The 55854-nt window shown below is 67.1% G+C and carries 53 protein-coding genes (1 of these 53 cut by a window edge); 24 read left to right on the top strand and 29 right to left on the bottom strand.

The window, feature by feature from the left end; genetic code table 11:
- Together ACYVGE_RS08315 and ACYVGE_RS08310 are read left to right on the top strand one after the other, a co-directional pair.
- On the top strand, nucleotides 1–1634 hold the 3' portion of the coding sequence (locus ACYVGE_RS08315; protein ID WP_460728868.1) for an efflux RND transporter permease subunit. 775 nt of this gene lie to the left of the window's left edge; only the last 1634 of its 2409 coding nucleotides appear in the window; its start codon lies off the left edge, out of view; its stop codon occupies nucleotides 1632–1634.
- Between the two features lies 1 nt (nucleotide 1635).
- Complete coding sequence (locus tag ACYVGE_RS08310; protein WP_460728866.1) at nucleotides 1636–3273, top strand: 3-(methylthio)propionyl-CoA ligase; 1638 nt, start codon at nucleotides 1636–1638, stop codon at nucleotides 3271–3273.
- 512 nt (nucleotides 3274–3785) lie between these two features.
- Here the strand turns inward: ACYVGE_RS08310 and ACYVGE_RS08305 are convergent.
- Genes ACYVGE_RS08305 through ACYVGE_RS08275 form a run of 7 tightly spaced genes read right to left on the bottom strand, consistent with a single transcriptional unit; the run spans nucleotide 3786 to nucleotide 10412 of the window.
- On the bottom strand, nucleotides 3786–4370 hold the full coding sequence (locus ACYVGE_RS08305; RefSeq protein ID WP_460728864.1) for an RBBP9/YdeN family alpha/beta hydrolase: 585 nt from the start codon (nucleotides 4368–4370) through the stop codon (nucleotides 3786–3788).
- Nucleotides 4371–4405: 35 nt separating this feature from the next.
- Nucleotides 4406–5401, bottom strand: a complete 996-nt coding sequence (locus tag ACYVGE_RS08300) for a YeiH family protein (protein WP_460728862.1) — start codon at nucleotides 5399–5401, stop codon at nucleotides 4406–4408.
- Between the two features lie 5 nt (nucleotides 5402–5406).
- A complete protein-coding gene (locus tag ACYVGE_RS08295) occupies nucleotides 5407–6102 on the bottom strand; it encodes a DsbA family oxidoreductase (protein ID WP_460728860.1) in 696 nt (231 codons plus the stop codon).
- Entirely contained in the window at nucleotides 6099–7421 is a 1323-nt protein-coding gene (locus ACYVGE_RS08290; RefSeq protein WP_460728858.1) for an MFS transporter, read from the bottom strand. Before ACYVGE_RS08290 ends, ACYVGE_RS08295 begins: the two co-directional genes overlap by 4 nt.
- A 23-nt stretch (nucleotides 7422–7444) precedes the next feature.
- Nucleotides 7445–8524, bottom strand: coding sequence for a beta-keto acid cleavage family enzyme (locus ACYVGE_RS08285; protein WP_460728856.1), 1080 nt, complete (start codon nucleotides 8522–8524; stop codon nucleotides 7445–7447).
- A gap of 50 nt (nucleotides 8525–8574) precedes the next feature.
- The gene (locus ACYVGE_RS08280) at nucleotides 8575–9423 is read right to left on the bottom strand and encodes a TauD/TfdA dioxygenase family protein (RefSeq protein WP_460728854.1); all 849 of its coding nucleotides are present in this window, start codon (nucleotides 9421–9423) and stop codon (nucleotides 8575–8577) included.
- 8 nt (nucleotides 9424–9431) lie between these two features.
- Nucleotides 9432–10412: a quinone oxidoreductase family protein gene (locus ACYVGE_RS08275; protein ID WP_310055572.1), complete on the bottom strand. Its 981-nt coding sequence runs from the start codon at nucleotides 10410–10412 to the stop codon at nucleotides 9432–9434.
- A 153-nt stretch (nucleotides 10413–10565) separates the two neighbouring features.
- Between ACYVGE_RS08275 and ACYVGE_RS08270 the strand changes: the two genes are divergently transcribed.
- Entirely contained in the window at nucleotides 10566–11573 is a 1008-nt protein-coding gene (locus ACYVGE_RS08270) for an AraC family transcriptional regulator (protein WP_460728852.1), read from the top strand.
- Between the two features lie 153 nt (nucleotides 11574–11726).
- On the opposite strand, the gene ACYVGE_RS08265 is transcribed toward ACYVGE_RS08270, so the two are convergent.
- On the bottom strand, nucleotides 11727–14093 hold the full coding sequence (locus tag ACYVGE_RS08265; RefSeq protein ID WP_460728850.1) for a Tex family protein: 2367 nt from the start codon (nucleotides 14091–14093) through the stop codon (nucleotides 11727–11729).
- A 240-nt stretch (nucleotides 14094–14333) separates the two neighbouring features.
- Here ACYVGE_RS08265 and queD point away from each other — a divergent pair, with 240 nt between their 5' ends.
- The 5 genes from queD (at nucleotide 14334) to ACYVGE_RS08240 (ending at nucleotide 20643) form a co-directional block, all read left to right on the top strand.
- On the top strand, nucleotides 14334–14690 hold the full coding sequence (queD, locus tag ACYVGE_RS08260) for a 6-carboxytetrahydropterin synthase QueD (RefSeq protein WP_460728848.1): 357 nt from the start codon (nucleotides 14334–14336) through the stop codon (nucleotides 14688–14690).
- 167 nt (nucleotides 14691–14857) lie between these two features.
- The gene (locus tag ACYVGE_RS08255; protein WP_460728846.1) at nucleotides 14858–15259 is read left to right on the top strand and encodes a phasin family protein; all 402 of its coding nucleotides are present in this window, start codon (nucleotides 14858–14860) and stop codon (nucleotides 15257–15259) included.
- 161 nt (nucleotides 15260–15420) lie between these two features.
- A complete protein-coding gene (locus ACYVGE_RS08250) occupies nucleotides 15421–16185 on the top strand; it encodes a TetR/AcrR family transcriptional regulator (RefSeq protein ID WP_460728844.1) in 765 nt (254 codons plus the stop codon).
- Nucleotides 16185–17399, top strand: coding sequence for an efflux RND transporter periplasmic adaptor subunit (locus tag ACYVGE_RS08245; protein WP_460728842.1), 1215 nt, complete (start codon nucleotides 16185–16187; stop codon nucleotides 17397–17399). The genes ACYVGE_RS08250 and ACYVGE_RS08245 overlap by 1 nt, the downstream gene beginning before the upstream one ends.
- Nucleotides 17400–17475: 76 nt before the next feature.
- Complete coding sequence (locus tag ACYVGE_RS08240; protein WP_460728840.1) at nucleotides 17476–20643, top strand: efflux RND transporter permease subunit; 3168 nt, start codon at nucleotides 17476–17478, stop codon at nucleotides 20641–20643.
- A 63-nt stretch (nucleotides 20644–20706) separates the two neighbouring features.
- On the opposite strand, the gene bioD is transcribed toward ACYVGE_RS08240, so the two are convergent.
- The gene (bioD, locus tag ACYVGE_RS08235; RefSeq protein WP_460728838.1) at nucleotides 20707–21381 is read right to left on the bottom strand and encodes a dethiobiotin synthase; all 675 of its coding nucleotides are present in this window, start codon (nucleotides 21379–21381) and stop codon (nucleotides 20707–20709) included.
- Nucleotides 21382–21542: 161 nt separating this feature from the next.
- Here bioD and ACYVGE_RS08230 point away from each other — a divergent pair, with 161 nt between their 5' ends.
- The 3 genes from ACYVGE_RS08230 (at nucleotide 21543) to ACYVGE_RS08220 (ending at nucleotide 23148) form a co-directional block, all read left to right on the top strand.
- On the top strand, nucleotides 21543–22028 hold the full coding sequence (locus tag ACYVGE_RS08230) for a GAF domain-containing protein (RefSeq protein WP_460728836.1): 486 nt from the start codon (nucleotides 21543–21545) through the stop codon (nucleotides 22026–22028).
- Nucleotides 22025–22447, top strand: coding sequence for a TfoX/Sxy family protein (locus ACYVGE_RS08225; RefSeq protein WP_460728834.1), 423 nt, complete (start codon nucleotides 22025–22027; stop codon nucleotides 22445–22447). The genes ACYVGE_RS08230 and ACYVGE_RS08225 overlap by 4 nt, the downstream gene beginning before the upstream one ends.
- 233 nt (nucleotides 22448–22680) lie before the next feature.
- Entirely contained in the window at nucleotides 22681–23148 is a 468-nt protein-coding gene (locus tag ACYVGE_RS08220; RefSeq protein WP_460728832.1) for a hypothetical protein, read from the top strand.
- Between the two features lie 52 nt (nucleotides 23149–23200).
- On the opposite strand, the gene glmS is transcribed toward ACYVGE_RS08220, so the two are convergent.
- Nucleotides 23201–25042 (bottom strand): glutamine--fructose-6-phosphate transaminase (isomerizing), encoded by a 1842-nt coding sequence (gene glmS / locus ACYVGE_RS08215; RefSeq protein ID WP_460728830.1) that lies wholly within the window; start codon nucleotides 25040–25042, stop codon nucleotides 23201–23203.
- Nucleotides 25043–25288: 246 nt separating this feature from the next.
- On the opposite strand from glmS, the gene ACYVGE_RS08210 reads away from it, so the two are divergent.
- Genes ACYVGE_RS08210 through ACYVGE_RS08180 form a run of 7 tightly spaced genes read left to right on the top strand, consistent with a single transcriptional unit; the run spans nucleotide 25289 to nucleotide 32932 of the window.
- The gene (locus ACYVGE_RS08210; protein ID WP_460728828.1) at nucleotides 25289–26584 is read left to right on the top strand and encodes an efflux RND transporter periplasmic adaptor subunit; all 1296 of its coding nucleotides are present in this window, start codon (nucleotides 25289–25291) and stop codon (nucleotides 26582–26584) included.
- 2 nt (nucleotides 26585–26586) lie between these two features.
- Entirely contained in the window at nucleotides 26587–26814 is a 228-nt protein-coding gene (locus ACYVGE_RS08205; RefSeq protein WP_460728826.1) for a hypothetical protein, read from the top strand.
- A 46-nt stretch (nucleotides 26815–26860) separates the two neighbouring features.
- Nucleotides 26861–27583 carry an ABC transporter ATP-binding protein gene (locus tag ACYVGE_RS08200; RefSeq protein WP_457096796.1) on the top strand — a complete coding sequence of 241 codons (723 nt, stop codon included), beginning with the start codon at nucleotides 26861–26863 and terminating at the stop codon, nucleotides 27581–27583.
- Between the two features lie 19 nt (nucleotides 27584–27602).
- Nucleotides 27603–28916, top strand: coding sequence for an ABC transporter permease (locus ACYVGE_RS08195; protein ID WP_460729125.1), 1314 nt, complete (start codon nucleotides 27603–27605; stop codon nucleotides 28914–28916).
- 23 nt (nucleotides 28917–28939) lie between these two features.
- On the top strand, nucleotides 28940–30163 hold the full coding sequence (locus ACYVGE_RS08190) for an ABC transporter permease (protein WP_460728823.1): 1224 nt from the start codon (nucleotides 28940–28942) through the stop codon (nucleotides 30161–30163).
- 51 nt (nucleotides 30164–30214) lie between these two features.
- Entirely contained in the window at nucleotides 30215–31561 is a 1347-nt protein-coding gene (locus ACYVGE_RS08185) for a sigma-54-dependent transcriptional regulator (protein WP_460728821.1), read from the top strand.
- A 51-nt stretch (nucleotides 31562–31612) separates the two neighbouring features.
- A complete protein-coding gene (locus ACYVGE_RS08180; RefSeq protein ID WP_460728820.1) occupies nucleotides 31613–32932 on the top strand; it encodes a sensor histidine kinase in 1320 nt (439 codons plus the stop codon).
- A gap of 12 nt (nucleotides 32933–32944) precedes the next feature.
- On the opposite strand, the gene glmU is transcribed toward ACYVGE_RS08180, so the two are convergent.
- Nucleotides 32945–34315 (bottom strand): bifunctional UDP-N-acetylglucosamine diphosphorylase/glucosamine-1-phosphate N-acetyltransferase GlmU, encoded by a 1371-nt coding sequence (gene glmU, locus ACYVGE_RS08175; protein ID WP_460728818.1) that lies wholly within the window; start codon nucleotides 34313–34315, stop codon nucleotides 32945–32947.
- 57 nt (nucleotides 34316–34372) lie between these two features.
- Between glmU and ACYVGE_RS08170 the strand changes: the two genes are divergently transcribed.
- Together ACYVGE_RS08170 and ACYVGE_RS08165 are read left to right on the top strand one after the other, a co-directional pair.
- A complete protein-coding gene (locus tag ACYVGE_RS08170) occupies nucleotides 34373–36451 on the top strand; it encodes a hypothetical protein (RefSeq protein WP_460728816.1) in 2079 nt (692 codons plus the stop codon).
- The gene (locus ACYVGE_RS08165) at nucleotides 36448–36831 is read left to right on the top strand and encodes a GtrA family protein (protein WP_460729123.1); all 384 of its coding nucleotides are present in this window, start codon (nucleotides 36448–36450) and stop codon (nucleotides 36829–36831) included. Before ACYVGE_RS08170 ends, ACYVGE_RS08165 begins: the two co-directional genes overlap by 4 nt.
- A 106-nt stretch (nucleotides 36832–36937) precedes the next feature.
- On the opposite strand, the gene ACYVGE_RS08160 is transcribed toward ACYVGE_RS08165, so the two are convergent.
- The 12 genes from ACYVGE_RS08160 to ACYVGE_RS08105 form a co-directional block, all read right to left on the bottom strand.
- Nucleotides 36938–37360, bottom strand: a complete 423-nt coding sequence (locus tag ACYVGE_RS08160; protein ID WP_460728814.1) for a F0F1 ATP synthase subunit epsilon — start codon at nucleotides 37358–37360, stop codon at nucleotides 36938–36940.
- Between the two features lie 140 nt (nucleotides 37361–37500).
- The gene (gene atpD / locus ACYVGE_RS08155) at nucleotides 37501–38901 is read right to left on the bottom strand and encodes a F0F1 ATP synthase subunit beta (protein WP_460728812.1); all 1401 of its coding nucleotides are present in this window, start codon (nucleotides 38899–38901) and stop codon (nucleotides 37501–37503) included.
- A gap of 56 nt (nucleotides 38902–38957) precedes the next feature.
- Nucleotides 38958–39821: a F0F1 ATP synthase subunit gamma gene (gene atpG, locus ACYVGE_RS08150; protein WP_310055521.1), complete on the bottom strand. Its 864-nt coding sequence runs from the start codon at nucleotides 39819–39821 to the stop codon at nucleotides 38958–38960.
- A gap of 83 nt (nucleotides 39822–39904) precedes the next feature.
- Nucleotides 39905–41455: a F0F1 ATP synthase subunit alpha gene (gene atpA / locus ACYVGE_RS08145; RefSeq protein WP_460728809.1), complete on the bottom strand. Its 1551-nt coding sequence runs from the start codon at nucleotides 41453–41455 to the stop codon at nucleotides 39905–39907.
- Between the two features lie 52 nt (nucleotides 41456–41507).
- A complete protein-coding gene (locus ACYVGE_RS08140) occupies nucleotides 41508–42035 on the bottom strand; it encodes a F0F1 ATP synthase subunit delta (protein ID WP_460728807.1) in 528 nt (175 codons plus the stop codon).
- 5 nt (nucleotides 42036–42040) lie between these two features.
- A complete protein-coding gene (locus tag ACYVGE_RS08135) occupies nucleotides 42041–42499 on the bottom strand; it encodes a F0F1 ATP synthase subunit B (RefSeq protein WP_460729121.1) in 459 nt (152 codons plus the stop codon).
- 114 nt (nucleotides 42500–42613) lie between these two features.
- Entirely contained in the window at nucleotides 42614–42877 is a 264-nt protein-coding gene (gene atpE / locus ACYVGE_RS08130; protein WP_460728805.1) for a F0F1 ATP synthase subunit C, read from the bottom strand.
- A gap of 70 nt (nucleotides 42878–42947) precedes the next feature.
- Nucleotides 42948–43745: a F0F1 ATP synthase subunit A gene (atpB, locus tag ACYVGE_RS08125; protein ID WP_460728803.1), complete on the bottom strand. Its 798-nt coding sequence runs from the start codon at nucleotides 43743–43745 to the stop codon at nucleotides 42948–42950.
- 37 nt (nucleotides 43746–43782) lie between these two features.
- Nucleotides 43783–44151 carry an ATP synthase subunit I gene (locus tag ACYVGE_RS08120; RefSeq protein ID WP_460728801.1) on the bottom strand — a complete coding sequence of 123 codons (369 nt, stop codon included), beginning with the start codon at nucleotides 44149–44151 and terminating at the stop codon, nucleotides 43783–43785.
- Between the two features lie 289 nt (nucleotides 44152–44440).
- A complete protein-coding gene (gene lpdA, locus ACYVGE_RS08115; protein WP_460728799.1) occupies nucleotides 44441–46261 on the bottom strand; it encodes a dihydrolipoyl dehydrogenase in 1821 nt (606 codons plus the stop codon).
- Nucleotides 46262–46317: 56 nt separating this feature from the next.
- Complete coding sequence (locus ACYVGE_RS08110; protein ID WP_460728797.1) at nucleotides 46318–46983, bottom strand: hypothetical protein; 666 nt, start codon at nucleotides 46981–46983, stop codon at nucleotides 46318–46320.
- Entirely contained in the window at nucleotides 46983–48560 is a 1578-nt protein-coding gene (locus ACYVGE_RS08105) for a dihydrolipoyllysine-residue acetyltransferase (protein WP_460729119.1), read from the bottom strand. Before ACYVGE_RS08105 ends, ACYVGE_RS08110 begins: the two co-directional genes overlap by 1 nt.
- 116 nt (nucleotides 48561–48676) lie before the next feature.
- Here ACYVGE_RS08105 and ACYVGE_RS08100 point away from each other — a divergent pair, with 116 nt between their 5' ends.
- Nucleotides 48677–48871 carry a hypothetical protein gene (locus tag ACYVGE_RS08100; protein WP_310055494.1) on the top strand — a complete coding sequence of 65 codons (195 nt, stop codon included), beginning with the start codon at nucleotides 48677–48679 and terminating at the stop codon, nucleotides 48869–48871.
- 88 nt (nucleotides 48872–48959) lie between these two features.
- On the opposite strand, the gene ACYVGE_RS08095 is transcribed toward ACYVGE_RS08100, so the two are convergent.
- From ACYVGE_RS08095 to ACYVGE_RS08085, 3 genes are all read right to left on the bottom strand, one after another.
- Nucleotides 48960–49802 (bottom strand): DMT family transporter, encoded by an 843-nt coding sequence (locus tag ACYVGE_RS08095; protein ID WP_460729117.1) that lies wholly within the window; start codon nucleotides 49800–49802, stop codon nucleotides 48960–48962.
- A gap of 38 nt (nucleotides 49803–49840) precedes the next feature.
- Nucleotides 49841–50833: an MBL fold metallo-hydrolase gene (locus ACYVGE_RS08090; RefSeq protein ID WP_460728795.1), complete on the bottom strand. Its 993-nt coding sequence runs from the start codon at nucleotides 50831–50833 to the stop codon at nucleotides 49841–49843.
- Nucleotides 50834–50903: 70 nt separating this feature from the next.
- On the bottom strand, nucleotides 50904–51428 hold the full coding sequence (locus ACYVGE_RS08085; RefSeq protein ID WP_460728794.1) for a DUF1453 domain-containing protein: 525 nt from the start codon (nucleotides 51426–51428) through the stop codon (nucleotides 50904–50906).
- 89 nt (nucleotides 51429–51517) lie between these two features.
- On the opposite strand from ACYVGE_RS08085, the gene ACYVGE_RS08080 reads away from it, so the two are divergent.
- Genes ACYVGE_RS08080 through ACYVGE_RS08070 form a run of 3 tightly spaced genes read left to right on the top strand, consistent with a single transcriptional unit; the run spans nucleotide 51518 to nucleotide 52974 of the window.
- The gene (locus ACYVGE_RS08080) at nucleotides 51518–52000 is read left to right on the top strand and encodes a YajQ family cyclic di-GMP-binding protein (protein ID WP_460728792.1); all 483 of its coding nucleotides are present in this window, start codon (nucleotides 51518–51520) and stop codon (nucleotides 51998–52000) included.
- A 45-nt stretch (nucleotides 52001–52045) separates the two neighbouring features.
- A complete protein-coding gene (locus ACYVGE_RS08075) occupies nucleotides 52046–52438 on the top strand; it encodes a VOC family protein (protein WP_460728790.1) in 393 nt (130 codons plus the stop codon).
- Nucleotides 52435–52974 (top strand): DUF1415 domain-containing protein, encoded by a 540-nt coding sequence (locus tag ACYVGE_RS08070; RefSeq protein ID WP_460728788.1) that lies wholly within the window; start codon nucleotides 52435–52437, stop codon nucleotides 52972–52974. The genes ACYVGE_RS08075 and ACYVGE_RS08070 overlap by 4 nt, the downstream gene beginning before the upstream one ends.
- A gap of 81 nt (nucleotides 52975–53055) precedes the next feature.
- Here the strand turns inward: ACYVGE_RS08070 and ACYVGE_RS08065 are convergent, their stop codons facing one another.
- The 3 genes from ACYVGE_RS08065 to ACYVGE_RS08055 all read right to left on the bottom strand — a co-directional run bounded on the left by ACYVGE_RS08065 (nucleotide 53056) and on the right by ACYVGE_RS08055 (nucleotide 55812).
- Nucleotides 53056–53871, bottom strand: a complete 816-nt coding sequence (locus ACYVGE_RS08065) for a transporter (RefSeq protein ID WP_460728786.1) — start codon at nucleotides 53869–53871, stop codon at nucleotides 53056–53058.
- 101 nt (nucleotides 53872–53972) lie between these two features.
- A complete protein-coding gene (locus ACYVGE_RS08060; protein ID WP_460728784.1) occupies nucleotides 53973–54839 on the bottom strand; it encodes a hypothetical protein in 867 nt (288 codons plus the stop codon).
- A 268-nt stretch (nucleotides 54840–55107) separates the two neighbouring features.
- On the bottom strand, nucleotides 55108–55812 hold the full coding sequence (locus ACYVGE_RS08055; RefSeq protein ID WP_460728782.1) for a pseudouridine synthase: 705 nt from the start codon (nucleotides 55810–55812) through the stop codon (nucleotides 55108–55110).
- Nucleotides 55813–55854: the final 42 nt, after the last annotated feature.

Here is a 55854-nt window from a genome sequence, read left to right as displayed (position 1 = left end):
CGGCGATCGCCGCGCTGATCATCTTCCTGTACACCCGCTGCCTGCGCAGCACGGTGCTGGTGGTGGCGTGCTCCGTCATCGCCGTGGTCTGGCAGCTGGGCCTGGTGCGCCTGTTCGGCTTCGAGCTGGACCCCTTCTCCGTGCTGGTGCCGTTCCTGATCTTCGCCATCGGCGTCAGCCACGGCGCGCAGAAGATGAACGGCATCATGCAGGACGTGGGCCGCGGCACCCATCGCCTGGTCGCCGCGCGCTACACCTTCCGCCGCCTGTTCCTTGCCGGCCTGACCGCACTGCTGGCCGACGTGGTCGGTTTCGCCGTGCTCATGCTGATCGACATTCCGGTGATCAAGGAACTGGCGCTGACCGCCAGCATCGGCGTCGGCGTGCTGGTGTTCACCAACCTCATCCTGTTGCCGGTGCTGCTGTCCTACGTCGGCGTCAGCCCGGCCGCGGCGCAGCGCAGCCTGCGCGAGGAGGACAAGGAAGCATCAGGTCGTGGCTTCGGCGCGTTCTGGAACATCCTCGATCGTTTCACCGAGCGGCGCTGGGCAATCGGCGCGATCGCGTGCGCGGTGGTGCTCGCGGCGGGCGGCCTGTGGATCAGCCGCGGCCTGCAGACCGGCGACCTCGATCCGGGCGCGCCCGAGCTGCGCAAGGATTCGCGCTACAACCAGGACAACGCCTACATCACCGCGAACTATGCGCTGTCCAGCGATCTGTTCGCCGTGATCGTGCACACGGCTAAAGACGCCTGCCTCAACTACAAGACGCTGGTGCAGGTCGATCGCCTGGGCTGGGCGTTGCAGCAGGATCCGGCGGTGCAGACCACCGTGTCGCTCGCCGATGCCGTGCGCAACATCACCGCCGGTTCCTTCGAAGGCAACCCGAAGTGGCTGACGATCAACCGCAACCAGGACGTGATCAATTACTCGGGCCAGCAGGCCACGGTACTCAATCCGGACCTGTTCAACACCGAGTGCTCGGTGTTGCCGGTGATCGCCTTCCTGTCCGACCACAAGGCCGGCTCGCTCAAGCGCGTCGCCGCCATCGCCGAGGACTTCGCCGCGCAGCACAACGACAAGGACGTGACGTTCAAGCTGGCCGCCGGTTCCGCCGGCATCGAAGCCGCCACCAACGAGGTGGTCAGCCGCGCCAGCCGCACGATGCTGCTGTATGTCTACGGCGCGGTGATGCTGCTGTGCTTCGTCGCCTTCCGCAGCTGGCGCGCGGTGATCGTCGCGGTGCTGCCGCTGATCCTGACCTCGATCCTGTGCGAGGCGCTGATGGTGATGCTCGGCATCGGCGTCAAGGTCGCGACCCTGCCGGTCATCGCGCTCGGCGCCGGCATCGGCGTCGACTACGCGCTGTACCTGCTCAGCGTGCAGCTGAGCCAGCAGCGCGCCGGCGTGCCGCTCGCCGCTGCCTATCGTGGCGCGGTGATGTTCACCGGCAAGGTCGTGGCCCTGGTGGGCATCACCCTGGCCGCGGGCGTGATCACCTGGGCGTTCTCGCCCATCAAGTTCCAGGCCGACATGGGCATCCTGCTCACCTTCATGTTCGTGTGGAACATGATCGGTGCGCTGGTGCTCATCCCCGCGCTGTCGCATTTCCTGCTGCGCAAAGTGGAGGCCTGACATGCTCGGCCTGATGCAGGAACAGAAGCTGCTGATCCCGTCCCTGATCGAACATGCGGTGGCCAGCCATCCCAATGCCGAGATCGTCTCGCGCACGGTCGAGGGGCCGATCCATCGCTGTACCTATCGCGACATCCACCGGCGCGCGAAGCAGGCCGCCAACGCGCTGTCCGCGCTCGGCGTACAGCGCGGCGACCGCGTCGCGACGCTGGCATGGAACGGCTACCGGCACATGGAGCTGTACTTCGGCGTGTCGGGCATGGGCGCCGTGCTGCATACGGTCAATCCGCGCCTGTTCCCCGAGCAGCTCGAATACATCATCAACCACGCCGAAGACGCGGTGCTGTTCTTCGACCTGAGCTTCGTCGCGCTGGTGGAGAAGCTGGCACCGCAGCTGCAGGGCGTGCGCGCCTTCGTGCTGATGACCGATCGCGCGCACATGCCGGAGTCTTCGATTCCCGGACTGCTGTGCTACGAGGACCTGCTCGCCTCGCAATCCGACGATTTTGTGTGGCCCGACCTGGACGAAAACAGCGCCGCCTCGCTGTGCTACACCTCCGGGACCACCGGCATGCCCAAGGGCGTGCTGTATTCGCATCGCTCGACGGTGCTGCACGCATTCGGTGCCTGCACCGTGGACAGCCTCGCGGTGTCGAGGAACGAAACCGCGCTGCTGGTCGTACCGATGTTCCACGTCAATGCCTGGAGCATGCCCTACGCCGGCGCGATGAGCGGCGCCAAGCTGGTCCTGCCCGGCCCGGCGCTGGACGGCGCGAGCGTGTACCAGTTGCTGCGCGGCGAGCAGGTCACGCTCGCCCTGGGCGTGCCCACGGTCTGGATGCTGCTGTTGCAGCACGTCGCGACGGAGGGGCTGAAGCCCGCCACCGACCTGGCGCTGCGTCGCGTCGTGATCGGCGGCGCCGCGGCGCCACGCGCGATGGTCGAGGCGTTCGAACGCGAATTCGGCGCCCTCGTGGTGCAGGGATGGGGCATGACCGAGATGTCACCGCTGGGCACGGTCTGCAACCTGCTGACCAAGCACCGCTCGTTGCCGTTGGATCAGCGCCTGGACGTGCACGTGAAGCAGGGTCGCGCCGTATTCGGCGTCAGCCTCAAGCTGACCGACACCGAGGGCCGGCGCCTGCCGCATGACGGCGAGGCCGCGGGCCACCTGAAGGTGCGTGGTCCGTGGATCGCGAAAGCCTATTACGGCGATGACGATGGTCCGATCCTCGACGACGAGGGCTACTTCGATACCGGCGACGTCGCCACGATCGATGCGGACGGCTACATGCAGATCACCGACCGGGCCAAGGACGTGATCAAGTCCGGCGGCGAATGGATCTCGTCCATCGCCCTCGAGAACGCGGCCATGGGCCACCTGCTGATCGCCGAAGCCGCCGTCATCGGCATCGCCCACCCGAAGTGGCAGGAGCGGCCGCTGCTGCTGGTCGTGGTCAAGCCGGGCCAGTCACTGGAACGCGAGGCCGTGCTGCACTACCTCGCCGGTCGCGTCGCCAAATGGTGGCTGCCCGACGACGTGGTGTTCGTCGATAGCCTGCCGCACACCGCGACCGGCAAGCTGCACAAGGCCGTCCTGCGCGAACAGTTCCGCGACTACTGTTTCGCGGACGCCTGACGTCCCTCGGGCGTGGGTGGTCGAACAACGCCTACTCTGACGGTTTTCCAACACCAAAAAAGAATGGCCGCTCTAGAGCGGCCATTCTCCCCCTGTCACTGACGCATACAGCCACGCCAGAAGACAACTCGCGTATGTGGGCTACGCGCCTACCTCTTCCAAAATCGGATGAAGACACATACGGCGCCCGCCGCGACAGCACCGGCGAGGGATACATATCCGGTGCTCTCCCCAGAAGCCAGATAGATCGCTGCCACGATGCCCAGCGGCAACCAGGTCCAACAGAACGGCGCTGACGACTTCATATCGCTCCCTCTCACTGCTTCGCTATGTGCCGCGTATTTGCTGCAATACATCTCAGAGAGGGTGCGTTTCGTCTACACCAGTTGCGCGAACGCCATGTTGCGTAAACGCGAACAAGCCGCTTCGACTGGATATGGACGAAAGAGGACCGGGGCATTCGATAGAGAAGGCACCCAGCGGCAGTTGCAAACCCGCACCAGGTGCGCCGGTCAGCGATCGAGGCTGGCGATCAGCTCCAGCGCCTGCGGCCATTCGCCAAAGCCCGCCGCCGGATTGAGGTGGCCGACGTCGCCGAGATCTTCCAGCTGGCTACCCCAGTCCTGCGCCAACGACTGCGCGCGTGCGTAAGCGCACAGCGGGTCGTTGCGGCTGGCCGCGACCAGGCTGGGGAATGGCAGCGGACGGCGCGGAATCGGCAACCAGCCGTGTCGGGCCAGCGTGTCCGTGGTCGGATAACCCTCCGGAAACGGATTCTCCACGTCCGCCGGCGTGGCCAGCAGTGCGCCCACGATGGTCGGACGCGACATTCGATGATGCGGGTCCGACTCCAGCGTCTGCGCCCAGTGCGCCACCATCAGCACGCCCGCGCTGTGGGCGACCAGGACGACCGGCCCATCGATGGCACGCAACGCCCGGTCGAGCGCCTGCACGCGCGCGGCGCAACTGAGTTTGTCCTCTTCCAGCGGCGGCACGGTGTGCACCTTGGGCAGCCGGGCCGCCAACAGGGTCTGCCAGTGTTCCGGCACGTGCTCGCGCAGGCCGGGGACGATGAGGACGGTCGCGTGGATGGTCATCAATTCTCCTTGGACGGTTCGACGCTCGGCGGGTGTCACAGCCACAGCAGCCCGAGCACCAGGACCGCGAGGAACACGGTCTGGCCGAGCATCAGAACCACGGGTTTGATGCCGACCGTGGTCAGCTCCTTCAGCTGGATCTTCATGCCCAGTGCGCCGATCGCCGTGATCAGGCACCAGGTCGACAGGCCGCTGCCGAACTTCTGCAGCGCCGGCGTGATCCCGCCCAGACTGCCCAGCACCGCAAGGCCGAGGAACGCGACCGCGAACCAGGGCAGCAGTGGCGGGCGCTGGCCGCTCTCGTGCCCGCCCTGTGCGCGGGTGATCATGACCGCGCAGACGATGACCGGCAGCAGCATCGCGATGCGGATCAGCTTCACCACCGTGGCGGTGTCGCCGATTTCGTGCGACAGGCTGTAGCCCGCACCGACGACCTGGGCGACGTCGTGGATCGTGCCGCCGAGGAACACGCCGGCCTGGATCGGGTCCAGCCCGACGGCGCGCACGATCATCGGGTAAACGATCATCGCCACGGTCGACAGCGCCGACACGCCGATGACGGTGAACAGCGTCGCGCGTTCCTTGCCCGGATGCGCCGGCAACGCCGCCGCCAATGCCAGTGCCGCGGAGGCGCCGCAGATGGCGGTCGCACCGCCGGAGAGCAGGCCGAACAGCATGTTGAAGCCCATGGCCCGCGCCACCAGCATCGACAACACGATCGTGACGACGACCGAAGTGACCACCAGCAGTACCGGATGCCAGCCCAGCGCGGCGATCTGTTCCAGCGTGATGCGCGTGCCGAGCAGCGCGACGCCCAGCCGCAGGACGCCGCGCGCGGCGAGGTCGATACCCGGCTTGCAGGCGCCCTCCGCCGACAGGAAGTTCATCGCCATGCCGAGCAGGAGCGCGAACAACATCACCGGCGCCTGGTACTGGCTCGCCAGTGACCGGGCCGCGATGGCGACGACAACGCTGGCCAGCAGGCCGGGCAGATAACGCCCGGCGAGCGTTCGGAACCGATCAATGTTCATGCTGCTCAGGCCGCGGCCGATGCCTGCACGGCCTGGCTCATGGCCACGAGCAGGAGCGTGGCATCCTGCGCGCCCGCCAGGGACCGACGCCCGTTGAACACGAAGTGCGGCACTCCCGAGATTGCCGAAGCGTTCGCTGAAGCGATGGCCGGCACCAGCTCGGCGTCGTCTGGCGTCGCGGCGGCGAGCCGATCCGGCAACACGCCGACCTCTTCTGCCAACGCGCGCAGGGTCGCGGCATCGCCGATGTCTTCGCCGCGCTGGAAGTACGCGGCAAACAACCGCTCGAGCAGCGCCTCGTACAACGCTGGCGCGCCCAGCGCCGCGACCCGGCGCAACAGCTCATGCGCACGGGCGGTGTTGGGCATGCGCTCGATTCCGGCGAGATCCAGCTCGAGGCCTGCGCTACGGGCAGCCAGCGAGATTTGCTGGCGTCGCTGCCGCACCGCTTCGGCCGAGCCCAGGCGCCGCTCGTAGAACTCGGCGAACGGCAGTCCCTGTTCCGGCACATCGGGCAACAACTGCACCGGATGCCACACCGTCTCCACGGCGATGTCCGGGAACTTCTGCGCGAAGCGCGTGCGCGCGAGCGCGAGATGGCGCTTGCCGATGAAACACCAGGGGCAGATCAGGTCGAAGTGGATGTCAATTACGAGCGAGTTCGTGAGCGGGTTCGTCGCGCGCGTATCCCCGCCACTCACGTCGGCACCTCGATGCCGACGCCGCTATTGCGCACGTGCCGTCCCACCTGCTGGATGTCGTCCAGGTAGTGGCGCTTGGCGAAGTAGAACACCGCGGCCGCGGCCAAACCGACCAGAGGCACGAGCTGGAATGCCCCCGCCAGCCCCAGTGCGTCGGCGAGCACGCCGGTGAGCAGCGGGCCGGCAGCGAGTCCGAGCAGGTTGTTGGCCAGTGTCAGGGTGGCGAACGCGGTGCCATGGATCGGCAGCGGCGTGAGATTGGCGACCATGGCCCCGGCAGGACCGCTGGTGCCGGCGGCCAGGAACATGCCCAGCCCGATCACCAGCAGCTGCGGCGTGCCATGCGGCAGCGCGAACGCCAGCGACAGCAGCACGCAACTGCCCACGGCGTAGGCAATGGCCAGGCTGAATTTGCGCGTCGGTGCATTCCGGCACAGGCGATCGCTGAGCATGCCGCACGCGATCATGCCCATGCCGCTGACCAGCACGATCATCGCGGACACGACGCCGGCGGCGTCGGTCGCCATCGCGTAGTAGCGATTGAGATAACTCGGCAACCAGACGATGACGGTGCCGCCGACGAACAGCTGCAGGCCGCTGCCTACATAAGCGCCGATCACCGAGCGGCTGTTGACCAGGCTGCGCAGCGGCACTCGGGCAGCCGGCGCAACGGCGGCGCGCGGCTCACTCGAACGCGACGGCGCGATGCGCTTTTCCCTGACGATGAGCGGATACAGCAGCGCCAGCACCAGGCCGAACGATGCCATCGCGGCAAACGCCCAGCGCCAGCCCATGTGCGCGGCAACGGCCCCGCCCAACGCCATGCCCAACACCGAACCGAACATGCCGCCGGCCATGAACGCGCCGGTCAGCGTCGCCCGCATGTGCTTGGGGAACACCGACAGCACTACCGCTATCCCGACGCTGCCGTAAGCCGCCTCGCCGACGCCGACTAGGAAGCGCGCGGCCAGCATCTGCGGGTACTGCTGCGCCAGGCCGCAGCCCAGCGTCGCCAGGCTCCAAACCGTCGCCATCAGGGCCAGGCTCCTGACCCGTCCGAACCGGTCGGCCAGCAGCGACAACGGGAACGTCAACACTCCCACCATCAGCGCCACGATGCCGCTCAATAAACCGAGCCGGGCATCGGTCAACGCCCACTCGGTCTTGAGCAGGGGGAACACCGCGTTGAGCACCTGCCGCGACATGTAGTCCGACAGCAGCAGGCCGAAGCTCAGCGCGAACACGACCCAGGCATACCCGCGCGGGATGCGCGCGCCCGGGTCATCGGTGCCGGTGTCGGGAAGGGAATGGAAGGCCATGGTATCGACGTCGTATTCGGGGCTCAGGCCGGCTGCGGCTCGGACTGCGATGCGGGCAGCGGCACGCCCTTCCAGAACGGCTTGCGGTTCGGCGCGAAGCCGTTCGCCGCCAGCGTCTCGTCTGCATCCTTGTAGAACGTGCCAATCTTGTAGATCGCGCGCGCTTCGTCGGCGGTGGCGATGTCGCGGCCGAATTCGCGCGAGATCCGCACCAGCTGCTCGATCTGCGCGACGCTGCTCATCTTGCCGTCGCGGCGCTGGGTCCAGATGTTGTCCTCGTTGCCGCAGCGCACGTGCAGGCCCATCGCGATCGCCATCATGTTCACCGGCAGCACGTTGAGCATCGACGACTCCAGCGTCAGCACCGAACCATCCGGGCAACCGCGCACGAAATTGGCCAGGTTGTAGATGTTCGGCGCATCGAAGCCGCCACCGATGGCTACCCAGGTCAGGATCAGCGGCACGTTGCAGGTGCCTTTGCGCATCATGCGCTCGACGGTCTCGAGCTGGGTGATGTTGGCGAGCTGGAAGTGGGTCTGGATGCCGTTCGCGGACAAGCGGCGGATGTGTTCCTCGACCCATTCCGGACCGGCGGGAATCGTCATCTCGCGGTAGGCGCGATAACCCTCCGGCGTGCCCAGGCTGGTGCCGGCGAGATCGGCCTCGCACATCTGTTCGACCACGTTCATCTGGTTGGTGTTGATGGCCAGGGTTACCTGGTCCGGCTTCGGCGTCAGTTCCGCCAGCATGTGCCGGGTGTCGTCGGACAGCCACTTGGCCACGTTGCCTTCGCCTTCCGGCGCGAACGAGATCGAGCCGCCGATCTGGATGATCAGCTCGGGCACGCGGGCGCGAATGCCGGCGATAAGCTCGTTGAACATCGACAGGCGCTTGGATCCCTTGCCGTCGAGTTCGCGCACGTGCGTGTGCAACACGGTGGCGCCGGCGTTGTAGCAGTCGACCGCTTTCTGGATGTGTTCCTCCATCGTGACCGGAAGATCTTCCGGAAAGTCGGACGGCATCCACTCCGGGCCGTAGGGCGCGGCGGTGATTACGAGTTTCTGCTGGTTCTCGGGGAACAGCGATCCGTCGAGGAAATTCATGGTTTTCTCCGTGGTGCGGACGAGGCGATATCGGCTCGGCGGTCAGGTGGTCAGTAGGGAACGTCGCCGATGATTCCGGCCCGTTCCATCTTTCGATGGCAGGGCGGGTAATCCATCACCGCGTAGTGCTGGGTGCTGCGGTTGTCCCAGATGGCAACGCTGCCCGGCGTCCACCGCCAGCGCACCTGGTACTCGGGGACATGGGCCTGGCTGATCAGGTACTGCATCAGGTGCTGCGCACCCGGGGCGTAGTCCTGGCCATAACGCACGTTGTCGGGCGTGTGGAAATTGGTGAAGTGCGTGGCGAACGCATTGACGAACAGGATCTTCTCGCCGGTATCCGGATGCGTGCGCACCACCGGGTGCTCGGCATCGGGAAACTGCGCCTTCAGGGCGAGGCGCTTCTCGATCGGCATGGCGGCGCCGAAGCTGGCCTCGATGCTGTGCCGCGCACGCAGGCCAGCGATCTGCTGCTTGATGTGCTCCGGCAGCCTCTCGTAGGCGAGCACCATGTTCGCCCACATCGTGTCGCCGCCCGTCGGCGGGCATTCCACGCAGCGCAGCACGCAACCGAACGGCGGCGCCACGCGCCAGGTGGCATCGGTGTGCCAGGCGTTCTCGTAACGATCGTTAGGCTGCTCCGGCGACTTGTAGATGCGCACCAGCCCCGGATGATCCGGATCGCTGCCGGCCACCGGGTGATCCTCGAGCGCACCGAAGCGGCGCGCGAAGGCGACGTGCTCGGCGCGGGTGATGTCCTGGTCGCGCAGGAACAGCACCTTGTGCCGGACCAGCAGCGCGCGCAGCGCCTGGAACAGGCCGTCGTCGTGGATGGCCTCGGCCAGCTTGACGCCGGACAGTTCGGCGCCGATGGCGCAGGTCAATGATTCGACGCGCATGTCGGGCCTCAGATGACGAAGATCGACGAGCCGGTGGTCTTGCGCGATTCCAGGTCGCGATGCGCCTGCACCGCGTCCTCCAGCGCGTAGCGCTGGTTGATCTCGATGCGCAGGCGGCCGGCGGCGACGTGGTCGAACAGTTCGGCGGCCAGCTCGGCCTTGTCGAGGGGGTCTGCGATGTAATCGGCCAGCGCCGGGCGGGTCAGGTAGAGCGAGCCCTTCATCGCCAGGAGCTGCGGGTTGAACGGCGGGATCGGGCCCGAGGCGGTGCCGACGCAGACCATCAGGCCACGTCGCTTCAACGAATCGAGCGAGGCTTCGAACGTGGTCTTGCCGACGCTGTCGAACACCACCGACACGCCCACGCCGCCGGTCAGCTCGCGCACGCGCGCGGCGACATCCTCGTGGCTGTAATTGATGACGTGGTCGCAGCCGTGGGCGCGGGCGATTTCCGCCTTGGCCTCGGTCGAGACCGTGCCGATCACGGTCAGGCCCAGCAGCCTTGCCCACTGCGCGACGATCAGGCCGACGCCGCCGGCGGCGGCGTGCAGCAGGATCGAGTCGCCGGCGCGGAACGGATAGATGCGGCGCAGCAGGTAGGCCGCGGTCAGGCCACGCATGGTCATGGCGGCGGCGGTCTCGCAGGCGATGGCCTCGGGCAACCGGATCAGCGGCGCCGCCGGCACCAGGCGTTCGGTGCTGTACGCGCCCAACGTGTTGACGAAGCCGGTATAGGTCACGCGGTCGCCGACCACGACCTGGTCGACACCCGGCCCCACCGCCTGCACCACTCCGGCCGCCTCGACCCCGATGCCCGCCGGCAGCGGGATCGGATAGGTGCCGTTGCGGAAATAGGTGTCGGCGTAGTTCAGGCCGACCGCGACATGCCGCAGCCGCACCTGACCCGGCCCCGGCTGGCCGACCTCGACGGGCTCGTAGCGCAGGACCTCGGGGCCACCGGCCTCATGGAATCGAACAGCGTGGGCCATGGCAGTCTTTCAAACCTCTCAAACGGAACCGGAGTCGCGGCCTCCGCAGGGAGGCGAACGGCTTCGACTGTAGGCAGGCGGGGTGCGCAACTCTTGCCAAACGGCGACAATGACTTTTCATTTCATGACACCCCCCCGACGCCGGACCCGTTCATGAGCAGCCTCATTCGCGCGGCCACGCTGAAGAACTATTTCGAGGTGGCGCAGGAGCTCGGCCTCAATCCCCAGCCGCTGCTGCACGCGGCCGGCCTGAGCCGGACCATGCTGGCCGACCCCGACCGGCGCATTCCGGCCGCCGCCGCCGTCAGGCTGCTGGAAGACTCCGCGCGCCTGGGCGACTGCGACACCTTCGGCCTGCGCATGGCCGAGTCGCGGCAGTTGTCGGACTTCGGCGTGGTCAGCCTGCTGCTGATCCACCAGCCGACCCTGCGCGACGCCCTGGTCGCGACCATGCAGTACCGCCATCTGCTCAACGAGTTGCTGGCCATCCACGTCGAGGAAAGCGGCCGCACCGTGGTGATCCGCGAGGAATTCGTGCCCGACGCGGGCACGTCCTCGCGCCAGGCCACCGAACTCGCGCTCGGCGCCCTGTATCGCCTGTGCGGCGCCCTGCTGGGTCCGCACTGGAAACCGCACAGCGTGAACTTCACCCATGGCGCGCCCGAGAACCTGCTGGTCCACCGCCGCGTGTTCCGCTGCGCCCTGGAGTTCGACCGCGAGTTCAATGGCATCGTCTGCGATGCCACCGACCTCAATTTCCCCAACCCGTCCGCCGATCCGGCCATGGCCGTCTACGTCAAGCGCCTGGTGGAATCGCTGCCGGCGCCCGACCGGAACTCCATTGCCACCGATGTGCGCAAGGATCTCTACATCCTGATGCCGATGGGACAGGCGACCATCGAGCAGGTGGCGCGCGGCCGCGGCATGAATGTGCGCACGCTGCAGCGCCGGCTCGAGGAAGCCGACGAAACCTTCTCCAACACTTTGAATTCGGTGCGCACCGAACTGGCGCTGCGCTACATGGAAAACCGGCGCTACTCGCTGCAGGTGGTCGGCCGGTTGCTGGGCTTTTCCGCGCCCAGTTCGTTCACGCGCTGGTTCAGCGCCGAATTCGGCACGGCGCCACGCGAATGGCGCAAGGCCTTCCGCCAACGCGACTGAGCGCGCGGACCGAATTCACGGGAGCGGACGGGATCAAAAGGGTTCGAGGTTGCGCAGCGCGCGCGATGCCCACGGCGATCGATGCGGGCAAGCGTCGCAACGATCATGGAACAGCGCCCGCCGGTTCCGCACCGGCGGGCGTGCTCTTGTTACTCAGCTGCCGTTCTTGGCGCGCGCGAATGCCGCCGCCAGTGCGTTGTTGGCCGGTGCTGGTGCCGGTGCCTGCGGGCGCGGTGCCGGACCGCGGTTGCCATCCCGTCCGCCGCTGCGCGCGGCATTGCCGCCGCGTGCATCGCGATCGTTGCCACGCGGTTCGCGCGGCGCCGGCGCCGCATCGTCGAGCCTGCGCGTCAACGCGATGCGCTTGCGCGCGATGTCGACCTCGAGCACGCGCACCTTGACGATGTCGCCCGCCTTCACCACGTCGCGCGGGTCCTTCACGTAGGTGTCGGACAGCGCGGAGATGTGGATCAGGCCGTCCTGGTGCACGCCGATGTCGACGAAAGCGCCGAATGCGGCGACGTTGCTGATCACGCCTTCCAGGATCATGCCGACCTTGAGGTCTCGGATCTCTTCGACGCCGTCGGCGAAGCGCGCGGCCTTGAACTCGGGGCGCGGATCGCGGCCTGGCTTCTCCAGTTCCTTGAGGATGTCGCGCACCGTCGGCACGCCGAACTTGTCGTCGGTGAACTGCTCGGCCTTGAGGCCGCGCAGCAGCGCGGCGTCGCCGATCAGCTGCTTCACTTCACGGCCGCACTGCTTGAGGATGCGTTCGACGACGGGGTACGCCTCGGGGTGCACGGAGGAGCTGTCGAGCGGCTGCTCGCCACCGGCGATGCGCAGGAAGCCGGCGCACTGCTCGAAGGTCTTGTCGCCCAGGCGCGGCACCTTCAACAGCTCCTTGCGGCTCCTGAAGGCGCCGTTCTGGTCGCGGTAGACGACGATGTTCTCCGCCACCGTCGACGAAAGGCCCGACACGCGCGTGAGCAAGGCGGCCGATGCGGTGTTCACGTCGACGCCGACGGCGTTCACGCAGTCCTCGACCCTGGCGTCGAGCGCGCGCGCCAGGCGGAACTGATCGACGTCGTGCTGGTACTGGCCGACGCCAATCGCCTTGGGTTCGATCTTCACCAGTTCGGCGAGCGGATCCTGCAGGCGGCGCGCGATCGACACCGCGCCGCGGATCGACACGTCCAGGTTCGGGAACTCCTTGGCGGCGAATTCGGATGCCGAGTACACCGACGCGCCGGCTTCGGACACGACGATCTTCTGCATCTTCAACTCAGGCGCGAGCTTGATGAGGTCGCCGGCGAGCTTGTCGGTCTCGCGCGAGGCGGTGCCGTTGCCGATCGAGATCAGTTCGACGCCGTGCTTCGCGCACAGCGCGCGCAGGGTGTGCAAGGACTGGTCCCACTGCCTGCGCGGCTCGTGCGGGTAGATGGTGTCGGTGGCCACGAGCTTGCCGGTGTTGTCGACCACGGCGACTTTCACGCCCGTGCGGAGGCCCGGATCGAGGCCGAGCACGGCCTTGCGGCCGGCAGGCGCGGCGAGCAGCAGGTCCTTGAGATTGTTGCCGAACACATCGATGGCTTCGGCTTCAGCCTTCTCGCGCGCCTGTGCGAACAGGTCGAGCAGCAGGTGCAGGTGCAGCTTCGCCTTCCAGGTGAGGCGGCAGCTGTCCTGCAGCCACTTGTCGGCGGGACGGCCCTGCGCCTTCACGCCGGCGTGGTGGGCGACGCGGCCTTCGGCGAGCACGTGACCGGCGTCCGCGTCGGCGCCGGGATCCAGGTCGAGAAACAGGATTTCCTCGCGGCGCGCGCGGAACAGCGCGAGCAGGCGATGCGAGGGAATCTTCGCCAGCGATTCGCTGTGTTCGAAGTAGTCGCGGTACTTGGCGCCTTCGTTCTCCTTGCCTTCGGCGACGCGCGCACGGATCACGCCGACCTCGTGCAGCCAGTTGCGCAACTCGCCCACGAGCGCGGCATCTTCGCCCCAGCGCTCCATCAGGATCGCGCGGGCACCGTCGAGCGCGGCCTTGGTGTCGGCCACGCCCTTCTCGGCATCGATGAAAGTAATCGCGAATTCCTCCGGCGTGCGCGTCGGATCGCCGAGCAGTCCGTCCGCCAGCGGCTCGAGGCCGGCTTCGCGCGCGATCTGTGCCTTGGTGCGGCGCTTGGGCTTGTACGGCAGGTACAGGTCTTCCAGGCGCGACTTGCTGTCGGCACCCAGGATCTCCGCGCGTAGTTCGTCGCTCAGCTTGCCCTGCTCGTCGATGCTCGCCAGCACCGCGGCGCGGCGGTCTTCCAGCTCGCGCAGATAGGTCAGGCGCGTCTCGAGGTTGCGCAGCTGGGTGTCGTCGAGGCCGCCGGTGACTTCCTTGCGGTAGCGCGCGATGAAGGGAACCGTGGCGCCTTCATCCAGCAGGGCGATGGCGGCCTGGGCCTGGGCGGACTGCGCGCCGATCTCGGCGGCGATGGTGGAAGCGATCTGGCGGGCGAGCTGCGGGGAAATCTCGGGCATTGCGTTGTTCGGCATCGTTGCTGCGGGAATGCAGGGCCGATTGTGGCAACGCATCCGCTGCGGCGTAAGCATTGACAAAGCGGGCTCGTGTGGAGCTTGGCGCGGGTGGGTTTGGGGTCGTCGCTAGATGAACAGCCAGTGGTTCGCCATCGCTGGCCGCGGGCGCGGCATCGATGGTGTCGTTGGTTCGAGTCATCCGGGGGCCGGTTCGAGTCATCCGCGGGCCAGTAGAATGGCGGCATGGATATCTTCAAGGTCTTTACGCTCGAAGCCGCGCACCGGCTGCCCAACGTGCCCGAAGGCCACAAGTGCGCGCGCCTGCACGGGCATTCGTTCCGGGTGGAGGTCCGCCTGCGCGGCGAGATCGGCCCGGAGACCGGCTGGGTGATGGACTTCGCCGACGTAAAGACGGCCTTCCAGCCGCTGTACGACCAATTGGACCACCACTACCTCAACGACATCCCCGGCCTGGACAACCCGACCAGCGAGCGCCTGGCAGTCTGGATCTGGGAGCGCCTGAAGCCCACGTTGCCCCTGCTGGACGAAGTGGTGGTGCACGAGACCTGCACGTCCGGCTGCCGCTACCGCGGGCCCTAAGCCAGCGCGCCGCGGCCGGCATGGCCGCACAACCCCTTGTTTCCTAAAAGGATCCTGAATCCGGGGTCGCTGTCATACGCTTGTTGTTGCATTGCAACAATTGCCCCGGTATGCTGCACCGCACCAATCCGGCAACCGCTGGATCCGCAGTCCCCACAGGAGCCGCCATGTACCAGTTCAACGAACAGTTTGCCGCCGCCTCGCGCCAGTTCGCGGACACGGCCGCCCAGATCAACCGCATCGCCCTCGAGAACGCCCAGGCCCTGTTCGGCCTGCAGGTCAGCGCGATCGAAGAGCGCGCCAACGCCACCTTCGCCTTCTTCGGTGAAGCTGCCCAGGCCCGCGATCTCGACGCCCTCAAGACTCTGCTGCCGAAGGGCGTGCAGGTCGCCCGCGAGAACGTCGAGCGCACCGTCGCCGTCGGCCAGGAAGTCTACGGCCGTACCCTGAAGGCCAACGAGGCCATCGGCCAGATCACCAAGTCGCAGCTGGAAACCGTCGTCGCCAAGACCCAGGCCACGGTCGAAGAAGCCGCCGACAAGGTCGCCAAGGCCGCCAAGGCCAAGTAAGCCGCAACCGTCTCTCTCTCCACTCCCCCAGTGGAACAACGAACCCGGTGGCCCCCGCTACCGGGTTTTTTGTTGCCTGTCGCCAAAATTAGCCATTTGCTCAAAATTTGAATCAAGTTCAAAATTAGTAACCCCCGCCTGCCCCCACCCCTCCCCCGCCCATGGGCACCAAGGAACGCCGCCAGCGCGAACTCTCCGCGCGCGAACAACGCTTCCTCGACTGCGCGCAGGGCCTGATCCAGCGCGACGGGCTGCTGAGCCTGCAGATGTCGCGGATCGCCGAAGAGTGCGACTACGCGGTAGGCACCCTGTACCAGCACTTCGCCAGCAAGGAGGACCTGCTGGTCACGCTGGCCACGCGTGACTGCATGAGCCGCGTGGAGTTGTTCGAACGCGCGGCGAAGTGGACCGGTCCCACCCGCGAACGCATGCTCGCCATCGCCATCGCCGACCTGATGATGATCCGCGCGCAACCGGAATTCTTCCGTCTCGCGCAATACGTCTTCACTGACGTGATCTGGCATGCCGCATCGGCGAAGACACGGCAGCGTTCGCTCGAAACCAGTGCGCCGATCGGAGTCTTGATCGAGGGCATCGCCACCGACGCCGTTCGCCTGGGCGACCTGCCCGCGAATACCGGCCTCACCCCGGAGACCCTGACCATCGGCCCATGGACCCTGTGCATGGGCATGCATACTTTGGTCCATGCCGAAGGCGTGCTCGAACGCCACGATGCCGGCGAGCCCTACCGCCTGCTGATCAAACACCTGCAGCACCTGCTCAACGGCTACGGCTGGCGGCCGCTGTTTGACGTATCGGACGAGGCGGCGATCGACGCGCAACTGGCGCGCATCAGCCGCGAGGTCTTCGATTCACCTTCTCCGCCACTCGGCGGCGCAACGCACTCCTACAAGGAAGCAACGTAATGGCCAGGCACGATTCTCCGCGCACGTCTGCAACGCGCGAACCCTCGAGCAAGAAGCGCATGTTCTGGATGCTGCTGATCACCGGCCTGGTGTTCGGCCTGGTATTCGGCGTCAAGGCCTTTTTCGCCGCGCAGACCAACAAGTACTTCGACAACATGCCGCAGCCGCCGGCGACGATCAGCGCCGGCGTCGCGCAGGCGCAGACCTGGCACGACACGGTGCAGGGCGTCGGCACCATGGTTGCGGTCAACGGTACCCAGGTGACCACCGAATCGCCCGGCGTGATCAGCGAGATCCATTTCAAGCCCGGCGACCAGGTCAAGGCCGGCGCGGTACTGCTGCAACTCAATGCCTCGACCGAAGTGGCGACGCTGAAGTCGCTGGAGGCCACCGCGCGCCTGACCGCGACCCAGAGCGACCGCTACTACGAGCTCGCCCAGACCAAGCTGGTCTCGCGCGATGAAGCCGACAAGCGCGCCGCCGACGCCGCCACCGCGCGTGCGCAGGTCGACGCGCAGCGCGCGCTGGTCGCGCGCAAGACCATCCGCGCGCCCTTCTCGGGCGTGCTCGGCATCCGCAAGGTCAACCTCGGCCAGTACGTGGAGCCGGGCGCCGAACTGGTCAGCCTGCAGCAGCTGGATCCGATCTACCTCAACTTCACCCTGCCCGAACAGCGCCTGCCGGCCATCCGCCAGGGTTCGGTGGTGAGCGTGCAGGTGGACGCGATGCCGGGGCGGAATTTCGAAGGCACGATCACCTCGGTCGAGCCGCAGGTCGATCCGCAGACGCGCAACTTCCAGGTGCAGGCGACGCTGCGCAATCCGGACAACGCCCTGCGCCCCGGTACGTTCGCCCGCGTCTCCTTCGACCAGGGCAGCGAACAGCGCGTGGTGGTGATCCCGCAGACCGCGATCAGCTTCAATCCTTACGGCAATTCGGTGTACGTGATCACGCAGGCACCGGCGCCGGCCAAGGCCGATCCCGCGCAAGACAAGCCCGAGGGCAAGCCGCCGGGACCGGCGCTGGTGGTCAAGCAGCGCTTCGTGAAGACGGGGGCCACGCACGGCGACCTCATCGCCATCACGGAAGGCCTCAAGCCCGGCGAACGCGTCGCCACCAGCGGCCTGCTCAAGCTGCGCAACGACGCCACGGTGATCATCAACAACTCCGTGCTGCCCACGTCGGAAAAGTCGCCGACGCCGGTCAACCGCTGAGCACCCTTCTCGCCGTCGCGCCGCGCAGTGCGCGGAGTGACGGCAACACGTAGCGCCACCCCACCAAGGCCGCACGATGAAATTCACCGACATCTTCATCAAGAAACCCGTGCTGGCGCTCGTCGTCAGCCTGTTCATCCTGCTGCTGGGACTGCGGGCAAGCACGTCATTGAACGTGCGCCAGTACCCCGAGCTGCAGAATGCCGTCATCAACGTCAGCACCACGTACTTCGGTGCCGACGCCGACCTGATCCAGGGCTTCATCACCACGCCGCTCGAGCGCGAAATCGCCAGCGCCGAAGGCATCGACTACCTGGTGTCCAACAGCACCGCCGGCTCGTCCTCCATCCAGGCCTACATCCGCCTGGACCGCAACGCGAACGAGGCCCTCACCGAGATCGCCGCCAAGGTCAACAAGCTACGCGGACAACTGCCGCCGGAGTCTGAAGACCCGGTGATCGAACTGCAGCAGGGCGAACAGATCGCGGCGATGTACCTGTCGTTCGACAGCACCCTGCTCGACAACAACCAGATCACCGACTACCTGGCGCGCGCGGTCGAACCCAAGCTCGCGACCATCCCCGGCGTGCAGCGTGCCGAGGTCATCGGCAGCGGCACCTTCGCCATGCGCGTATGGATGAAGCCGGACCGCATGACCGCGCTCAAGGTCACCGCGAGCGACGTCTTCAACGCCCTGCAGTCCAACAACGTGCTGTCCGCACTGGGCCAAACCAAGGGCCAGATGGTCTCCATCGACCTCACGGCGCGCACCGACCTGCGCACGCCCGAGGAGTTCAAGCAGCTGGTGATCCGCTCGCAGGACGGCGCGATCGTGCGCCTGGGCGACATCGCCGACGTGGTATTGGGTTCGGAAAGCTACGGTTCGTCGGTGTCGATGAACGGCCGCTCGGCGACATTCATGGGCATCTTCGTCGCGCCCGATGCCAACTCGCTCGACGTGATCAAGCAGGTGCGCGAGACCCTCGACCGGGACATCAAGCCGCAGCTGCCTGAGGGCCTGAGCGCCAGCGTCCCCTACGACAGCACCAAGTACATCGACGACGCCATCAACGAGGTGATCCACACCATCGTCGAGGCGGTGCTGATCGTGATCGTGGTGATCTACCTGTTCCTGGGCAGCTTCCGCAGCGTGTTGATCCCCGCGGTGACCGTGCCACTGTCGCTGATCGGCTCGTTGTTCCTGATGCTGCTGATGGGCTTCACCATCAACCTTCTGACCCTGCTGGCGATGGTGCTCGCGATTGGCATCGTGGTGGACGACGCGATCATCGTGCTGGAGAACGTGCACCGGCATATCGAGGAAGGGATGAAACCCTTCGATGCGGCGATACGCGGCGCACGCGAACTGGCATGGCCAGTAGTGGCGATGACCACCACGCTCGTCGCGGTGTACATCCCGATCGGCTTCCAGGGCGGCCTGACCGGCGTGCTGTTCACCGAGTTCGCCTTCACCCTGGCCGGCGCCGTGCTGCTGTCAGGCGTGATCGCGCTCACCCTGACGCCGATGATGTGCGCCAAGATCCTCAAGGCACACGAGCATGGCACCGGCAAGGGCAAGCTGGAGACGTGGCTCGACAACCAGTTCGAGAAGCTGCGCGGCAGCTACGAGCACCGCCTGCACAGCGCGCTCTCCACGAAGGCGGTCATCGCGGTCTTCGGCGCACTCGTCTTCATCTCCTGCGTCTTCCTGTACCGGGGTTCGCCGCAGGAACCGGCACCAGCGGAAGACCAGGGCTTCATTTTCTCGTTCTCGTCGGCCGACCCGGCGTCCACGCTCGACTATGTGGAGCGTTACACCGAAGAGCTCACCAAGATCGGCAAGAACACGCCGGAGAACGAGAACTTCTTCCTCATCAACGGTGGCGCCGGCACCAACACCGCCATCGCCGGCTTCGTGCTGAAGCCGTGGGGCGAGCGCAACCGCTCCACCCAGCAGGTGCTGGACCAGACGATCCAGCCGGGGCTGTCGAAGATCACCGGCCTCAACGTGTTCGCGCAGGTGCCGCCCGCGCTGCCCAGCGCCGGTGGCGGCGGTGGCGGCGGCGAGTTCGTGATCGGCGGCACTGGTTCGTTGACGCAGCTGCAGGAGCTTGCCGACGCCGTGCTGACCAAGGCACGCGAGAGCAAGCGCTTCATCTTCCTCGACAAGGACCTGAAGATCGACAAGCCGCGCGTGGAAGTGCAGATCGACCGCGACAAGGCGGCGCTGCTGGGCATCGACATGCGCACGCTGTCGGCGGACATGTCGGCGATGCTGTCGGGCGCCTATTCCAACCGCTTCGCGCTGCAGAACCGTTCCTACCGCGTGATCCCGCAGGTGCAGCGCAGCGACCGCCTCAACGCCACCGACCTCACCAACTATTACACCCGCACCAAGGACGGCGACCTGATCCCGCTGTCGACCATTGTCACGCTCAAGGAGTCCGCACAGCCAGAGCAGCTCAAGCGTTTCCAGCAGCTCAACGCGGTGTCGATCACGTTCGCGCCGCGCCCGGGCGTGAGCAAGGGTGAGGCACTGTCGATCCTGGAGAACGCGGCGAAGCAGGTGCTGCCGCAGGGCTACAGCGTCGACTACGCCGGCGAGTCGCGCCAGTTCAAGCAGGAGGGGCAGGCGATGCTGCTGACGCTGGCCCTGGCGATCATCGTGATCTTCCTGGTGCTGTCGGCGCAGTTCGAGAGCTTCCGCGACGCGATCATCATGTTGCTGACCGTTCCGATGGCGATCTGCGGCGCGCTGCTGGTGCTCAACATACTGGCGATCCTCAACGGCATCCTCGGCGCCATGGGGATGGCGGGCTTCCCCGGCATGAGCATCAACATCTACACCCAGGTCGGGCTGGTGACACTCGTCGGCGTTATCTCCAAGCACGGCATCCTGATCGTGGAGTTCGCCAACAAGCTGCAGATCGAGCAGGGCCTGAGCAAGCGCGACGCCATCGAGCAGGCCGCCGGCATCCGCCTGCGCCCGGTGCTGATGACCACCGCGGCCCTGGTCTTCGCGATGATGCCGTTGCTGATCGCCAGCGGCGCAGGCGCCGCCGCGCGCTTCTCTATGGGCCTGGTGATCGCGGCAGGCATGCTGATCGGCACGATGTTCACCCTGTTCGTGCTGCCGGCGTTCTACCTGTACCTGGCCCAGGACCACAACGCGCGCCGCGCAAGGCAGGCGGAAGCGGGGACGGGTACGGAACCGTCGTTGCCGCCGACACCCGACGCCGGCTGAGACGACACCCGACCACCAGAACGGGCGCAGCGATGCGCCCGTTCTGCTTTCAGCGAGCCAGCGTCAGCCCGGCAGGGTCAGGTAGCGCGACATCGCCCGCGCATCCGGCACGGGCGCATGCGGCAGCCGTCCCCAGCACGCCACCGGCAGCACGCGCTGCAGGATGGCGAAGTTGTCGTCGGCGCGTGCCATCCCCGGATCGATGCCGTTGGCGATCCAGCCGACGAGGTTCGCGCCGTCCGCCGCGATCGCGCACGCCGTCAGCCGTGCGTGGTTGATGCAGCCCAGGCGCAGGCCGACGACCATCACCACCGGCAGCTGCAGGGCACGCACCACCTCGACCTGGTCGATCGTTGCCGTCAGCGGCGCGGCCCAGCCGCCCACGCCTTCGACCACCACCGCATCCGCCTGCGCCGCGAGCCGCGCGTGCGCAGCAATGATCGTCGCCAGCTCGATCGACACGCCCGCGTCGGCCGCTGCCAGCTCCGGCGCCAGCGGCTGTGGCAGCGCATAGGGATTGACGTCGGCGTAGGCCGGGACCGGATCGCTGGCCTGCTGCAACGCGAGGGCATCCTCGTTGCGCCAGCCCTCGCCCCTGTCTTCGCAGCCGCTCGCCACCGGCTTCATGCCCACGGCACGCAGGCCACGTGCACGCAGCGCATGCAGCAGCGCGGCGCTGGCGATCGACTTGCCGATGCCGGTATCGGTGCCGGTGATGTAGCAGGAATGCAGGGTCATGGCCGGCATCCTAGTGCAGGGGCAGGCGAAGCGTGAGGCGCTGTCCTGCTGCGAGTCTGCGGCAGCGCATGAAGCACGGTGATTTGCCGTTATCAGCCGCCGGCGCGGCGTCATTGATACCGCCGGGGCACTCGACTGCGGGCCGCTGTTACACTGCGGCCATGACCTTCACCGCCACCCAGCTCAGCGGCAGCAAGCAGCAGCAGTACGCGCAGCTGCTGGAGCAGGCGCGCGGACTGATGTTTGGCGAGCGCGACCGCGTCGCCAACGCCGCCAACGTCTCGGCGCTGGTCTATAACGCGCTGCCGGCGCTCAACTGGGTCGGCTTCTACTTCTTCGACGGCAAGGAACTGGTGGTTGGCCCGTTCCAGGGCCTGCCGGCCTGCATCCGCATTCCGCTCGACAAGGGTGTGTGCGGCGCGGCCGCGACCACGCGGCAGACGCAGCGCGTCGCCGACGTGCATGCCTTCCCCGGCCATATCGCCTGCGATGCCGCGTCGCGTTCGGAAGTCGTGGTGCCGTTGCTGCTTGGCAACGAGCTGGTAGGCGTATTCGATCTGGACAGCCCGGAACCCGACCGCTTCGACGCCGAAGACCAGCTCGGCCTTGAAGCCATCGCGCAGGCCTTCGTGGAGTCGCTCGCATGACCGCAGTGAAGATGCGCAACATCGGACCCAAGAGTGCCGCCTGGCTGCGCCAGGTTGGCCTGCGCTCGCTCGAAGACCTCACGGCCGTGGGCACGGTCGAAGCCTTCATGCGCGTCAAGCGCGCCGGCTTCAAACCGGGTCTCAACCTGCTTTATGCGATCGAAGGCGCCCTGCTCGACTGCCACTGGCAGGAAGTGCCCGAGGAGCGGCGCCAGCAACTCATCCTCGCCGCCGATGCCGCCACCGCGCTGCTGCCGCCGCCACGCAACCGCCCCGCCGCCGGGCCGGTGACCACGACCATGAGCTCGCGCGGTCCCGACGAGGCCATGGGCACGGACGACCACGACCTCGATTCGGCTGGCGATGCCGACGCGGGTGACTCGTCCTATGACCACAGTGCGATAGGCAGCGAAGACTGAGCTGCACCAGGGCGCCGGCAGGCTGCCGTAACGTCCCGACATAACCGGTTCCACGCTCGCCCCGCTGCGCCTGCACGCCCGGCAGCCGGGCGAATAGCCGCCTGCTGGACCCGATGGGCCCAACGGCCAATTGGAACCCGCTGACCCGGGCACTACCGTGCTCCTTGGCCCGGCCCACTTCGGTCAGGTCGAAAGTGTCCGCACTCCCCCGGCCCACTCTCGAGGAGAACCCCATGGATCTCGCCCCCGACGATGTGGCGCCGCAGGCCTATTCCAACCGGCAACGACTGTTCATGCGGTACTTCACCGCGGTGCTCGTCGACCTCGTCATCCTGAATCTGTTCGAGGAGTACTGGAGCTGGGTCACGATCGAGTCGTTCACGATCTCGCTGCTCGCCGCGATCCTGCTGCAGATCCTGCTGCGCGCGACCATCGCCGTCGAGCATCGGGTGGCCGCCTACTTCAATGCGCGCAAGGGCAAGTGGGCGCGGTTCATGCGCTTCTTCTGCGCGTGGCTGGTGATTTTCGGTTCCAAGTTCGTGATCCTCGAGGCGCTCGACATGGCCTTCGGGGACGCGGTGAGTTTCGGCGGCCCGTTCCATGGCCTCATCGCGATCATCGTCGTCGTCGTGGCGATGCTCGGCATCGAGGAACTCATCGTGCGCTTCTATCGCCGGCTCGGCGACAACCCAAGCGCCTGAGGCGCAAACCCGGATGCAGAAAAAAGCCCGGAATTTCCGGGCTTTTTCTTTCTCACTCCACGGTCACCGATTTCGCCAGGTTGCGCGGCTTGTCGACGTCGGTGCCGCGGGCGAGCGCGGCGTGGTAGGCCAGCAGCTGCACCGGGATCGCGTGCACGATCGGCGAGAGGACGCCGACATGGCGCGGCGTGCGGATCACGTGCACGCCTTCGGATTCGCCGAACTGGCTGTCGGCGTCGGTGAACACGAACATCTCGCCGCCGCGCGCGCGCACTTCCTGGATGTTGGACTTCACCTTTTCCAGCAGGGCGTCGTTCGGCGCGATCACCACCACCGGCATCTCGCTGTCGACCAGCGCGAGCGGACCGTGCTTGAGCTCGCCGGCCGGATAGGCCTCGGCATGGATGTAGGAGATCTCCTTGAGCTTCAACGCGCCTTCCAGCGCGATCGGGTAGTGCATGCCGCGACCGAGGAACAGCGCGTGCTGCTTGGGCGCGAAGCGGTCCGACCAGCCCGTGATCTGCGGTTCGAGGTTGAGCGCATGCTGCACGCTGCCCGGAAGCTGGCGCAGGGAGTCGAGATGGTCGGCTTCCTGCGCGGCATCGAGCTGGCCGCGCAGCTTGGCGATGGTGCAGGTCAGCGTGAACAGTGCGACCAGCTGGGTGGTGAAGGCCTTGGTCGAAGCCACGCCGATCTCGGCACCGGCGCGGGTGTAGTACACGAGCCGGCTGGCGCGCGGGATCGCGCTCTCGGGCACGTTGCAGATCGACAGCGTCCGGTCGTGGCCGAGCGACTTGGCGTACTTGAGCGCCTCCATCGTGTCGAGCGTTTCGCCCGACTGCGAGATGGTGACCACCAGCTGCTTCGGGTTGGCGACGACGCGGCGATAGCGGTACTCGCTGGCGATGTCGACCGCGCACGGCAGGCCGGTGATGGCCTCGATCCAGTAGCGGGCGGTCAGGCCGGCGTAGTAGCTGGTGCCGCAGGCGAGGATCTGCACGCCTTCGATGTCGGCGAGCACGGATTGCGCGTTGTCGCCGAACAGTTCGGCCGAGAAGCCGCCGTTATCCATCACCGCTTCGATGGTGTCGGCGATGGCGCGCGGCTGCTCGTGGATTTCCTTCTGCATGAAGTGGCGGTACGGGCCGAGTTCCAGCGAGGCCAGCGACACGTCGGACACGTGCACGTCGCGCTCGATCGCCGCACCCTCCGCGTCGAACACGCGCACCGTCTCGCGCGTGATCGCCGCGGTATCGCCTTCCTCGAGGAAGATCACCCGGCGCGTGGCCTGGATGATGGCGGACACGTCGCTGGCGACGAAGTTCTCGCCTTCACCCAGTCCCACCAGCAGCGGGCAGCCCATGCGCGCGGCAACCAGGCGGCCCGGCTCCTTGCGGCTCACCACCGCCAGCGCGTAGGCGCCATGCAGCTCGCGCACCGCATGCTGCAGCGCGCCCAGCAGGTCGAGGCCGCTCTTCAGGTGATGGTGGATGAGATGGGCGATGACTTCGGTATCGGTCTGCGATTCGAAGACGTAGCCCAACAGGCGCAGGCGTTCGCGCTGTTCCTCGTGGTTCTCGATGATGCCGTTGTGCACCAGGGCCACGCCGTGGCTGATGTGCGGGTGCGCATTGGCCTCGGTGACGCCGCCGTGGGTGGCCCAACGCGTGTGGCCGATGCCCAGGTGGGCGCTGAACTGCTCGGCCTGCGCGGCGGTTTCCATTTCGGCCACGCGGCCGGTGCGGCGGACCCGGCGCACCTCGCTACCGCCGCCGGGGTCCGTGACGACCGCTATCCCGGCCGAGTCGTAGCCACGGTATTCGAGGCGCTTGAGGCCTTCGATCAGGACGGGAACCACATCGCGATCGGCGATCGCACCAACAATTCCGCACATGGAGGGGGAGTCTCGCGTTGATTGGCCCGCAGTTTAGCGAAAGCGTGTGAGGCCGCCGCGCGCGGATTTCACACACAGACCTCGCGCGCATGACTTCGAGCCGGCGCCGCGGCGGCGTGTCCGCGCGGACACGCCGCTGTCCGAACGGACACCCGGACCCGGGCTGACATCCTTTCAAATCATATACTTACGATTGGCACGCGTTCTGCGTAATAGGGGTAGCGCCCTACTCCCAGAACCGTACCCATGAGCATCCGCGACACCTCCGGCCAGGACCGGCCCCTCCACGGCGATTCCGCCGCTTCCGCACGGACGCTGTCGCTGCGCCGCCGCCAGTGGCTGTATGCGGGCGCGGGCGTGGCCGGCCTGGTGGTCGTGGTCGGCTGGCTGCTGTCGGGCTGGACCGCCGGGGCGCATTCCTTCGACGCCTCGCGCCTGCGCATCGCCGCCGTCACCCGCGGCGACCTGGTCCGCGACATCTCCGCCGAGGGCCGCGTGATCGCGGCCAACAGCCCGACCCTGTACGCCATCGCCGGCGGCACGGTCACGCTCAAGGTCGTGGCGGGCGACAAGGTGGCGCCGGAGCAGGCGCTGGCCGAAATCGACAGCCCCGAGCTGCGCAGCAGGCTCGCCCAGGAACAGGCCGCCCTCGCCGGCCTCGAAGCCGAAGCCAGCCGCGCCGTGCTCGATGCGCAGATCACGCGCTCGAACGCGCGCAAGCTGCTCGACCAGGCGCAGATCGACCGCCAGGCCGCGCAGCGCGACCTCGAGCGCAACCAGCGCGCCTTCGAAGGCGGCGCGGTCGCGCAGATCGACGTGGCGCGCTCGCAGGACACGCTGAAAAAGGCCGACCTCGGCCTCGCCAGCGCCCGCAACGACTATGGACTGCTCGGCCAGGGTGCCGGCCTCGACATGCGCAACAAGCGCCTGCTCGCCGATCGCCAGCGCGCGGTCGTGACCGAACTGCAGCGCCAGGTCGACGCGCTCACGCTGCGCGCGCCCTTCGCCGGCCAGGTCGGCCAGGTCATGGTGGCGCAGCGCCAGAACGTCGCGATCAACGCGCCCGTGTTGAGCGTGGTCGACCTGGGCGTGTTCGAGGTCGAGATCAAGGTGCCCGAGAGCTTCGCCCGCGACCTCGCCATCGGCATGCCCGCGCAGGTCACCGGCCCCACCGGCACGCTCGCGGCGGAAATCTCCGCGGTGTCGCCGGAAGTGGTGAACGGTGAAGTCACCGGCCGCCTCCGCTTCAAGAGCCAGCAGCCGCCCGGCCTGCGCCAGAACCAGCGCATGAGCGCGCGCATCCTGCTCGACACGCGCCGCAACGTGCTGATGGTCGAACGCGGCCCCTTCCTCGAACAGGGTGGCGGCAACAGCGCCTACGTGATGGACGGCAGCAGCGCGGTGAAGCGCCCGCTCCACACCGGGGCCAGCAGCCTGAGTGCCGTCGAGATCCTCGGCGGCGCGAAAGAAGGGGACCGCATCGTGGTATCCGGCGCCGACGGCTTCGGCGAAACCGAACGTGTCCGCATCACTGGAGAATGATCATGAGTACCGACTCTGCCTATCCCCGTCATTCGTTCCCGCAGAACTGGTCCGCACTGGACCTGGCCGATGCCGTGCCGCTGCGCCTGTCCGACCGGATCGCCCTGGGCCTCATCGAGTTCACCGTCGCCCCCTCCGCGGCCAACAACCCCTTCATCGTCGCCGCCCCGCGCGGCTGGCGCCGCGGCTACGCGGGCAGCAACGAACTCCCCGACTTCCGCGTGCGTTGAACGCACTCCGTAAACCGATCAAAGAACCACAAAAGGAAACCCCGCCATGCTGCACATGCAAGCCGTCACCAAGGTCTATCGCACCGAGCTCGTCGAAACCCACGCCCTGCGGTCGCTCGACCTGCATGTGCGCGATGGCGAGTTCGTCGCCGTCACCGGCCCGTCCGGTTCCGGCAAGACGACCTTCCTCAACATCGCCGGCCTGCTCGAGGAATTCACCGGCGGCACCTACACGCTCGACGGCCAGGACGTGCGCGGCCTGTCCGACGACGCGCGCTCGAAGCTGCGCAACCACAAGATCGGCTTCATCTTCCAGAGCTTCAACCTGATCCCCGACCTCAACCTGTTCGACAACGTCGACGTGCCGCTGCGCTACCGCGGCTTCAACGCCGCCGAGCGCAAGCAGCGCATCGAGCAGGCGCTGGCGCAGGTCGGCCTGGCTTCGCGCATGAAGCACTACCCGGCCGAACTGTCCGGCGGACAGCAACAGCGCGCCGCGATTGCGCGCGCACTGGCCGGCACGCCGCGCCTGCTGCTCGCCGACGAACCCACCGGCAACCTCGACTCGCAGATGGCACGTGGCGTCATGGAACTGCTGGAGGAGATCAACGCCGCGGGCACCACCATCGTCATGGTGACCCATGACCCGGAACTGGCCGCCCGCGCGCAGCGCAACGTGCATATCGTCGACGGCATGGCGACCGACATCTCGGTCGAGTCCAGCTTGATGCGAGCGCGCGACCTGGCTGCCTCCATCGAATCCAACTGAGGCCGCGAACATGGCACCCATGCTTGGCTACTACTTCAACCTCGCGCTGCGCAGCTTCCGGCGCAACAAGGTGCTCACCGCCCTGATGGTGCTGGCGATTGCGCTCGGCATCGGCGCGGCGATGACCACGCTCACCGTCTACCACGTGCTTTCAGGCGATCCGCTGCCGGGCAAGAGCCAGAACCTGTACTACCCGCAGATCGACCCCCAGACGCGCGAGGAATACCGACCGGGCGGCGATCCGCCGGGCCAGCTCACGCGCCTGGATGCCGAGGCCCTGCTCAAGGCCAAGCGCGCCGACCGCCAGGCGCTGATGACCGGTGGTGGCGTCGCGGTGCAGCCGCAGCGCGCCGGCCTGCTGCCGTTCGCCGCGGACTCGCGTTACACCAGCGCCGACTTCTTCCCGATGTTCGACGTGCCGTTCCAGTACGGCAGCGGCTGGGACGCCGCCGCGGACGAGGCGCATGCGCGCGACGTGGTGATCTCCAGGTCGCTCAACGAAAAAGTGTTCGGCGGCGGCAACAGCGTCGGCAAAACCCTGCGCCTGGACGGCACCGACTTCCGCGTGGTCGGCGTGCTCGACAAGTGGCGGCCGGTGCCGAAGTTCTACGACCTCAACATGAGCCGCCATGGCTATGGCGAGGCCGAGCAGGTGTTCCTGCCGTTCACGACCTCGCGCGATCTCAAGCTGGGCCGCAGCGGCAACATGAACTGCTACGACAATCGCGCTGACGGCGTGAGCTCGACCGATGTCGGCGCGCCCTGCGTGTGGATCCAGTTCTGGGTGCAGTTGGACTCCCCGCAGAAAGTGAAGGACTACCGGGCCTTCCTCGAGAACTACTCCGACCAGCAGCGTGCCGCCGGCCGCTTCCAGCGACCCAACAACGTGCAGCTGCGCGACCTGATGGGCTTCCTCCGTCACGAGAAGGTGGTGCCGGACGACGTCAACCTGCAGATGTGGCTGGCGTTCGGCTTCCTGCTGGTGTGCCTGCTCAACACCGTCGGCCTGCTGCTGGCGAAGTTCATGCGTCGCTCGTCCGAGATCGGCGTGCGGCGCGCACTCGGCGCTTCGCGGTCCGCCATCTTCATGCAATGCCTGATCGAAGCCGTATCCGTGGGGCTCGTCGGCGGCGTACTGGGTCTCGGTCTGGCGTTCCTCGGCTTGTGGGCCGTGCGCCAGCAGCCGGTCGAACACGCCACGCTCGCCCACCTCGACCCGGTGATGCTGCTGACCACCTTCGCGCTCGCGATCGTGGCCAGCCTGTTCGCCGGCGCCTTGCCTGCATGGCGCGCGTGCCAGGTCACGCCCGCCATCCAGCTCAAGACCCAATGATTCCTCACTGATCGAGGCACGCCATGGAACTTCGACCCATTCTCTCGACACTGCGCCGGCACAAGACGGCCGCCGCACTGATCGTCCTCGAGATCGCGCTGAGCTGCGCGATCATCTGCAACGCCGTGTTCCTGATCCGGGAGCGCATCAACCGCATCGACATGCCCAGTGGCGTGGCCGAACAGGAAGCGGTGGTGATCAACCTGACCGGCATCGGCACCGACCAGAACGCCGCGGCACTCACCCGCGAGGACCTTGCCGCGATGCGCGCGATTCCCGGCGTCACCGCGGCCGCGTCGACCAACGAGGTGCCGTTCGGCAACTCGTCGTGGAACAGCGGCATCACCCTGACCCCGGATCAGACCGAATCCACGATCAACGCGACGACCTACTTCGACAGCGGCGAGCTCGGCAAGGCGCTCGGCGTCAAGCTCGTCGCCGGCCGCAACTTCAACCCCGACGATTACGTCGATTACGACCCGGACAAGGACTTCAGCCAGGGCATGCCCGGCGCCGTGATAATCACCAAGGCCGTGGCCGACAAGCTGTATCCGGGCAAGAACCCGGTCGGACAGGTGTTCTATTTCGGCGACAAAAAGCCGCTCACGGTGATCGGGGTGTTCGACACGCTGGTTCGCCCGTACTTCGGCCCCAAGGACATGGTGCCGGACTACACCGTGCTGCTGCCCGCGCGCATGCCGTACAACGTCGGTGGCTATTACGTGCTGCGCACTACACCTGACCAGCGCGAGCGCGTGCTCAAGGACGCGGTGAAGGTACTGGAGAAGAACAGCCCCAACCGCATCATCCTCGACCACAAGACGCAGGAACAGATCCGCACCGAGTTCTTCCAGCAGGACCAGTCGATGGTGTGGTTGCTGATCGCGGTCTGCATCGCGCTGCTGGTGGTGACCGCGCTGGGAATCGTCGGTCTGGCCAGTTTCTGGGTGCAGCAACGCACCAAGCAGATCGGCGTGCGCCGAGCACTGGGCGCGACCCGTGGCCAGGTGCTGCGCTACTTCCAGACCGAGAACTTCCTGCTCGCCACCCTCGGCATCGTCATCGGCATGATCGGCGCCTACGGTATCAACCAGTTGCTGATGAGCTCGTACGAACTCCCGCGACTGCCGGCTGTATACCTGCCGGTCGGAGCGCTGGTGCTGTGGGCGTTGGGCCAGCTGTCGGTGCTGGGCCCGGCGCGCCGCGCCGCCGCCGTGCCGCCCGCGGTGGCCACGCGCAGCGTGTAGTCGAACAGCGCGTAGTCGAACAGCATGCTGTCGAACGGGTAATCTGTGCCGATGCCTACCGTCCTTGTCATTGATGACAATCCCTCCGTAGCCACGGCCCTGGAAACCCTGTTCTCGCTGCACGACATCGACACGCGTGCGGTGACAACGCAGGAAGACGGGCTCGCGCTGCTGGCGCGCGAGCCCATCGACCTGGTGGTGCAGGACATGAACTTCCACGCCGACACGACGTCGGGCGAGGAAGGGGTCGAGCTGTTCGCGAAGATCCGTGCGGCGCATCCAGACCTGCCCGTGATCCTGCTCACCGCGTGGACCCACCTGGAATCGGCGGTGGACCTGGTCAAGGCCGGTGCCGCCGATTACCTGGCCAAGCCCTGGGACGACCGCAAGCTGCTGGCCACGGTGAACAACCTGCTCGAGCTGTCGCAGGCACGACAGGAGCTCGCTCGCCACCGCAGCGGCGAGCGCCGCCGTCGCGATGCGTTGGCAAGAGAGTTCGATCTGCGCGGACTCGTCTATGCGGACCCCGCGAGCGAAGCGGCGTTGGCGCTGGCCTGCCAGGTGGCGCGTTCGGAATTGCCGGTGCTGATCACCGGGCCGAACGGCGCCGGCAAGGAGAAGTACGCGGAAATCATCCATGCGAATTCGGCGGTGAAGAGCGGCCCCTTCGTCGCGCTCAACTGCGGCGCCTTGCCGGGCGAACTGATCGAAGCCGAACTGTTCGGCGCCGAGGCCGGTGCATACACCGGCGCCAACCGCGCGCGCGAAGGCAAGTTCGAGGCCGCCGATGGCGGCACCCTTTTCCTCGACGAAATCGGCACCCTGCCGCTCGCCGGACAGGTCAAGCTGCTGCGCGTACTCGAGACCGGCCGCTTCGAGCGCCTCGGCGGCAACCGCGAGCGCACGGTGAAGGTACGCGTGATCAGCGCGACCAACGCCGACCTGTCCGCGCTGATCGCGGCGGGAAATTTCCGCGAGGACCTGTACTACCGTCTCAACGCGATCGAAGTGCGCCTGCCGCCCCTGGCGCAGCGCAGCGACGACATCCTGCCGCTGGCGCGCCATTTCCTGCCGCCCGGCAAACAGCTCGACGTCGACGCCGAGCACGCCCTGCTCGCGCACGCGTGGCCGGGCAACGTGCGCGAGCTTCGCAACACCATCCAGCGCGCGTCGCTGCTCGCGCGCGGTGAGAAGATCGGCGTCGCCGACCTGGGCTTGCCCGCGGCCACCACGCGCGCGTTGGCCGCAGGCAATGGTGGCGATGAACCCGATCGCGCCAGCATCGAAGCCGCGCTGGCGCGTGCCGGCGGCGTGGTTGCGCAGGCGGCGAGCGACCTGGGCCTGTCGCGACAGGCCCTGTACCGGCGCCTCGAGCGCCTCGGCATCGACCGGCCATGACGCAGCACGGACTCCCCCGGTCCGCCCCGCGCCCGATAGTGGGACGCGCGCATGCGTGACCTGCGCCAGCGACTGCCGTTGAGCCTGCAGTTCAGCGCGATCGCGCTGCTCTACATGATCGCTGCGGTCGCACTCACCGTGCTGCTATCGCGCTGGATCCGCAACCCATGGCTGGCGGGCGGGATCGTCACCGTGGTGCTGCTGCCGTTGCTCGTCTACCACGTGCGCCGCGCCTTCGCGCCGATGAACTCGCTGTTCCGCGCACTCTCCGGCACCGTGGCGAGCTACCGCGACGGCGACTTCGCCTTCGGCCTGTCCTGGCATGGCGGCGGCGACCTGGGCGCGCTGGTCGCCAGCCACAACGAGCTCGGCGACGCATTGCGCGAACAGCGCCAGGCGCTGGTGCAGCGCGAGCTGCTGCTCGACACCATGGTGCAGAACACGCCGGTGGCGATGCTGCTGGTGGATCCGTCGCGCCACATCGTCCTGGGCAACATCGCCGCGCGCAAGCTGCTCGGCGAAGGCAAGCGCCTGGAAGGCCTGACCTTCGATGCCTTGCTCGAACACGCGCCCGAAGCGCTGCGAGAAGCCTTCGAACGCGGCGGCGACGGCATGTTCACCGTCGGCGACGCGGACAACGAGGACATCTACCACCTCGCCCGCCGCCACTTCCGCCTCAACGGCCGCCGCCACGAACTGGTGCTGCTGCGCCTGCTCACCGCCGAGCTGCGCCGGCAGGAAGTGCAGACCTGGAAGAAGGTGATCCGCGTGATCAGCCACGAGTTGAACAACTCGCTGGCACCGATCGCGTCGCTCGCGCATTCGGGCGCGGAACTGCTGCGCCGCGGCCAGCTCGAGCGCCTGCCTACCGCGCTGGCGACGATCGAGGACCGCGCGCGCCACCTCGAAGGCTTCATCCGCGATTACGCCCGCTTCGCCAAGCTGCCGTCGCCGCGACTGGAATCGATCCCGTGGCCGCGCTTCGTCGCGCAGCTGCGCTCGCAGGTGGAATTCACCTACGACGGCCCGGAATCACCGGATGCCATCGCCCGCATCGACGTCGCGCAGCTGGAGCAGGCGCTGATCAACCTGCTCAAGAACGCGCACGAATCCGGGTCGAAAGCCGGGGACGTGGCGCTGTCGCTGCGCCGCCTGCCCGAATACTGGCGCGTCGATGTGCTCGATCGCGGCAGCGGCATGAACGAAGCGGTGCTGGCGAATGCGCTGCTGCCGTTCTATTCGACCAAGCGCCATGGCACCGGGCTCGGACTGGCGCTGGCGCGCGAGATCGCCGAAGCCCACGGTGGCCGCATCGCCCTGCTCAATCGCGACGGCGGCGGGCTGTGCGTATCGCTGGTGCTGCCGGCCTGACGCCGGTCGCGGTTACTTCGGCGGCTTCACGGGCCGCTGCCAGCCTTCGACCGACACCTGCTTGCCGCGCGCGACGCTGAGCTTGTCGGCAGGCGCGTCCTTGGTGATCACCGAACCCGCGCCAATCGTGGCGTTGCGCCCGATCGTGACGGGCGCCACCAGCGACGAGTTGGAGCCGATGAAGGCGCCGTCCTCGATGGTGGTCGTCGACTTGTTCACGCCGTCGTAGTTGCAGGTGATGGTGCCGGCGCCGATGTTGACGCCACTGCCGACCACGGCATCGCCGAGATAGGCCAGGTGGTTGGCCTTGCTGGACACGCCCAGCCGCGCGTTCTTGGTCTCGACGAAGTTGCCGATGTGCACGCCATCGGCCAGCACGGTGCCCGGACGCAGGCGTGCGAACGGGCCGACCAGCGCCGCGCCTTCGACGACGACACCGTCAAGGTCGCAATGCGCGCGCACCTCCGTGCCGGGGCCCAGGGTGACGTCCTTGAGCCGGCAGAACGGGCCGATGCGCACGCCGTCGGCGAGCTTCACTTCGCCTTCGAAGACGACATCGGCATCGATCTCGACGTCCATGCCCACCGTCACGGTGCCTCGAATGTCGATACGCGCCGGATCCGCCACGCGCGCGCCCTGCAGGCACAGCGCCCGCGCGGCGCGCTTCTGGAAGGCACGCTCGAGCTGCGCCAGCTGCCAGGGGTCGTTGGCGCCCTCGGTTTCGATCGGATCGGCGACGTGCACCATTTCGGCGGCGTCGAACTCGGTCGAGGCGGATGCGAACACGTCGGTCAGGTAGTACTCGCCCTGCGCGTTGTCGTTGCGCAGGTGGTCGAGCCAGCGGCGCAGCGGCTCGCCGTCGGCAATGATGATGCCGGTGTTGACGGTCTTGATCCCGCGCTGGTCCTCGTCGGCATCCTTGTGCTCGACGATGCGGCCGACACGGCCCTCAGGGTCGCGCAACACCCGGCCGTAACCGGTGGGGTCGGCGAGGTCGGCGACGAGCACGGCGATCCGGCCCGGCGCGGACATCAGCCGCTGCAGCGTCTCCGGCGTGATCAGGGGCACGTCGCCGTACAACACCAGCACGCGCGCGTCCTGCGGCACGTTGGGCATCGCCTGCTGCACGGCATGACCGGTGCCCAGCTGCTGTTCCTGCTCGGCCCACGTCAGGTCGTCCTGGCCGGTGAATGCGGCCAGCACCGCTTCACCTCCATGGCCGTACACGACGTGGATGCCCGCCGGGTCCAGCGCACGCGCGCTGTCGATCACGTGCGCGAGCATCGGCCGGCCCGCGATCTTCTGCAGCACCTTGGGCAGGCTCGACTTCATGCGCTTGCCCTCGCCGGCCGCGAGGATGATGACGTGCAGAGGTGCCGACATGGGATGTCCGTGCTGATGGAATGGCTGCATTTTAGGACGCACTGATAGCATGCGGCGATGATTAGTGCCGCGCACGTTCCCGCCCCTGAACAAGCCATCGAGGAGCCGGCCATCAAGGAGCCGGCCATCGAGGAGCCGGGCGCCGCATCATGGGCGCGCGCATTGCTGTGGATCGGCGCACCGCTCTGCATCGCAGGCCTGGTCGTCGATCACTTGGGCACGCATTGGCACGGCGGACGCTTCGCCGGACTGATCGTGCTGTCGCTGCTGGCCCTGGCCGGCGCCGGCGTGCTGCGTCGCATGCTGGGCTGGCGACTGGCGAGCGGGCTCGCCCTGGCATGGCTGCTGGCGGTGGTCTTCTACGCCGGCGTCGTCCCGGCGCTGGCGACGATGCTGTTCGCATCAGGAGCACTGGCCCTGGGCGGCCTGCTGCAGCGGGAAGCACCACCCGCTCTGCGCATCGCCTGCGGCTTCATCCTCGTGGCCGGTGCGCTGGGCTGGCTGCTGCCCTTGCCGGTGCACTATGGCGCCGCCTACGCCGCGCTCTGCCTCGGCCTGACAGCATGGCAATGGCGCGCGCTGGCGGCTTCGTGGCGTGCGACGGCAAGCCAATGGCACGCCGCCATCGACGCGGCGCCGCGTGCGGCCGCCTTCGCCGTGCTCGTCCTCGGGCTCGCCAGCACCGGCTGCTGGATTCCGACCATGCAGGCGGATGATGTCGTCTATCACCTGCGCCTGCCGTGGCAATTGCTGGCACAGCACCACTATCCGCTCGACCCCGCATTGCACATCTGGGCCCTGGCGCCCTGGGCGGGCGACGTCCTGCAGGCCGTGCCCCAGCTCATCGCCGGCGCTGAGGCGCGCGGCAGCATGAATGCGCTATGGCTCGTGGTGGCCGCGACCGCGGTGTGGCGCATCGCGACACTATTGGGAGGCACCGCGCGCGCTGCATGGTTCGCCGTCGCCCTGTATGGCAGCCTTCCGCTGACGGCCGGGCTTGCCGGCAGCATGCAGAGCGAGACACCGACGGCCGCGTTGTTGGCGTGGCTGGTGGCACTGATCCTGGAACCCGCGCCGCGGACGCCACGAGTGCGCATCGGAGCGGTGCTCGTCGGCGCGGTACTCGTCGGCGGACTTTTGGCGCTGAAACTGTCGTCGGCGGTATTCGCGGTGCTGCTGTTGCCGTGGGCGCTGTGGCGGCATCGCCGCGTGCCGGCGCCGGCCGCGTTGGCCGGCGCGTGCGCCATCGTGCTGGCGATCGGCGGCTCCAGCTACGCCTATGCGGCCGGCGTCGCGCGCAACCCGTTCCTGCCCTTGTTCAACGCGTGGTTCCGGTCGCCCTACTTCGATCCGGTCAACTTCGACGATGCGCGCTGGCATGCCGGCTTCGACGCCGCGCTGCCATGGAACCTGACCTTCCACACCGATCGCTACCTCGAGGGGTTCGCCGGTGGCGGCGGCTTCGTGTTCATCGCCCTCGCCGGTGCCTGGGTACTGGCGTTCCTGCATCGCCGCACCATGGGGATCGCGCTCGCGACGACTGCCCTCATCGTGGCGCCGCTGATCCCGATGCAATACCTGCGCTACACCTTCCCCGCAACGGTGCTACTGCTGCCGTTGCTGTCGGTAACGGCGTTCCGGATCGATCCACGCCGCGCGGCGTGGCTGCTCGCGGGCGTGTGCGTGCTCAACCTGGCATTCCAGGCCAATGGTTTCTGGCTGCTGCGCGTAGGGCAGGTGAAGATGTCGATCGTGGAAGCCGGGCGCGACGAGCCCGCGTTCCGCGCCCGCGTGCCGGAACGCAACCTGATCGCCGCGATTCGCGGCACCGATCATGGCAACGTCCTGGCCCTGGACGCGGAGCGTCCCTATGTCGCGGAGCTGGGCGTGCGCGGGCGCAGCATTTCTTACTACGACCGCACACTGCAGCGTGCCGCGCAATCCGCGGAGACGCAGGCCGATGGCAGCGCCTGGGTGGACGTGCTGCGTCGCGCCGGCGTCACCGACGTGTTGCTGCGGCCCGCCAAGGCGACGATCGCCCAGCGCGCGGCGCTCGCCCGCCTGCACGCCACGCGCCGGCAGGTCGAGGGCGATGTCGAGTGGTGGCACGTCCCGGCGACGGCGGCGGCGCGATGAGCCTGTTGCGCCAGGGCAGCCACTACATTGCGATCGGGCTGCTGCAGTACGTGGTGGACTGGGGCGTGATGGTGACCCTCAGCCATTTCGGGCTGACGGTGGAGCTCGCGAATATCGCCGGGCGCGTGAGTGGCGCCATGCTCGGGTTCTGGCTCAACGGCCGCATCACCTTTGCCAGTGAATCGAGCGCCCTGGGCAAGCGCCAGCTGCAGCGCTTCGTGTTGCTGTGGCTGATGACGACCACCTTGAGCACTCTGGCCGTGGGCGCGGTGGAGAACGCCGCCGGCCTGGGCTGGGCGTGGGTGGCGAAGCCGGCGGTCGAACTGGTGCTGGCCGCGATCAGCTTCAGCGTGTCGCGGCATTGGGTATATCGGCGCTGATACCGAACCCCGCCACGGCCCGCACCCGCCACGGCCGGCCTGAAACAAAAACGCCGGCAATCGCCGGCGTTTTTACTGGTGCAACGATTACCGATGCAGCGCTGGCTCAGTGCTTCATGCTCTTGCGCAGGCGCTCCAGCGCCTGCAGCTGTGCCAGGCTCATGGCGAGCTGTGCTTCGGCTTCCTGCGCGCTCATCTTGGGATCCTTGCGCGCCAGCACGCGCTCGGCTTCTTCCTTGGCCTTGCGGACCGAGGCTTCGTCGATGTCCTGCGCGCGGATCGCGGTGTCGGCCAGCACGGTCACGACCTGCGGCTGCACCTCGAGGATGCCGCCCGAGACGGCGAAGTCGAGCTGTTCGCCGCCCGGCAGGGTCACGATGACCTTGCCCGGCTTCAGGCGGGTGATCAGCGGCGCGTGGCGCGGCGCGATGCCGAGCTCGCCCACTTCGCCGGTGGCGACCAGGAGTTCGGCTTCGCCGTGGAAGATTTCGACTTCAGCACTGACGATGTCGCAACGGAAGGTGGTCATAGGTAAACGCTCTTGTTCCTTGTCCCCCTCTCCCGCTTGCGGGAGAGGGCAGGGGTGAGGGGGAGTCGCCGCGAGGCTCTCACCCTGACCCTCTCACCTCTGGATACCCTTCGGGCGTCGCAGCGTGAGAGGGAACATCATCAGGCCGCGATCTTCTTGGCCTTCTCGACCGCTTCCTCGATCGAACCGACCATGTAGAACGCCTGCTCCGGCAGGTGGTCGTACTCGCCGTCGACGATGCCCTTGAAGCCGCGGACGGTGTCCTTCAGCGACACGTACTTGCCCGGCGAGCCGGTGAACACTTCGGCGACGTGGAACGGCTGCGAGCAGAAGCGCTCGACCTTGCGCGCGCGCGACACGGTCTGCTTGTCCTCTTCCGACAGTTCGTCCATGCCGAGGATCGCGATGATGTCCTTGAGTTCCTTGTACTTCTGCAGCGTCGCCTGCACGCGGCGCGCAGTGTCGTAGTGCTCGTTGCCGATCACGTTCGGGTCGAGCTGGCGCGAGGTGGAGTCGAGCGGGTCGATGGCCGGGTAAATGCCCAGCGAGGCGATCTGGCGCGACAGCACGACGGTGGCGTCGAGGTGGGCGAAGGTGGTCGCCGGCGACGGGTCGGTCAGGTCGTCCGCGGGCACGTACACGGCCTGGATCGAGGTGATCGAACCGGTCTTGGTCGAGGTGATGCGCTCCTGCAGCACGCCCATTTCCTCGGCGAGCGTGGGCTGGTAGCCCACCGCCGACGGCATGCGGCCGAGCAGCGCCGACACTTCGGTACCTGCCAGGGTGTAACGGTAGATGTTGTCGACGAACAGCAGAACGTCCTTACCCTTGCCCGAGGCGTCCTTCTCGTCGCGGAAGTACTCGGCCATGGTCAGGCCGGTCAGCGCGACGCGCAGGCGGTTGCCCGGCGGCTCGTTCATCTGGCCGTACACCATCGCCACCTTGTCGAGGACGTTGGAGTCCTTCATCTCGTGGTAGAAGTCGTTGCCCTCGCGGGTACGCTCGCCCACGCCGGCGAACACGGACAGGCCCGAGTGCGCCTTGGCGATGTTGTTGATCAGTTCCATCATGTTGACGGTCTTGCCCACGCCGGCGCCGCCGAACAGGCCGACCTTGCCGCCCTTGGCGAACGGGCACATCAGGTCGATGACCTTGATGCCGGTTTCCAGCAGCTCGTTGGTCGAGGACTGGTCTTCGTACGACGGAGCGGCGCGGTGGATTTCCCACGCGTCCGAATGCTCCACCGGACCGGCTTCGTCGATCGGGTTGCCGAGCACGTCCATGATGCGGCCGAGCGTGCCGGCGCCGACCGGCACCGAGATCGCCTTGCCGGTGTTCTCGGTGACGAGGTTGCGCTTGAGGCCGGCGGTCGAACCGAGGGCGATCGTGCGCACGACGCCGTCGCCGAGCTGCTGCTGCACTTCCAGCGTGATGTCGGTGCCCTGCACCTTAAGTGCGTCGTACACCTTCGGCACGCTCTCGCGCGGGAACTCGACGTCGACGACCGCGCCGATGATCTGAACGATCTTGCCCTGGTTCATTGCCATAGCCTCTTGAATAACTCTTGATTACTTTTGGTGGAGACGCGAACGATCGCTTAGACCGCGGCCGCGCCGCCGACGATTTCGGAGATTTCCTGGGTGATCGCCGCCTGGCGGGCCTTGTTGTAGACCAGTTGCAGCGTGCCGATCAGCTTGGTGGCGTTGTCCGACGCCGACTTCATCGCGACCATGCGCGCGGCATGCTCGGAGGCGACGTTTTCCAGTACCGCCTGGTACACGACCGACTCGATGTAGCGCGTCAGCACGTGGTCGAGCACGGTCTTCTCGTTCGGCTCGTAGATGTAGTCCCAGTCGTGGTGCGCGACCTGCGTCTCCGCCGGCGGCACCGGTAGCAGCTGGTCGAACGTCGCGCGCTGGACCATCGTGTTGACGAAGTCGTTGTAGGCCAGGAAGACCTTGTCGACCGTGCCTTCGCCGTACGCGTCGGTCATGGCCTTGATCACGCCCACCAACTGTTCCAGGTGCGGCGTGTCGCCCAGGTTGGTGACCGAGGCGAGCATGTTGACCTTGACCCGGCGGAAGAACACCGAGGCCTTCACGCCGACGGTGACGACATCGACTTCGACGCCCTGCTCCTGCCACTTGCGGATCTCGCCGAGCAGCTTGCGGAACAGGTTGTTGTTGAGGCCGCCAGCCTGGCCACGGTCGGACGACACGATCAGGTAGCCGACGCGCTTGGTGTCCTTGCGCTCGACCAGGTACGGGTGGCGGTAATCGGTGTTGGCCTGGGCCAGGTGGCCGATCACCTGCTTCATCGCGCGCGCGTAGGGGCGCGACGCCTTCATCCGATCCTGCGCCTTGCGGATCTTGGAGGCCGAGACCATTTCGAGCGCGCGCGTCACCTTGCGGGTGTTCTGCACGCTCTTGATCTTGGTTTTGATTTCGCGTCCGCTTGCCATCTTTCTTCTCGTTAGGGCGGGCTCATTGCCCGCCGTTTCGATTCAGCTTCATTGCGAAGGTGGGCGCGAGCCCACCCTGCGCATTACCAGGTGCCTGTGGCCTTGAACTCTTCGATGCCCTTCTTGAAGGTGCCTTCGATGTCGTCGTTCCAGTTGCCGGTGCTGGCGATGGTGTTCATCAGCGCGCCCTGGGTGTTGGCGAAGTGCGCGTGCAGCGAGGATTCGAACGAACCGAGCTTGGCGACCGGAACGTCGTCCATGTAGCCCTTGTCGACGGCGTAGATCGACAGCGCCTGGTCGGCGATCGACATCGGCGCGTACTGCTTCTGCTTCATCAGTTCGGTGACGCGCTGGCCGCGCTCGAGCTGCTTGCGGGTGGCTTCGTCGAGGTCCGAGGCGAACTGCGCGAACGCGGCGAGCTCACGATACTGGGCGAGCGCGATGCGGATGCCGCCCGACAGCTTCTTGATGATCTTGGTCTGGGCGGCGCCACCGACGCGCGACACCGAGATACCGGCGTTCACGGCCGGGCGGATGCCGGCGTTGAACAGGTCGGTTTCCAGGAAGATCTGGCCGTCGGTGATCGAGATCACGTTGGTCGGCACGAACGCCGAGACGTCGCCGGCCTGGGTCTCGATGATCGGCAGCGCGGTCAGCGAACCGGTCTTGCCCTTCACCGCGCCGTTGGTGAACTTCTCGACGTACTCCTCGGAGACGCGCGCGGCGCGCTCGAGCAGGCGGGAGTGCAGGTAGAACACGTCGCCCGGATAGGCTTCGCGGCCCGGCGGGCGGCGCAGCAGCAGCGAGATCTGGCGGTAGGCCACGGCCTGCTTGGACAGGTCGTCGTAGATGATCAGCGCGTCTTCGCCACGGTCGCGGAAGTACTCGCCCATGGTGCAGCCCGCGTAGGGGGAGACGTACTGCATCGCGGCCGATTCCGACGCCGAGGCGGCGACGACGGTGGTGTAGGCCATCGCGCCGTGCTCTTCGAGCTTGCGCACGATGTTGGCGATGGTCGAGTTCTTCTGGCCGATCGCGACATAGATGCACTTAATGCCGGAGCCTTTCTGGTTGATGATCGCGTCGATCGCCATCGCGGTCTTGCCGGTCTGGCGGTCGCCGATGATCAGCTCGCGCTGGCCACGTCCGATCGGGATCATCGCGTCGACCGACTTGTAGCCGGTCTGCACCGGCTGGTCGACCGATTTGCGCCAGATCACGCCCGGGGCAATGGTCTCGACCGGGGCCGAGAGCTTGGCTTCGATCGGGCCCTTGCCGTCGATCGGTTCGCCGAGTGCGTTGACGACGCGGCCGAGCAGCTCCGGACCGATCGGCACTTCGAGGATGCGGCCGGTGGTCTTGGCGGTGTCGCCTTCGCGCAGGTGCTCGTAGTCGCCCAGGACCACGCCGCCGACCGAGTCACGCTCCAGGTTCAGCGCGAGCGCGTAGGTGTTGTTCGGCAGCTCGATCATTTCGCCCTGCATCACGTCGGCGAGGCCGTGGATGCGCACGATGCCGTCGGACACCGAGGTGACGGTGCCTTCGTTGCGCGCTTCGGCGGTCAGCTTGACCTTTTCGATGCGGGTCTTGATCAGTTCGCTGATTTCGGACGGATTGAGCTGCGTGGTAGCCATGGGTGGTTCCCTTGAGCCGGCGTTGCCGCCGACGTATGCAAAAAGAAAATATTTAGTTCGTAAGCGCGGACTGCAGGCGACCGAGCTTGCCCTTGAGCGAGCCATCGATCACCACGTCGCCGGCGTCGATCACAGCGCCGCCGATCAGCGAGGCGTCGACCGCGGTCTCGATCTCGACGTCGCGGCCGAGACGCTTCTTCAGCGCGGCCTTGATGCCTTCGAGCTCGCCGTCACCCAGCGCGGTGGCCGAGGTGATGCGCGCCTTGACCACGCGTTCCGCTTCGGCACGCAGTTCCTCGAACAGGCCGGCGATTTCCGGCAGCAGCGCGAGGCGGCGGTTGACGGCCAGCAGGTCGAGGAAGCTGCGCATCTGCTCGGAGGCGCCATCGATCGCCAACAGCGAAACGGCATCGGCGTGGCCCAGCTTCGGGCTGCCGAGCAGGCCTGCGACCTGCGGGTCGGCGGCGACGCGCGCAGCGAACGCCAGCGCGTTCGACCACGGTGCGTAGGCACCGTTGTCGCGCGCCAACGCGAAAGCGGCGCGGGCGTAGGGACGTGCGAGGGTGAGGGCCTGGCTCATCGGTCTCAGATCTCGGCAGCGAGTTCGTCGAGCAGCGCCTTGTGGGCGTTGGCGTCGATCTCGCGGCGCAGCAGCTTCTCGGCACCGGTCACGGCCAGGGTCGACACCTGCTTGCGCAGGTCTTCCTTGGCGCGATTGGCCGCGGCGACGATCTCGGCTTCGGCCACGGCCTTCTGGCGACTGGCTTCGGCGATGGCGTCGTTCTTGGCCTGGTCGATGATCTGATTGGCGCGCTGGTGGGCCTGCTCGATGATCTCGTTGGCCTTGGTACGGGCCGTGCGCAGTTCGCCTTCGGCGGTTTCCTGCGCCTGCGCCAATGCACGCTGGCTGTTGTCAGCGGCAGCAAGGCCTTCGGCGATTTTCTTTTGGCGTTCTTCGAGCGCCGCGTTCAGCGGCGGCCAGATGAACTTCATCGTGAACCAGACAAGGAGCACGAAGGAAAGCATCTGGCCGAAGAAAGTCATGTTGATATTCACGACGCGTCCTCGACGGATTTCTTCATGCCGGTGCGGCACATGCCACACCGGCCTTCAAGACCACGCCCGAAGGCGTGGGGGAACAGCTGGCTGGAATCAGCCTTAGTGCACCGCGCTCAGGAGCGGGTTGGCGATGCCGAAGAACAGCGCAACGGCGAGGCCGATGATGAACGCCGCGTCGATCAGGCCGGCCAGCAGGAACATGCGGCCCTGCAGCACCGGGATCAGCTCCGGCTGGCGCGCAGCGGATTCGAGGAACTTCGAACCCATGATGGCGATGCCGAGGCACGCGCCGAGGGCGCCGAGGCCGATGATGATGCCGATGGCGACGGCGGTCAGGCCCTGCACGTGAGCGATGAATTCCATGGTGGTTCTCCAGCGATTGTCTAAGGGGTGAAGCGGTGGAAGGAAAAAACCTGGTTAATGCGGTTGCCTGTCAATGGCTCTCACGCGCACCGGCGATGTAGACGACGGTGAGGATCATGAAGATGAAGGCCTGCAGCAGGATGATCAGGATGTGGAAGATGCCCCACGCCGTATTGGCGAGCACGCCCGGCAGGAAGGTCACCCAACTGGTCATCAGGCCGGCGATGAGCATGAAAACGAGCTCGCCGCCGTACATGTTGCCGAACAGTCGCATGGCCAGCGAAATCGGCTTCACCAGCCACTCGATGATGTTCATCACCAGGTTGACCGGGGCCAGCACGACCGCGCCGAAACCGTGCGCGTGGAACGGCGCGGTGAGCAGCTCCTTGCCGAAGCCCATGCCGCCCTTGGCCGACCAGGCATGGCCGATCAGGATGAAGAAGACCGAGACCGACAGGCCGAGCGTGGTGTTGAGATCGGCGGTCGGCACCGAGCGGAAGAAGGTGTGGTGGGCGGCTTCTTCGCCGCCAACGAGCTTGATCAGCGTACCGGGAAGATCGAGCGGGATCAGGTCCATGGTGTTCATGAACACGACCCACATGAAGATGGTCAGCGCCAGCGGGGTGACCGAGCGGCGGTCGCCGTGGAAAGTGTCGCGGACCTGGCCGTCGACGAACTCGACGATCAGCTCGACGAACGCCTGACCCTTGCTGGGCACGCCAGGCGTGGCCTTGCGCGCGGCGAGGCCGAACCACAGCACGAACAGCAGGCCGAGCGTCAGGGCGACGGCCCAGGAGTCGAAATTGAACTGGCCACCCAGCGCCAGACCCGAATTGTGGGTCAGGTGGTGCTGGATGTATTCGGTCAAGCCGCCCGCACTGCTAGATTCACTCACGAAACGACACCTATCGTCTGATCGAATTGGCCAGGACCAAGGCCAGCGTGGCTGCAATGACGCCAGCCAACAGGGGAACACCGGGAAGACGGAACACCGCCAGTGCGACCACTACCGTGACCAGCACCAGCAACCACTTCAACGCCATCCCCACCAGCAACCGCGCAAATGCGGTCCCCGCGGGGCTGACCCCACCACCCAGCGCCACCATCGCGGCGATCCAGGCAGCCAGGGTGACTGCACCGCCACCGACCAATGCGGCCAGCGACCAGGGCAGCCCCTTGACGAGGAAGGCCAGCGCCACCAGCACGGTGACGACGGCCTGCCAGGCTATCGCGCGCTGTGCCAGCCGCCGTCCTGCGGCGACTGAATTCGACACGCGATGGCTCGGGAAGGTGGACGAAGTGGGCAGAAAACCGCCCTGCGAAGCCGCAAAAGTATAGCAGCGGGAACTTTTCCGCGGCAACCGCGAAAGGCCGGTTTCCCGCAGCCCCGTCGGGGGGCTGCCCCGCCACCCGACGGCCCGAATGCCGGGAAAACGCGGGCGGCTGTTCATGGAACCTTTGCCGGAGCCCCCGGTCGGACCCATAGGCCCGCCCCCTCCTCGTCGACAAGGCAGGCCTGCGAAGCCCTGGTTCCGAGGCCAGGGCTTCGCCTTGTCGGGGCGGCTACTTCTTCTTCGGGATGTAGAGGTCGGTGATGGTGCCGTCGTAGACCTCGGCCGCCATGCCGACCGATTCGCTCAGGGTCGGATGCGGGTGGATGGTGTGGCCGATGTCCTGGACCTCGCAGCCCATCTCGATGGCGAGACCGATCTCGCTGATCAGGTCACCGGCATGCACGCCGACGATGCCGCCGCCGATGATGCGATGCGTGGCCTCGTCGAAGACCAGCTTGGTGAAGCCTTCGGTGCGGCCGATGCCGATCGCGCGACCCGACGCGGCCCACGGGAACTTGCCGACCCCGACCTTCAAGCCCTTCGCCTTCGCTTCGGTCTCGGTGACGCCAACCCAGGCGATCTCCGGATCGGTGTAGGCGACCGACGGGATCGCACGCGCCACCCATTCCTTCTTCTCGCCCGCGGCAACTTCGGCCGCGAGCCTGCCTTCGTGCGTGGCCTTGTGCGCGAGCATCGGATTACCGACCAGGTCGCCGATGGCGAAGATATGCGGCACGTTGGTGCGCATCTGCCGATCGACCGGAATGAAGCCACGCTCGGTGACGTTCACCCCCGCCTTGCCGGCGTCGAGCTTGCCGCCGTTGGGCGCGCGGCCGACGGCGACGAGCACGCGGTCGAACACCTGTGCATCGATCGCCGCGGGCTTGCCGGCCTCGGCACTCTCGAACGAGACCTTGAGGCCATTCTTCTGCGCCTCGGTGCCATTGGCCTTGGTGCGCAGGTGCACCGCGACGCCCTGCTTCTTCAGGCGATCGGCGAGCGGCTTCACTAGGTCGAGGTCGGCGCCCGGCATCAGCTGGTCCATGAATTCGACCACGGTGACCTCGCTGCCGAGCGCGCGGTACACCGTCGCCATTTCCAGGCCGATGATGCCGCCACCGACGACGAGCAGCTTCTTCGGCACATCGAGGAGGTCGAGCGCATCGGTGGAATCCATCACGCGCTTGTCGTCCCACGGGAAGCCCGGCAGCTTCACCGCCTGCGAACCGGCGGCGATGATGCATTGCTCGAAGCGGACGAGCTTCTTGCCGTCCTTGCCGTCGACTTCCACTTCGTTGGGCGACACGAACTTGCCGACGCCCTCGACCACGCGCACCTTGCGCTGCTTGGCCATCCCGGTCAGACCCTTGGTGAGCTGGCCGACGACCTTGTCCTTGTACTCGCGCAGCTTGTCGAGGGTGATTTTGGGCTTGCCGAAATCGATGCCGTAATCGCTGGCGTGCGCGGCCTCATCGACGACCGCGGCGGCATGCAGCAGCGCCTTGGACGGGATGCAGCCAACATTGAGGCAGACGCCGCCAAGCGTGGCGTAGCGTTCGACCAGCACGGTATCGAGGCCGAGGTCGGCGGAGCGGAACGCGGCGGTGTAACCGCCAGGACCCGCGCCGAGGACGAGCATGCGGCATTCGACGTCGGCCTTGCGGCCGCTGCCTGCCGCCGGGGTCGGCGCGGGTGCGGCAGGCGGCGCGGCCTCGGCCGGCTTGGCCTGTGACGGCGCAGGTGCCGCGACGGGTGCGGGAGCCGGTGCCGCCTGGAAGGCGGCAGCCTTGGGGGCTTCCGCCGCCGCGCCCGCGGGTTCGAGGATGGCCACGACGCTGCCTTCCGACAGCTTGTCGCCGACCTTCACCTTCAGCTCGATGATCTTTCCCGCCGCCGATGCCGGCACTTCCATCGTCGCCTTGTCGGATTCCAGCGTGACCAGGCCCTGGTCCTTCGTCACCGTGTCGCCGACGGCGACCAGCAGTTCGATCACCGGCACGTCGTCGTAACCGCCGATATCCGGGACCTTCAGTTCAATCGTGCTTGCCATGGCCGCTTCCGTTCAATGCGTGGTGGGCCGACGGCATGCCGCCGGCGCGAAGGGTTTCACGGTGTCGCCGTCGCCGCTGTCGTCGCCGGCGCCGCCATCGCATCGAGCACGACGCGCATGCGGTCCAGGGATTCGCCGATCTGGCGCCAGCGCTTCTCGCGCTTTCCGTCGCCTTCGTCGCTGGCTTCGATGAGGAGATCGATCTGGTCGCGCAGCAGCGCTCCCAACTCGCAATCGGGCCTGAGGCCGCTGACGCGCAGGTCGCCGGCGACAAACAACCAGGTATCGCCCTCGCTGAAGGGCGCCGTGACGCCTTCCGGCACGGCCAATGACAGGGCCCGGCGCCAATCCGCGACCAGACGGGTCGCGATCGCGGCAGGAATCGGCGCCTCCGTGAATTCCGGCGCGCGTGTGGTGCGCAGGACCAGCCTGTCGCCTTCCCATGCATGCACGCGCTCATCGGCCACGGCGCGGCGCAACAGCCAGTCGCCACCGTTGGGGTCGGCCACCAGCAGCACGCCGCTTTCCACGCCGAGCTTGGGCAGCAGGGTGAAACTCAGCGTGGGCTGCGTTTCACCGGCGAACATTTTTTCGGTGGCGGTGCCGTAGTTCTCCGTCGCCGGCGGCCAGCCGCGCCCAAGGGCGAGCTTGCACTGTGCGTCGTCGGCGTGCGCCAGCGGCGCCAGCAGCAGTGCGGTGAGCAGCAGTACCGTCTTCCGCATCACAGCAACACCCGGCGCATGTCGGCGAGCAACTGCGCGAGATAGGCGGTGAAACGCGCTGCGGCCGCGCCATCGATGACGCGATGGTCGTAGCTCAGCGACAACGGCAGGAGCAGGCGCGGCGCGAACTGCTTGCCGTCCCAGACCGGACGGATCGCCGACTTCGACACGCCGAGGATCGCGACTTCGGGCGCGTTGACGATCGGGGTGAAACTGGTACCGCCGATGCCGCCCAGCGAGCTGATCGAGAAACAGCCGCCCTGCATGTCGGCGGGGCCGAGCTTGCCGTCGCGCGCTTTCTTCGCCAGTTCGGAGGTTTCCTGGGCGATCTGCAGCACACCCTTCTTGTCGCAGTCGCGCACGACCGGCACGACCAGCCCATTGGGCGTGTCGGCGGCGAAGCCGATGTGGAAGTACTTCTTCAGCGTGAGGTTCTCGCCGCTGGCATCGAGCGAGGCGTTGAAGTTCGGGTACTTCTGCAACGCGGCGACCGACGCCTTCATCAGGAAGGCGAGCATCGTGAGCTTGATGCCGGCCTTCTCATTCTCCTTGTTCAGGGCGACACGCAGCTCTTCCAGGTCGGTGATGTCGGCATCGTCGTGCTGGGTGACGTGCGGGATCATCGCCCAGTTGCGCGCGAGGTTGGCGCCGGAGATCTTCTGGATGCGCGACAACTCGCGCGTTTCCACTTCACCGAACTTGCTGAAGTCGATCTTCGGCCACGGCAGCAGGTTGAGCCCGCCACCGCCGGCGGCGGCCACCGGCGCGCCGGCGACGGCGCCGCCCTGCAGCACCGACTTCACGAACTTCGATACGTCGTCCTTGCTGATGCGGCCGCCGCGTTCGCTGCCCTGCACCCGGGCGAGGTCGACGCCGAGCTCGCGGGCGAACAGGCGCACCGCGGGGCTGGCGTAGGGCACCTTGCCGGGCAGCAGTTCGTCGGCGGTGAAGGCCACGGGCGGCGACGCGGGCGTGGACGGCCTGGGCGGAGCCGCTTCCGGGTCGATGCCCGGGCGCGCATCGAGCGGCGCGGTCGCGACCTGCCTGTCGATGGATTGCTGCGCGATCCTGTCGGCCTGCGCCGGTACGGCGACCGGCTCGACCCGGGTCGCGGTTTCCGCGGCCATGGTGGTGGCCTGCGGCGCGGCGGGTTCGGCGCGCGGCGCCTCGGCAGCGGCGGGAGCGGCCGCCGCGCCGGCATCGGCCGGCTCGATCAACGCGACCACGCCGCCTTCCGACAGCTTGTCGCCAACCTTGACCTTGAGCTCGCGCACCACGCCGGCGAACGGCGCGGGCACTTCCATGGTCGCCTTGTCAGACTCGAGCGTGACCAGGCCCTGATCGGGTTTGACCGTGTCGCCTACGGCGACCAGCAGTTCGATCACCGGCACGTCGTCATAGCCCCCGATGTCGGGGACGCGTGCTTCCTTCAACTCAGCCATGGGGGCTCCGCCAACGCGAAAGCGCTTATTGTGGCCGTTGGACGGGGATGCGCCAACCGGAAGCCTCGTCCGGACCCGGCATTGGTTACGTATTCCTGCAGCCAGGTCACGCTTGGCCGACCCGCCCGGGGCGATCCGTTCTCCCGATTGGCCCGCGAATGGCCGTCACGCGCCTGAATGCGGATTTCACAAAGTCTTTCCACGTGCGGGCTAGCCTGCCTGCGCTGCTTTCCAGACGGAGCCCCCTGCCGATGACCACCAAGCTCGACAAGCCGATCCGCCGCGAGATCGTGATCGAAGACAAGCCCTACACCCTGACCATCGACGGCGACGGACTCAAGCTCGTCGAAAAGGGCCGGCGCAATGGCCAGGAAGTGCGCTGGCGCGACCTGGTCAACGGCGACACCGCGCTCAGCGCCGCCTTGGGCGCCAGCACCGGCGGTTGATCCGCGCCGCCGAAGACGGGCCCGCCATCAGGTCGGCGGCCCAGCGCGCCGGCAACGCCCCGGGTGAGTACACAGGAACGTCGCGCGGTCAGGGATGTTCGGCCTCCGCGTGCACGCGCTCGCGACGCAACAGGTACAGGCCACTGGCGACGATGATCGCCGCGCCCAGCCACGTCACCGAATCCGGCAACACGCCCCACAGCATGGCATCGAGCAGCACGCCCCACACCAGCGCGGTGTATTCCAGCGGTGCGATCAGCGACGCCTCGCCCAGGCGGAACGCTTCGGTGATCGTGTATTGGCCCAGCGCACCGGCGACGCCTATGCCGGCGATCACCCACGCGTCGCCCATGCGTAGCGGCACCCATTCCGGCGCCGCCAGCAGGCCCGAGCCCAGCGCCATGAACAACAGCAGCCACACCATCAGCGCCTGCGTGCTGTCGGTGCGGGCGATGATGCGCACGGTGATCGCCGAGACCGAATAACCGAACGCGGCGATCAATACCGCCAGCCCCGCCAGGCTCATCACGCCCTCGCCGGTGGGGCGCAGCACGACCAGCACGCCGAGCAGGCCTACTCCTATCGCAGTCCAGCGCCGCGGACCCACGTGCTCGCCCAGGAACGGCACCGACAACGCCGTGATCATCAGCGGCGCGACGAAGAAGATCGAATACGCCGTCGACAACGGCAGCGTGCGCAGCGCGTAGACGAAGCCCGCCATCATCATGATGCCGAGTACGCCGCGCATCAGGTGCAGCGACCAGCGCACGCGGAACAGCCCCGCCGCTCCGCCGGTCCACAACGCCCACGCCAGCACCAGCGGCAGCGACGAGGCACCGCGGATCGCCGCGACCTGGAACGGCGGGTAATGCGCACTGAGTGTCTTCAGCCCGGCATCCATCAGGCAGAACAGCAGCACCGCCGCCAGCATGTAGGCAATCGCGTGCAGCTGGCGTCCCTTGTCTATGGTCACTTCATGTCCTTGCGGCAGTAGCGATTGCGGCGCTCCGGCGGCGCGCGCAGCACCTGGAGGTAGTAGTCGAGCAGAGAATCCGCCAGCGCGTTGTCCTGCGCCGGAATCAAGGTGCGCGCATCCCGCAGCCAACCGGCCTTGCACGCAGCGGCTGCAGCATCGGTCGCCGCGCACTCCAGCAGGTGGTCGAACGCCACGCGGTACACCGCGAACTGCGCATGATCCATCACCGCACCATGGCCGGGCACCAGGCGGGCGAAGTCGATCGCGTCCAGCCGCGCCAATGCCTGTCGCCAACCGTCACTGCATGCGGTGTCGAACAGCGGCACCGGCAACGTAACCAGGTCGCCGGCCACCAGCGTGCGCGTGGCCGGGTCGAGCAACCATACATCGCCGCCACTCACCGCGTTGCGCTCCAGGCCCAGATGCAGGCGACGCCCAGCCAGCGACACTTCCTGCGGCGCCGTCACTACGCGGGTCGGTCGCAGGCGGTCGCCACTGTCGATCCGCGCGACTTCCTCGCGCCAGCCGGCCAGCGCCTGGGGAGCAGCGGTGCCCGGCTGCGCGATCAGCGCCTGCAGCTGCGCGCGGTAGTCGGCGAGGAAGCCGTGCAACGCGTCATCCATGGCATCGCTGGCATACACCTCGGCCCGCGGATAGCGCGTGCGCAGGGCCGCGTTGCCGGCGACGTGATCGAGATGCCAGTGCGTGTTGATGATCGCCACCACTGGCGCGCCACTCGCGTCCGCGGCGGCGAGGATCCGGTCGGTGTGCTGCGCATGGCGGCCGCTGTCGACCACCACCAGTGCGTCCCGGCCACGCAGCAACACGGTGTTGCCGTCCGGCTGCGTGCCGGCCACGAAGGTACCGGGCAACAGCGAAATTCCCGCGGCGACAGGTTCACCCGGCAAGGGCGCGGGCGATGACGGCACGACGGCGCAGCCGGACAGCACCACCGTCATCAGCATCCATTTCACGACGCTACGCATGGCCGCTCCTGCATGAAGTCCACGCCCGGCAAACTGCCGCAGCGGCATCGCCAGACCAATAGGCCGCAGGTCACGCTGCCCGGCGCAGGCGCGATCGCAGGCCCCACGCGTAGGCAAGGTAGTGGCCCAGCACTACGCCGCCCACCGCCAGCACGCTGCCCTGCTGCGACAGCCAGGCCCCGTGCGCGTCGCTGACCCAGGCCTGCTCCATCCGGTACAGGCCATAGGCAATGCGCGCGGCGACGACCAGGGTCATGGCCAGCACCAGCCAGCGGTTCGGCGTGTAGTACAGGCCCTGCGGCGTGGCTTCGAAGCGCGTCAACAGCAGGCCAATGCACCCCAACAGCATCCCCAGCGCCACGCCCGCCACTGCGTGCGCCAGCGCGGCTTCCACCCAGTGCCCCGTCAACCACGCGCCCAGCAGGAACACGCATGCCGACACCAGCAGCGTCCAGGCGTTGAGCCCGGCCACCCAGGCGATCGCGCGGCGGCGTGCGCGTCCCATGCGATAGCGCTGCCAGAGTGCGAACGGCCACAACAGCAGCCACAGCAGCACCAGCGCGGCGACCAGCAGAGGCAGCAGCAACAGCGGCATGGGAACGGCAGTCTATCCAGTGCCAACGCGGCTTGCGTTACCCTTTTGCCCCCACGAACGCACAGCACCCGCAGAACAGGAGTTCCCTCATGCCTTCCTTCGACGTCGTCTCCGAAGTCAACCAGCACGAGCTGACCAATGCCGTCGACCAGGCCAACCGCGAGCTGTCCACCCGCTTCGACTTCAAGGGCGTCGACGCCAAGTTCTCGCTCGAAGACCAGGTGATCAACCAGTCCGCGCCGAGCGACTTCCAGCTCAAGCAGATGGAAGACATCCTGCGCGCCCGGCTGATCGCCCGCGGCATCGATGCGCGTTGCCTCGAATTCGGCGCCGTGGAAAGCAACCTCGCCGGCGCACGACAGAAGATCACGGTTAAGCAGGGGATCGAGCGCGACCTCGCCAAGAAGATCCAGGGCTCGATCAAGGACGCCAAGCTCAAGGTCGACAGCCAGATCAACGGCGACAAGCTGCGCATCATCGGCAAGAAGCGCGACGACCTGCAGACGGCGATCGCACTGCTCAAGGCGACCGAATACGAGCGCCCGCTGCAGTTCGACAACTTCCGCGACTGAGCGCCGCACACCCGTGCATTGTTTTCGCGCACGAGGAGGCATGCCATGGCGATACAACTTGATCACCTGCTGGTGCCCTCGCGCGACCGCCATGCCGCGGCGGAACTGCTGGCGGATGTGCTCGGAGTGCCGTGGTCGGAAACCGGCGTCGGCCCGTTCTGCCCCGTGTACGTCAACGACGGGCTGACCCTGGACTTCGATACGGCCGCCGGGCCGTTTCCGGTCCAGCACTATTGCTTCCGCGTTGCGCCGGACGAATTCGCGGCCATCCTCGGACGCATCCGGGCGGCCGGCATCGCCTACCGCAGCACGCCGCACGGCACCACGGACATGCAGGTCAACACAGAGCACGGCGGCAGCATCGTGTACTGGAACGAACCTGACGGCCACGTCTGGGAGCTGTTGACCGTCAGCTACGCGCGGCAGCCGCGGCCATGAGCGGCGACGATCCCATCGCCCTCACCCGCCGCTGGCTGGAGCGCGCGGTGATCGGCCTGAACCTGTGCCCGTTCGCGAAGGCGGTGTACGTGAAGGAGCAGGTTCGCTTCGTGCTGAGCGAGGCGCGCGACAGTGACGCCCTGTACCAGCAGCTGCATGCCGAGCTGCTGTGGCTGCGCGACGCCGACCCGCAACAGACCGACACCACGCTGATCGTGCATCCGTACGTGCTGACGGATTTCCTCGACTACAACGACTTCCTCGACCTCGCCGATGGCCTCGTCGCGGAACTCGGCCTGGAGGGCGATATCCAGATCGCGAGCTTCCACCCGGACTACCAGTTCGCCGGCACCGCGCGCGACGACGTCGGCAACTGCACCAACCGCTCGCCCTATCCCACCCTGCACCTGCTGCGCGAAGCCAGCGTCGAGCGCGCGGTGGCCGCGTTCCCCGATCCGGATGCGATCGTGACGCGCAACATCGCCACGCTGGAGCGACTCGGCAGCGAAGGCTGGCGCGCGTTGCTGAAGTCCTGAACGAGGCGATGCGGCCAACGAAAACGGCGGCCATCGGCCGCCGTTTTCATACAGATCGGGCTGCAACACACATCGCCGCAATCAGAAACCCGCGCTGAAACTCAGGCCCCCGCCCCAGTCCGGACTGCCTGCGGACAGGCCCATGAGCGCATACACCTGCATCTTGCTCGTGCTCGACGTCGCGAAGGTGTAGAAGCCGGTGACTTCGCTGCGGTCGTCGGCGTCCGCGGACGTCGGCTCGCGATAGTCGTACACCGCGCCGATGCTGTTGTCGCCGAGCTTGTGGCTCAGGCCGATGTTGCCGTTGAGCACCGAGTCCACTTCGATGAAGTCGGAGTCACCCAGGTAGGTGTAGCCCACGCCGCCGAACAACGTCGTGGCCGCACCCACGCTGCGGTAGACGTCGATCGCCGCGCCGAAGTCGTTGGCACCGGTGCCCAGGCCCTTGTCTTCGTCGGCGGTCGCGATCTTGACGTTGCCGGTGAGATCCACGCCCCACGCGCCCTGCAGCGGCAGTGCATAGATCGCGGCCAGGCGCAGGTCGCCGATGCCGGAGGTGATGCCGGTGGTCGGCGCAATCGGTTGGCCGCCACCCCCGCCGCCATTGCCATTGCCATTACCGCGACCGCGCCCCTTTGGATTGGTGTTCTCCACGCTGCCCAGGCCCGGCACGACGTTGGCATCGCCATCCACGCGCACCCACGGCAGGCTCGCCCGGAAGACCCAGTCGCCGGTGGTGTATTTGCCGCTGAACGGCACGGACAGGATCTTGGTCGTGGTGTCGCTGTCGTAATCGCCGGAACTGTAGTCAACGCCGACGGCATAGCTGAAACCGTCGTCGGCGTGGGCCATGCCTGCCGCCAGGAGCAGGGCCACCAATACTGCAGAACGCTTCATCAAACCTTCCTTCTTCCTGTTTGCCTCAGGCCGAAACCTTCGACCCGGATACAACGCGGGCGCCACGAAGGCGCCCGTGTGTCTATTTGTCGTGCCGTCGCTCAGGGGCGACCGACGCGCTCGGGCTTGCTCGGGCGTTCCGGGCGGTCCGGACGATCGATCTTCGCCGGGCGCTCGACCTTGGCCAGGCGCTCGACCCTGTCTGGCTTGCCGGTGACGCGATCGGCCTTGGCGACGCGATCAGCCTTGGCGACGTGCTCGGCCTTGGCGCCCTTGCCATGGTCTTCGTGCGCGACCTTCGCCGCGTCCCGGCCCTTGGTGGAGGCATCGGCGGCCACCGCGACGGTGCCGTCTTCAGCCGAGTCGGCGAAGGCGCGGCCGCTCTTGACCTCGCCCAGGCTCTTGAAACCCAGTTCCTTGGCGATCTGGCCCCAGCCCATGCCATCCGCGCGCATCTGCAGGACGCCGCCGCTGTGGCTCGTGGTCGTGGTGGTGGTGCCATCGGGGTTGGTCACCGTGGTGGTGGTCGCGGCGCCGAGCAGGGCTTCGTCGAAGCTCGCCGCCTTGCCGCCATCGACCAGCGCCTGGGCCAGGCCGAGCGAATGGTCGACCTCGCCCCAACCCATCGGGCCGTTGGCGTTGGCCACGACGCTTTCCACCGTCACGGTCTCCATCTTCGGCGAACCGTCGGGATTGGTGGCGAGGGTGCCATCGGGGTTCTTGACCTGCTGCGTGGTGGTGGTGACCACGGTGAAGTCGCCACCGGTGCGCAGCGCGGTGATCGCGTCGCCCGCGGCCACTTCGTCGCCGGCGAAGAGCGTGCCCGCGTATGCGTCGACCAGTCGATCCTTCGGAACGGCCGCGTCGGTTTCGACGGTGTCCGGCGGAGCATCCTGGGCGAAGGCCGGCGTCGCGGCGAACAGGGCCGCGGCCAGCGCGGCGAAGAGCACGGTGTTCTTTGCAGTCATTGCAGCGATCCTCGTCATTGAGTCGAAGCCACCATGTCGTCAGTCGAAGCCGCTGGCGGCGCGCGACAGATGCTAGGCGCACACGACACACCGGCAACGACCGTTCAGGCCCGTATTCAGGCCGGATTTCGGAAACACCGTGCTGCGCGTGATGGCCGCCGCAATTCCACTCGCAGGCCGCGAAAAATCGCGCATGCGAAGGGTGACCGGGTTCACGGCCACTTTTGTTCATCCGCGTGATGCACGCGTGAAATATGCGACAGCGCAGCTACGCGTTGTCGAACAGGCGCTCCCGATCCGCCTCGCCCAGCGCACGCCACTGCCCCGCCGGCAGGTCATCGAGCGCCAGCCCACCGATGCGGCTGCGATGCAGCGACAGGACATGGTTGCCCACCGCGGCGAACATGCGTCGCACCTGGTGATAGCGGCCTTCGATGAGGGTGAGGTGGGCAAGCCGCGGTTCGACCGCTTCGAGCCGCGCGGGCGCGAGCGGCGTGTTCTCCGCCTCAAGCAACAACGTGCCGCTGGCGAACAGCGCGGCTTCGTCGCCGCGCAGGTCGTTCGCCAGGGCGGCTTCGTACACCTTGGGCAGGTGCGCTTTCGGCGAGACGATGCGATGCAGCAGCGCACCGTCGTCGGTCAGCAGGAGCAGGCCACTGGTATCGCGATCGAGCCGGCCCACCGTCGACAGCAGCGGCGAGCGCAGGCGGAAGCGTGGCGGCAGCAGGTCGTAGACGATGCGGCCGGGATCCTTGGTCGAGCAGGTATAGCCCACGGGTTTGTGCAGCATCAGCAGCATGCCCGCGGGCGGATCGAGCGGCTCGCCGTCGATGCGGATGGCGTCGTGCGCGACCTGGTCGTCGGCATACAACACTTCGCCGGCCGCATCCGTGATCATGCCGGCGCGGAACATCGCGGCGACATCCTTGCGGCTGCCGTAGCCGAGGTTGGCGATTAGTTTTATTAGTTTCATCGAAAGAGTTCAAAAACGCGTGGTTTGACAATTCCAGCCGCC

Source organism: Lysobacter rhizosphaerae, from assembly GCF_054779795.1.
This window is presented reverse-complemented; position numbering and strand designations above follow the sequence as displayed.

Excerpts from the sequence above, each read along its gene's own strand:
- ACYVGE_RS08310 (WP_460728866.1), top strand. The coding sequence starts at position 1,636 with ATGCTCGGCCTGATGCAGGAACAGAAGCTGCTGATCCCGTCCCTGATC.
- ACYVGE_RS08305 (WP_460728864.1), bottom strand. The coding sequence starts at position 4,370 with ATGACCATCCACGCGACCGTCCTCATCGTCCCCGGCCTGCGCGAGCAC.
- ACYVGE_RS08300 (WP_460728862.1), bottom strand. The coding sequence starts at position 5,401 with ATGAACATTGATCGGTTCCGAACGCTCGCCGGGCGTTATCTGCCCGGC.
- ACYVGE_RS08290 (WP_460728858.1), bottom strand. The coding sequence starts at position 7,421 with ATGGCCTTCCATTCCCTTCCCGACACCGGCACCGATGACCCGGGCGCG.
- ACYVGE_RS08285 (WP_460728856.1), bottom strand. The coding sequence starts at position 8,524 with ATGAATTTCCTCGACGGATCGCTGTTCCCCGAGAACCAGCAGAAACTC.
- ACYVGE_RS08280 (WP_460728854.1), bottom strand. The coding sequence starts at position 9,423 with ATGCGCGTCGAATCATTGACCTGCGCCATCGGCGCCGAACTGTCCGGC.
- ACYVGE_RS08275 (WP_310055572.1), bottom strand. The coding sequence starts at position 10,412 with ATGGCCCACGCTGTTCGATTCCATGAGGCCGGTGGCCCCGAGGTCCTG.
- ACYVGE_RS08270 (WP_460728852.1), top strand. The coding sequence starts at position 10,566 with ATGAGCAGCCTCATTCGCGCGGCCACGCTGAAGAACTATTTCGAGGTG.
- ACYVGE_RS08265 (WP_460728850.1), bottom strand. The coding sequence starts at position 14,093 with ATGCCCGAGATTTCCCCGCAGCTCGCCCGCCAGATCGCTTCCACCATC.
- queD (WP_460728848.1), top strand. The coding sequence starts at position 14,334 with ATGGATATCTTCAAGGTCTTTACGCTCGAAGCCGCGCACCGGCTGCCC.
- ACYVGE_RS08255 (WP_460728846.1), top strand. The coding sequence starts at position 14,858 with ATGTACCAGTTCAACGAACAGTTTGCCGCCGCCTCGCGCCAGTTCGCG.
- ACYVGE_RS08250 (WP_460728844.1), top strand. The coding sequence starts at position 15,421 with ATGGGCACCAAGGAACGCCGCCAGCGCGAACTCTCCGCGCGCGAACAA.
- ACYVGE_RS08245 (WP_460728842.1), top strand. The coding sequence starts at position 16,185 with ATGGCCAGGCACGATTCTCCGCGCACGTCTGCAACGCGCGAACCCTCG.
- ACYVGE_RS08240 (WP_460728840.1), top strand. The coding sequence starts at position 17,476 with ATGAAATTCACCGACATCTTCATCAAGAAACCCGTGCTGGCGCTCGTC.
- bioD (WP_460728838.1), bottom strand. The coding sequence starts at position 21,381 with ATGACCCTGCATTCCTGCTACATCACCGGCACCGATACCGGCATCGGC.
- ACYVGE_RS08230 (WP_460728836.1), top strand. The coding sequence starts at position 21,543 with ATGACCTTCACCGCCACCCAGCTCAGCGGCAGCAAGCAGCAGCAGTAC.
- ACYVGE_RS08225 (WP_460728834.1), top strand. The coding sequence starts at position 22,025 with ATGACCGCAGTGAAGATGCGCAACATCGGACCCAAGAGTGCCGCCTGG.
- ACYVGE_RS08220 (WP_460728832.1), top strand. The coding sequence starts at position 22,681 with ATGGATCTCGCCCCCGACGATGTGGCGCCGCAGGCCTATTCCAACCGG.
- glmS (WP_460728830.1), bottom strand. The coding sequence starts at position 25,042 with ATGTGCGGAATTGTTGGTGCGATCGCCGATCGCGATGTGGTTCCCGTC.
- ACYVGE_RS08210 (WP_460728828.1), top strand. The coding sequence starts at position 25,289 with ATGAGCATCCGCGACACCTCCGGCCAGGACCGGCCCCTCCACGGCGAT.
- ACYVGE_RS08205 (WP_460728826.1), top strand. The coding sequence starts at position 26,587 with ATGAGTACCGACTCTGCCTATCCCCGTCATTCGTTCCCGCAGAACTGG.
- ACYVGE_RS08200 (WP_457096796.1), top strand. The coding sequence starts at position 26,861 with ATGCTGCACATGCAAGCCGTCACCAAGGTCTATCGCACCGAGCTCGTC.
- ACYVGE_RS08195 (WP_460729125.1), top strand. The coding sequence starts at position 27,603 with ATGCTTGGCTACTACTTCAACCTCGCGCTGCGCAGCTTCCGGCGCAAC.
- ACYVGE_RS08190 (WP_460728823.1), top strand. The coding sequence starts at position 28,940 with ATGGAACTTCGACCCATTCTCTCGACACTGCGCCGGCACAAGACGGCC.
- ACYVGE_RS08185 (WP_460728821.1), top strand. The coding sequence starts at position 30,215 with ATGCCTACCGTCCTTGTCATTGATGACAATCCCTCCGTAGCCACGGCC.
- ACYVGE_RS08180 (WP_460728820.1), top strand. The coding sequence starts at position 31,613 with ATGCGTGACCTGCGCCAGCGACTGCCGTTGAGCCTGCAGTTCAGCGCG.
- glmU (WP_460728818.1), bottom strand. The coding sequence starts at position 34,315 with ATGTCGGCACCTCTGCACGTCATCATCCTCGCGGCCGGCGAGGGCAAG.
- ACYVGE_RS08170 (WP_460728816.1), top strand. The coding sequence starts at position 34,373 with ATGATTAGTGCCGCGCACGTTCCCGCCCCTGAACAAGCCATCGAGGAG.
- ACYVGE_RS08165 (WP_460729123.1), top strand. The coding sequence starts at position 36,448 with ATGAGCCTGTTGCGCCAGGGCAGCCACTACATTGCGATCGGGCTGCTG.
- ACYVGE_RS08160 (WP_460728814.1), bottom strand. The coding sequence starts at position 37,360 with ATGACCACCTTCCGTTGCGACATCGTCAGTGCTGAAGTCGAAATCTTC.
- atpD (WP_460728812.1), bottom strand. The coding sequence starts at position 38,901 with ATGAACCAGGGCAAGATCGTTCAGATCATCGGCGCGGTCGTCGACGTC.
- atpG (WP_310055521.1), bottom strand. The coding sequence starts at position 39,821 with ATGGCAAGCGGACGCGAAATCAAAACCAAGATCAAGAGCGTGCAGAAC.
- atpA (WP_460728809.1), bottom strand. The coding sequence starts at position 41,455 with ATGGCTACCACGCAGCTCAATCCGTCCGAAATCAGCGAACTGATCAAG.
- ACYVGE_RS08140 (WP_460728807.1), bottom strand. The coding sequence starts at position 42,035 with ATGAGCCAGGCCCTCACCCTCGCACGTCCCTACGCCCGCGCCGCTTTC.
- ACYVGE_RS08135 (WP_460729121.1), bottom strand. The coding sequence starts at position 42,499 with ATGACTTTCTTCGGCCAGATGCTTTCCTTCGTGCTCCTTGTCTGGTTC.
- atpE (WP_460728805.1), bottom strand. The coding sequence starts at position 42,877 with ATGGAATTCATCGCTCACGTGCAGGGCCTGACCGCCGTCGCCATCGGC.
- lpdA (WP_460728799.1), bottom strand. The coding sequence starts at position 46,261 with ATGGCAAGCACGATTGAACTGAAGGTCCCGGATATCGGCGGTTACGAC.
- ACYVGE_RS08110 (WP_460728797.1), bottom strand. The coding sequence starts at position 46,983 with ATGCGGAAGACGGTACTGCTGCTCACCGCACTGCTGCTGGCGCCGCTG.
- ACYVGE_RS08100 (WP_310055494.1), top strand. The coding sequence starts at position 48,677 with ATGACCACCAAGCTCGACAAGCCGATCCGCCGCGAGATCGTGATCGAA.
- ACYVGE_RS08095 (WP_460729117.1), bottom strand. The coding sequence starts at position 49,802 with ATGCTGGCGGCGGTGCTGCTGTTCTGCCTGATGGATGCCGGGCTGAAG.
- ACYVGE_RS08090 (WP_460728795.1), bottom strand. The coding sequence starts at position 50,833 with ATGCGTAGCGTCGTGAAATGGATGCTGATGACGGTGGTGCTGTCCGGC.
- ACYVGE_RS08085 (WP_460728794.1), bottom strand. The coding sequence starts at position 51,428 with ATGCCGCTGTTGCTGCTGCCTCTGCTGGTCGCCGCGCTGGTGCTGCTG.
- ACYVGE_RS08080 (WP_460728792.1), top strand. The coding sequence starts at position 51,518 with ATGCCTTCCTTCGACGTCGTCTCCGAAGTCAACCAGCACGAGCTGACC.
- ACYVGE_RS08075 (WP_460728790.1), top strand. The coding sequence starts at position 52,046 with ATGGCGATACAACTTGATCACCTGCTGGTGCCCTCGCGCGACCGCCAT.
- ACYVGE_RS08070 (WP_460728788.1), top strand. The coding sequence starts at position 52,435 with ATGAGCGGCGACGATCCCATCGCCCTCACCCGCCGCTGGCTGGAGCGC.
- ACYVGE_RS08065 (WP_460728786.1), bottom strand. The coding sequence starts at position 53,871 with ATGAAGCGTTCTGCAGTATTGGTGGCCCTGCTCCTGGCGGCAGGCATG.
- ACYVGE_RS08060 (WP_460728784.1), bottom strand. The coding sequence starts at position 54,839 with ATGACTGCAAAGAACACCGTGCTCTTCGCCGCGCTGGCCGCGGCCCTG.
- ACYVGE_RS08055 (WP_460728782.1), bottom strand. The coding sequence starts at position 55,812 with ATGAAACTAATAAAACTAATCGCCAACCTCGGCTACGGCAGCCGCAAG.